We start from the raw sequence: 57671 nt of genomic DNA, 5'->3' as shown, positions 1-57671 counted from the left end.
AGAGCCACAGGCTGGTGGCAGCGGGGCTGACCAAGCGGTTGCGGGCGGAACTGGGGCTGGACGGCAGGAGCAGTTCCTGCTGACGTTGACCCACAGCGCGCGTTGTCCCGGACAAGCAGCGCAGCGAATATCCGGGATGACGCGTTCAGCTGAACCCGATTCTACGTACCTACAGCAGCGCCTCGCCCCGGAACACAGGCACGCAGGAGCCGCCGACTGTGGCGCGGATGCCGTCCGCTCCGCGGCTCGCCGTCAGCCGCAACAAGCTGGGGCGCCCCATCTCGACGCCTTGCGTCAACGTGAAGGCCGCGCTGTCGCCGCCATCGAGCGACAGCAGCAACGCGGCGACCGTGGCGCTGGCGCTGCCGGTCGCCGGGTCCTCCCAGGTGCCGCTGATCGGCGCGAACATCCTCGCCCGGATCGTGGCGCCGTCGCGGGCGTAGATAAAGAGCGAGAACCGGCCCTCCAGGCCAGGGTTGGCATCCCGAATCGCGCGAAACTGGCTGAGATCGGGCGTCGCGCGCGACAGCGCCTCGCTTGTGACCTCGGCCAGAACGAAGAAGACGCCTACCGAGGCGCGCACCGGCCGGTGGTTCGCCACGACGACATCGGATGGCGCGAGCCCGGCGCAGGCCGCGATTGCCTCAGCCGGCAGTTCGACGCCGGTCGAGAGCGGCTGCGGCGCGGCGATGGTCGCGCCCGTCACCTCGCCGGCCGCATCCTGCGAGACCTTGACCTCGACGAGGCCCGCGATCTCCTCGAAGCGTAAAGCGCCGTCGCCCGCCCGCCCGTGCCGCGCCAGAACGAAGGCGGTGCCGACATTGGGGTGGCCGGCGAAGGGCATCTCATGCGTGCGCGTGAAGATGCGTATGCGCGCGGTGTTGGCGGCGTCCTCTGCCGGCAGCACGAAGGTGGTCTCGCTGTAGTTCATCTCAGCGGCGAGCGACTGCATCTCGGCGTCGCTCAAGCCGCGCGCATCCGTGAAGACTGCGAGCTGGTTGCCGCCGAAGCGCTCCTCGGTGAAGACATCGACGGTCTCGAAAGCGAATTTGCGCATGACAGTCTCCCTGCCGCGCGCAAACCCGCACGGCCCGGCACTTTGATGCCATCAATCGTCGCCGCGTAACAATGAAGCTCGCAGATGCGATCGATCAGCGCAGATGATCGGCAAGACAACCCGTCATTGCGACGCGAAAGGGGCGTCGAAACGCCCAGCCTTGCTTACCACATGTCGAGCGCGACGCGGGCCTCGTCGGACATGCGCGATTGGTCCCAGGGCGGGTCGAAGGTCATGTTGACGGTGACGGACGCAACACCCGCAACGGTGCCGACCGCATTCTCGACCCAGCCCGGCATCTCGCCCGCGACCGGGCAGCCCGGCGCCGTCAGGGTCATGTCGATCGTGACCTGCCGGTCATCGGCGATGTCGACGCGGTAGATCAGCCCGAGCTCATAGATGTCCGACGGAATCTCCGGGTCGTAGACCGTCTTCAGCGCTGCGACGATGTCGTCGGTCAGGCGGTCGATCTCCTCCGGAGGAAGGCCAGCGCCAGCGCCCATGGACGGGGCGTTGGGCTTCAGGTCGTCGGCAACGGTGTCGGTCATGGCTTTGCAATCCTACTCAGGCGAACAGGCTCTCGGCCTTGCGCAAGGCTTCGACAAGCCGATCGACCTCTTCCAGCGTATTGTAGAGGCCAAACGAGGCCCGGCAGGTCGACGTCACCCCATATCGTGCCAAAAGCGGCATGGCGCAATGGGTGCCGGCACGGACTGCGACACCGGCGCGGTCGATCACCGTCGCGACGTCATGGGCATGGGCCCCCTTCATCTCGAAGGCGACGATGGCTCCCTTGTCCCTCGCCTTGCCGAAGATGCGGATGGAATTCATCTCGCCGAGGCGCTCCATCGCATAGGCGCCGAGCCTGGCCTCATGGGCGGCGATGTTCTCGCGGCCCAGCGCCATCATGTAGTCGAGCGCAGCACCCAACCCCACGGCCTCGACGATCGCCGGCGTGCCGGATTCGAAGCGGTGCGGCGGATCGTTGTAGGTGACGGTGTCTTCGGTGACGGTCACGATCATCTCGCCGCCGCCTTCGTAGGGCGGCAGCTTGTCGAGCCACTCCTTGCGGCCCCAGAGGATTCCGGAGCCTGTTGGCCCATAGGTCTTGTGGCCGGTGAAGGCGTAGAAGTCGCAGCCCAGCGCCTGCACGTCTACCGGCAGGTGCACCGCGCCCTGGCTGCCGTCGACGACGAGCGGGATGCCTTGCGCGCGGCAGATCGCAGCGACCCCGGCGATCGGGATGATGGTGCCGATCGCGTTCGACATATGCGTCAGCGAGACCACCTTGGTCCGCGGCGTGATCAGCTTCTCAAAGTCCTCGATCAGGAAATTGCCATCCTCGTCCACCGGCGCCCATTTGATGACGGCGCCATGGCGCTCGCGCCAATAGTGCCAGGGCACGATGTTGGAGTGGTGCTCCAGGATCGAGAGGATGATCTCGTCGCCCTCACCGATATTCAGATGCCGGCCGAGCGACGATGCGACCGTGTTCAAGCCACCCGTCGACGAGCGCGTGAAGACGATCTCTTCCAGATGCGCCGCATTGAGGAAGCGCCGCGCGCTTTCGCGAGCCGCCTCATAGGCTTCGGTCGAAGCGTTGGCGAGGTAGTGCAGGCCGCGATGGACGTTGGAGTAGTTCTCGCGCATCAGCGTCGTCATTGCCTCGATGACGGCCTCCGGCTTCTGGGCGGAGGCTGCGTTGTCGAGATAGACCAGCGGCTTGCCGTAGACCTCCCGCGACAGGATCGGGAAATCCTTGCGGATCAAGGAGACGTCGTAGGGCTTCGCCAGCGCGTTCATGGATCAGGCCTTTCCGGGAGGGCTCGGTGCCTTGTCGGCGACGAGCTCGCCGCCATGGCCCCAATCCTCGCGCTCGATCTCCTGGATCACGATATGGGTGTTCTGTGGGTTCTTGCCGAGCACCCGCACCAGCGTCTGCGTGAAATCCTTGACGATTTCCGCCTTCTGCTCGCGGGTCGCGCCCTTGGTGATCTGGAGATTGACGTAAGGCATCAGACGGCACTCACCACGGAGGACGCTTCACGAGCACCGAGCCACGCTTCGACCTCGGCCATGACGAGGTCGCGCAGCGCCTCATCCTGCACGAATTCGACCGCCTCGCCGGCGAAGGCCTGCAGCACCAGCGCCTCGGCCTGCGCACGCGGCAAGCCGCGCGCCATCAGGTAGAAGAGCTGCTCGCCGTCGATCTGGGCGACGGTCGCGCCATGGCCGCAGACGACGTCGTCGGCGAAAATCTCGAGTTCCGGCTTGTTGAACATGGTCGCGCCGTCGTTGAGCAGCAGCGCGTTGCTCTTCATGCTGCCATCGGTCTTCTGCGCATGCTGGCGCACGATGACCTTGCCTTGGAAGACGCCGGTGCCTTCTCCGCCGATGATCGACTTGAACATCTCGCGGCTCGTGCCGTTGGGCACCTCATGGTCCATCACCAGCGTCACGTCGGAATGCTCGGTGCCGCCGAGCAGATTGACGCCGCGCAGGCCGATCTCGGTGTGTTCGCCGGCATAGCGGACGAAATACTGCTGACGTAGCGTGCCGGCATTGCAGACCAGCGCGAAGGACTCGAACTTGGCCTGCGCGCCGACCGTCGCGAGCAGGCTCTGCACCTGCACGGTCTCCGGTACGTGACGCGTGACCAGCCGGACATGCTGGACATCGCTCTCGTCGCCGGTCTCGAAGACGATGGCGCCGTTGATCTGCGAGGCCGCGCGACCTGCGCCTTCGCTGATCTCGACGATCGTCGCCTTGACGCCCTCGCCCGCCAGCACGACGGAGCGATGGAAGATAGCGCGCTCGGCATCGCCCGAAGCCAGCGAGACGATGGCGACCGGCTGGGCGAGCTCGATGCCCGCCGCGATCTCGATGAACACGCCGTCACGCATGAGCGCCGTGTTCAGCATCAGGCCCGAATCGTCAGACGCGACGCCCGGCCCCGAAAGCACGCGGGCGATGTCCTCGCGGCCCGACACCAGCGCATCGGCGAGGCTATGGACTTCGAGGCCTTCCGGCAGGCCTTCGAGCGTCGAGAGTTCAGGCACGAACACGCCATCGATCAGGACGAGGCGCGCGCCGTCCAGCTTCAGCGCGGCCAGCCTCCCGTGCACGCCAGTCGTCACGGCGGCCGCGCCGGCAAGCGGGGCGGCCTCGCGCAGCAGCGAGCGCAGGTCGGTATAGCGCCAGGTCTCCAGCCGGCGATGCGGCAGGCCCTTCGCCTCGAAGCCGGCGAAGGCGTCCTCACGCAGCTTGCGCACCGTCAGCGCGCCCGGCAGCTCGGCCTTGGCGGCAGCAAACTGGGCGCTCAGCGCCTGTTCGGCGGCCGTCTTGAGCGGGGTGATGACGGACATCAGGCCGCCTCCCCATAGGACGCGTAGCCGCTCTTCTCGAGCTCGAGCGCCAGCTCCTTGCCGCCGGTCTTCACGATCTTGCCCTTCGACATGACGTGGACCGTGTCCGGCACGATATGGTCGAGCAGGCGCTGATAGTGGGTGATGACAAGGAAGCCGCGGCTCTTGTCGCGCAGCGCATTGACGCCCTCGGCGACGATGCGCAGCGCGTCGATGTCGAGGCCGGAATCGGTCTCGTCGAGGATGCACATGGAGGGCGAAAGCAGCGCCATCTGAAGGATTTCCATGCGCTTCTTCTCGCCGCCAGAGAAGCCGACATTGAGCGGACGCCGCAGCATCGCCTTGTCGATGCTCAGCGCATCGGCCGCCGCGTTCACGCGCTTGATGAAGTCCGGCGTCAGAAGCTCGTCCTCGCCGCGCGCCTTGCGCTGGGCGTTCATCGCCGCCTTCAGGAAGGTCATGGTGGCGACGCCGGGAATCTCCAGCGGATACTGGAAGGCGAGGAAGATGCCGGCGGCGGCGCGGGCATCGGCCTCCATCTCCAGCACGTTCTCGCCATTGAGCAGGATCTCGCCGTCGAGGACCTCGTAGTCCTCCTTGCCGGCGATGACATAGGAGAGCGTCGACTTGCCGGAGCCGTTCGGCCCCATGATGGCGGCGACCTCGCCGTCATTGACGGTGAGGTTCAGGCCGTTGAGGATCTGCTTGTCTTCGTCGGCGATCTTGACGACGAGGTTGCGAATTTCGAGCATTGTTTCCGGTCCGGATTTCCGCCGCGTCATGCTCGGCCCTGCCGAGCATCCACGACTTGAACGTGAGAAAGAAAGGCGTGGATGGTCGGTACAAGCCCGACCATGACGTGGAGCTAGCCCACGGAACCCTCGAGCGAGATCGTGATCAGCTTCTGCGCCTCGACGGCGAACTCCATCGGGAGCTGCTGCAGCACCTCCTTGACGAAGCCGTTGACGATCAGCGCCACCGCCTCCTCCTCGGAAAGCCCGCGCTGCTGGCAGTAGAACATCTGGTCCTCGCCGATCTTCGAGGTGGTGGCCTCATGCTCGAAGATCGCGGTCGCCGTCTTGGCCTCGATATAGGGAATGGTGTGCGCGCCGCATTGGTCGCCGATCAGCAGCGAATCGCAGTTGGTGAAGTTGCGCGCGCCGGTCGCCTTGCGATGCGCCGAGACCATGCCGCGATAGGTCGAGTCCGATTTGCCGGCCGCGATGCCCTTGGCGATGATCTTCGAGGTCGTGTTCTTGCCCAGATGGATCATCTTCGTGCCGGAATCGACCTGCTGGGCGCCGTTCGACACCGCGATCGAGTAGAACTCGCCGCGTGAGCCGTCGCCGCGCAGGATGCAGGACGGGTACTTCCAGGTGATCGCCGAGCCGGTCTCGACCTGCGTCCAGGAGATCTTCGAACGCTTGCCGCGGCAGTCGCCGCGCTTGGTGACGAAGTTGTAGATGCCGCCCTTGCCCTCGGCGTCGCCGGGGAACCAGTTCTGCACGGTCGAGTATTTGATCTCGGCATCGTCGAGCGCGATCAGCTCGACGACCGCCGCATGAAGCTGGTTCTCGTCGCGCTTCGGCGCCGTGCAGCCTTCGAGATAGCTCACATAGGAGCCCTCCTCGGCGATGATCAGCGTGCGCTCGAACTGGCCGGTGTTCTGCTCGTTGATGCGGAAATAGGTCGACAGCTCCATCGGGCAGCGTACGCCCTTGGGGATGTAGACGAAGGAACCATCGGTGAAGACGGCGCTGTTCAGCGTGGCGAAGTAGTTGTCGGTCACCGGCACGACGGTGGCGAGGTACTTCTTCACCAGCTCGGGATGCTCCTGGATCGCCTCAGAGATCGAGCAGAAGATCACGCCGGCCTGCGCCAGCTCCTTCTTGAAGGTGGTGACGACCGAGACCGAGTCGAACACCGCATCGACCGCGACGCGGTTCTCCGGCGCGACGCCGGCCAGGATTTCCTGCTCGCTCAGCGGAATGCCGAGCTTCTTGTAGGTCTCCAGGATCGCCGGATCGACCTCGTCGAGCGACTTCGGCGAGGCGCCCTTCTTCGGCGCGGCGTAGTAATACAGGTCCTGATAGTCGATCGGCGGGTATTGCACGCGCGACCAGGCCGGCTCGGTCATGGTCTTCCAGCGGCGGAAGGCGTCGAGGCGCCATTCAAGCATCCATTCCGGCTCGTTCTTGCGCGCCGAGATGTAGCGAACCGTATCCTCGGTCAGGCCCTTGGCGGGCTTTTCGACCTCCAGCTCCGTGACGAAGCCGTATTTGTACTCGGTCACGTCGATCGACTTGACCTGATCGATGGTCTCCTGGACCGCTGCCATGTCTATCTCCTGTCGCGGGTTCAAGGCCCGCCGGTCTGGTCTTCGTAGTGCGGAAACGCTTCAGGCGGCCGCCCGGGCGCTCCGATCGGATTGCGCGGTCAGCGCTTTCGCGTAGGCCGCGAGGAAATGGTCGATCTCAGCCCCGGAGGTGGTCCATCCGAGGGATGCCCGCAAGGCCCCTGTGCTCATGGCAGGGTCGACGCCCATGGCGGTCAACACATGCGAGCGCCGGACCTTGCCCGACGAGCAGGCCGAGCCCGACGAGAGCGCGACGCCCGCCAGATCGAGCTTGATCAGCGTTGTCTCTGCCATCAGGCCGGGCGTGGCGAAGGCACTGGTATTCGGCAGCCGCGGCGCGGCGCGGCCGAAGATCGAGCTTTCCGGGGAGAGCGCGAGCAGGCCGTCCTCGAGCCGGTTGCGCAGAGCAGACAGGCGCGCGCCCTCGCCCACAAGCGCAGTCAAGGCGATTTCCGCCGCCGCGCCGAAGCCTACGATGCCCGCCACATTCTCGGTCCCGGAGCGCCAGCCGCGCTCCTGCCCGCCGCCGCGCAACGGTTTGTCGGCGAGTTCGAGGGCTCCGGTGCGGAAGACGATGGCGCCGACTCCCTTCGGCCCGCCGAGCTTGTGGGCGGACAGCGTCAGCACATCGACGCCCAGCGCCTCGATGTCGACCGCGATCTTGCCGGCTGCCTGCACGGCGTCGCTATGCAGCAGCGCTCCGAAGCGCCGCGTGATCGCTGCAGCCTCGGCGATCGGCTGGATCACGCCGGTCTCGTTGTTGGCGAGATGCAGCGAGACAAGCGCCCGTGCGCCGGGATTCTCCGCCGCAAAGCGCTCGAGCCGTGCGGACAGCCAGCCCAGATCGGCAAGGCCGCTCGCATCGACGGGAACCGCCTCGGCCGCATCGACCCGGAAGCGGTGCCCGTCGCGCACGCAAGGATGCTCGGTCGCGCCATGCAGCAGAAGCGTCGCCGGGATGCGCACGCAATCGCGGCCACCGTCGCAATCCATCAATCCGGGCGCGAGGATCGTCGCGTTGGCCTCGGTGCCGCCGCTGGTGAAGACGACGTTCGTCGCTTTGGCGCCCACGAGCGCCGCCACCTGCCCGCGTGCCCGTTCGAGCGCGGCGCGCGCCGCCCGGCCTTCAGCATGGACGGAGGAGGGATTGCCCGGCATCGCCAGCGCGCGCACCATCGCCTCGACCACCTCGGGACGCGCCGGGGTGGTGGCGTTATGGTCGAGATAAGCGCGGGCGGACACTGTCACGATCCCGATTGCTCCCTTGTTGCACCCTGGAAGGCGGCAGGCACGAAATGCTTGAATTCGCACCCCTGCGCCGTGCTATAGCCGCCCGTCCAAACCGGCCGGGGCCGGGAACGAATGCGGCGCCTGACGATCGGCACCCACTACACGTTCCCGCCTTGTTCACGGCCGTTAGAACCATTCTAAGCGCTTGATGTAGGGCGCGACCGGCGGAGCCGTCAAGGGTGATCGGGCGATTAGGCAGGCTGTTTCCTGCCTTTCGGCCGGCTTTCGATGGCTCCGACCCAACAAAAGGCGACAAGACGATGCCCGAGGTTATTTTCAACGGACCGGCCGGCCGGATCGAGGGCCGCTACCAGCCCGCCAAGAAGCGCGGCGCACCTCTCGCGATCATCCTGCACCCGCACCCGCAATTCGGCGGGACGATGAACAACCAGATCGTCTACAACCTGTTCTACACCTTCGTGAATCGCGGCTTCTCGGCGCTGCGCTTCAACTTCCGCGGCGTCGGCCGCAGCCAGGGCCAGTTCGACCATGGCGCGGGCGAGCTCTCGGATGCCGCGGCCGCGCTCGACTGGATGCAGGCACTGAACCCGGAAGCCAAGAGCTGCTGGATTTCCGGCGTCTCCTTCGGCGCCTGGATCGGCATGCAGCTCCTGATGCGCCGCCCCGAGATCGAGGGCTTCATGTCGATCGCGGCGATGGCGAACCGCTACGACTTCTCCTTCCTGGCACCCTGCCCCTCCTCCGGCCTGTTCGTGCACGGCTCGGAAGACCGTGTCGCGCCGGTCAAGGAGGTCATGGCGGTGATCGAGAAGGTGAAGACCCAGAAGGGCATCCAGATCGAGCACACGGTGGTCGAAGGCGCCAACCACTTCTTCGACGGCAAGGTCGATGTGCTGATGGAGCAGGTTGGCACCTATCTCGACCGTATGGTCGGACCGGAGATCATCAAGAGCGAGCAGGAAAGCGCCTGAGCGCTAAATTCAGGAGGCCGGGACCGTCAGGCCCCGGCTTCCCGCAATCATGGGCAGCATCATGCTCGCCGCCTTCGCTTCGCCCAGGATCCAGTCGCGAAACAGCCTGATCTTGCGCTCGCGCTGGCGCGTCGGCGGGTAGACGACCCAGTAGGCCCAGTCGTCGCGGACGGCATGCTCGACCGCGAAGACGAGCCTGCCGGCGGCGATGTCGTAGGCGAAGAGCTCCGGCACAGCCATGGCGACGCCGTGACCGCGCAGCGCCGCCTGAATGTTCATCGCCTGCATTTCCAGGGTCATTGCCCGACCTGCTGCCTTCCAGGAATCGATGCCGACATCGGCGAACCAGACCCGCCAGCTCGTATCACCCGGGCTGAGGAGCGGCGCTCGCAACAGGTCGGCGGGCTCGCGCAATTGCAGCCGCTCGCGCAGCTCCGGCGCGCATAGCGGCGCGTAATGGCATTCGAAAAGCTTGTCGGACGCCACGCCCGGCCAACCGCCCGGCCCGTAGCGCAGTGCGAGGTCGACGGCCTCCGTGCCAAAATCGACCAGGTGCTGGGATGTCCGGACACGGACGTCGAATTGCGGGTTCTCGATCTGGAACTGTGCGAGGCGCGGCGACAGCCAGGTGATCGCCATGGTCTGCAGGGCCGAGATCGTCAGCGTCGCCTGGTTATCCTCGCATATCTCGCGAAACACCGTGCCGATGTCACCGAGCGCCCTCGCAACCGGCCCCGCCAGGCGGTGCCCCAGCGGCGTCAGCACGACCTGCCGCGGCTGACGCACGAACAGGGCGGCACCCACCCGGTCCTCAAGCAGCCTGATCTGGTAGCTCACCGCGGCCTGGGTCATACCGAGTTCCTCGGCGGCGCGGGTGAAGTTCTGATGTCGCGCCGCCGCCTCGAAGACCCGGACGGCCGCGAGAGGGGGCAACTTCAACGGCGAGGGCGTGACGGCCATGCCGAAGCATAAGCTGTCTTAATGGCAGACAGCAATCTTCCGCTTTGCGGCAGCGCGTCGCCTCGGCCAGATTCCACCTCGACAGAGCGGGCGCTCTTGCCCGCCTCCCGAGGAACAGACCATGGCATGCATCTCAGCGACGGCGGCCGACGACCGTGTTGGCGACGGAGAGGTCTCGATGACGCGGCTTGCCCGGCGCTGGCGCCGCTTCTGGCAACGCCGGGCCGCGTTGCAGGATCAGCAAGAGATCGCCGACCTCGATGACCAAGCCTTGCGGGATCTCGGCCTCCATCGCGACATGGTCGAGGAGCCGGACCCGCGCGCGCCGGGCAGGCTCTGGCTGAGCCGCCCCGGCCTGTAGACCGGCCATGACCGCGGCTCGAAACCGCCGGACGATGCCATTCTCGGCACAATGCCGGTTTCCACTTTGGCGGAACATGTTCTAGACGACGGCGAACCGACAAAATCCAGATCGCTCCGCCATGACCCATTTCAAGTCCGACTTCCTGCGCACCCTCTCCGAGCGCGGCTTCGTCCACCAGATCTCCGACCCGGAGGGGCTCGACGCCGCCGCGGTCAAAGGTCCGATCACGGCCTATATCGGCTATGATGCGACGGCCGTCTCGCTGCATGTTGGGCATCTCATGCAGATCATGATGCTGCACTGGATGCAGGAGACCGGCCACAGGCCGATCGCGCTGATGGGCGGCGGCACCACCATGGTGGGTGACCCCTCCTTCAAGGACGAGGCGCGCAAGCTCCTCACGCCCGAGACGATCGAGGACAACCTCCAGGGCATCCGCCGGGTGTTCTCGCGCTACCTCGACTTCGACGGTGCGGCGACGATGATGAACAACGCCGACTGGCTGCTCGGGCTGAATTACCTCGAGTTCCTGCGCGATGTCGGCCGGCACTTCTCGGTCAACCGCATGCTGTCCTTCGACAGCGTGAAGACGCGGCTCGACCGCGAGCAGTCGCTGTCCTTCCTCGAATTCAACTACATGATCCTGCAGGCCTACGACTTCGTCGAGCTGAACAAGCGCACCGGCTGCATCCTGCAGATGGGCGGCTCCGACCAGTGGGGCAACATCGTCAACGGCATCGATCTCGGCCACCGCATGTCCGACGTTCAGCTCTTCGCGTTGACTTCGCCGCTGCTGACCACGGCGTCGGGCGCCAAGATGGGCAAGACCGCTTTCGGCGCCGTCTGGCTCGATTCCGAGCTGCTGCCGGTGTTCGAGTTCTGGCAGTACTGGCGCAACACCGAGGATGCCGATGTCGGCCGCTTCCTCAAGCTCTTCACCAAGCTGCCGCTGGCCGAGATCGCGCGGCTGGAAACGCTGGGCGGCGCCGAGATCAACGAGGCCAAGAAGGTGCTGGCCACCGAGGTGACGGCCCTGCTGCACGGCAGAGAGGCTGCCGAGGCCGCTGCCGAGACCGCGCGCAAGACCTTCGAGGAAGGCGCGCTTGCCGCCGATCTGCCGAGCATCTCGATCCCGCGCACAGAGTACGAGGCGGGGTTTGGCGTGCTGACCGCCTTCGTCAAGGCCGGGCTGGTGCCCTCCACCGGCGAGGCGAGGCGCCAGGTCAAGGCCGGCGGCCTGCGCGTCAACGACGCCGTGGTCACCGATGAACGGGCGGCGCTCTCCGCCGCGGACTTGTCCGGGGACGGCGTCGTCAAGCTCTCCTTCGGCAAGAAGAAGCACATCCTGCTGCGGCCGGAATAGGCGGCCGCGGCGCCCGTCCCGGAACGAGCCCACCCCGCCCCGTCAGGTGCAGGGGTCTTCTCAGCGCTGCGGCACCGGTTGGGCGGGGCGCATCGGCTGCTGTGCCGGCGTACCGCCCATCGGATCGACGAAGCGGCGCAGGATGCCCGGCGCGATCGCCGAGAGCGGGTTGATCGACATGGTCGGTGCGCTCGCCGACCCCGCGATCCGGAAATTCACGGCGAAGAGCCCGCCATACTGGCTGCCGCCGCCGAGCAGCGCGCCGACCACGGGCACCTGCGCGAAGGCGTTGTTGAAGGCGTAGCCCGGCACGAAGGTGCCCGCGATATCGACCCGGTCTCGGCCGTAATCGACATTGCCCTGCAGAGTGAAGCCGACCTGCTGGCCCCAGATCACCATGTCGGAGATGTCGAGGCGGCTCGCCGAGCGGGTGAACTCGGCCCGCAGCTTGGTGAAAGGCACCTCGCTGACATTGATCTTCACCGGCGGGGACGTGTTGTCGGCACGGTCCGCGGCCAGCCCCGCCTGGTCCCCGACGACGCGGCGCAGCGCCGGCTCGTCACGGACGACGAAGTTGCGGAACAGCAATTCGCCGCTCTGCCGGACATCGCCGGGGCCGAGATTCAGGAAGAGGTCGCCGCCATAGGCGCGACGATAGAGATCGACGAAGCGCAGGAGCGAGCCGCCGTTCTCGGACTGGACGATGATCGGTCCGCCGCCGTCGCCCTGCCTCGCCTGCTTCGCCGTCACGTCCGCCCGCCCGATGCGCCCCTGGAAGGCGATACTGCGCAGATCACCGCCGCGCTTGGAGAGCTTGAGCGTGGCGTTGGTGATCGCCTCGTTGTTGAAGCCGGTCAGGATCGGCACATCGAGATCGACATCCACGTCGCCGCCCCGTCCGGCCTGCTTGTCGCCCCGCGCCGGTGGGCCCGATGCGGACTGGAGGTCCCGGATGAAGGGCCTGACATCGGCGACCGCGCCGCGGACGACCAGCTTGGTGACGCTGCCGTCGCGCGTGGCCTCGACCTTGAGGTTGTCGCCGGCGGAGAGACGCAGTTGCGACAGGCTCGCGCTCTCGAAGCCGTTCTGCCGGTTGAGCTCGACCGTGCCGCGGATCAGCATGGGATTGGATTCGAACAGGAAGTCTTCGAGATTAGGCCCTTCCGGATCGGCGACATAGCTGAAGCTGAGCTTCGCCGCCCGCCCCGCCGGCTTGCTGAGCCCGGGAATGGCGCCATCGAGCGCCGCCTTTGTCAGATCGCCCTCGACACGAGGCGGAGCGTCCACGCCGCGACCGAGCGCCTTGACGACCCTGACCTGAACGGGGCCGCTAATGCCGGCTTCCGGCCCGAGCCCACGCTTCTGACGCGCCGCATTGTCGAGAGTCAGCGATAAGGTCGCCTCCCCCTTGCCACGCGCATCCTGCTTGATCTCGACCTGCGCCTTGTCGCCGCCGACGCGCGCCTCGCCACGGACGAGCAGGCCGTTGCGGTCGAAATTGACCGTCAGGTTGCCACCGTCGAGCTTCTCGGTGCCGAGCAGCGTGTCGGAGCCGACGCCGGAAAGCGTTCCGCTGCTGGCGACGGTGATCTCGCCGGGCCGCGGATCATCGACCAGAGCGAGATCGACGACGCTCTTCAGGTCGCTTGTGCCGCGCAGCCCGGTCGGATCTAGGGAAGCTGGCGCGAACTCCTTCAGGGCCGGGAAGGCGAACAGGGCGGCGAGAGCTTCCATCGAGCCGCTCGAACGGAAGGCAGCGCGCGCCGGCGTGCGCTTGCCCCAGGTCTCGGCGATCTCGAAGCTGCCCTCGCTGACCTGCAGCTGCCTGCCGTCCCCGAGTTCGGCAGTGGCCTGCGGGATGGCGAGCCTGACGCTGCGCCCCGTCGTCCTGCCGGTGACGGTGGCGTTGACCAGCGGCGGCAGCCCGGGACCCGGCTGGAAGCGCACCTGAGAGGCATCGATGACGACCGAGAGCGCATTGTCGGGGATGCCGGCGCCCTTCAGCAGCCGGGCATGATCCTCTGGCGGCAGGTCCATGTCGACGCGCAGCGAGGCGACATGGCCGGAGAGAAGTTGGCGCGAGAGCGTGCCGTGCACGTCCGGCGAGGTCCAGCGAGGCCAGACCGCCAGCGCCGCCCGCGGATCGGAATCGGTCGCCAGGATCGAGAAGCGCTGCAAGGGGGAGCCGCCGACCTGCTGGATGAGGCCGCTGCCTTCGGCCTGGATGCTCGGCCCCTGCACCGACAGGGCGTCGATCCGGACCTCGCTGGTGCGCGGGTCGATACGCAGATCACCCCTGATCGCATCGACCGGCACCGGCGGATCGGAGTCCACCCCGGCGAGCTGGCCGGTGAGCTGGAAACGGCTGCGCCAGGCGCCGTCCTCGGCCTGCACGCTGCCAGTACCCGCGAGCTGCGTCGCGCCGGCATCTAGCGCGACCGATTTGATCTCGATGGTCGAGAGATCGCCACTGCTCGCGAGCTCGACATGCCCGGCCTCGACGGTCAGCGGCGGCATCGGGCCGTCGGGGAAGCGCACGGTCCCGGGTAGCACCTCGATCCGGGCCGAGATCGCCTTCTGGCCGTCCGGAGACTGGCTCAGGCTGGCCCTGCCGCGCACCGGCAGCCGCTCGACGGCGATACCGCCCGTGCCCATGGCCAACGCGAGCACCTCGGCCGGCTCGAACCTGACGATATCGATCTCCGCACGCCGGGTGCCGTCGGGATCGTTCTTGAGGTCGATGGCGAATTCCTTCCAGCGCTGGCCGGTACGCCCTTTCACCGTAAGCCGCGTGCCCCGGTCGCCGCCACGGGCAAGCCGGATCTCGACATCCTCGAAGCCGGCCTTCTGGCGGCCGTCCGGATCGACCAGGGTGAGGCGGGCGCCGTGCATGCCGGCGGTCTCGAGCGCGCCGAGCAGGCCGTCGCCCTGGCCGAGGATCGAGACGGCCGCCATGACGCCTGTGAAGGCGTTCCACTGGGCCGTATCCGGCAGTACCGGCGGCGATACCGCTTCGACCGGGGCGGAATCGGCATTGACGATCAGGGCGCCGTCCTTGTTGACGCCGAGGCGCACATTGACGCCGCGCAGATCGACCGAGGTCAGCCGAATCTCGCCGCGCAGCAGCGCCATCGGCTCATAACCGAGAATCGCCTCCGGAGCGCGGATGGCGGCCCCGCTCTTGTGCCGGAAGGCGACCTGCCGCACGCGCAGCTGCGCATGACCGTCGATGCGGCCGAGCTCGGCGGCGGCGGCCTCGACGCTCCAGTCCTGCCCGAGGCGCTCCTCGATCGCGTCGGCGATGCGGCCCTCGAGCCCGGACAGCGGCACCATGCCGGTGACCAGCAGCATCGCGGCCGAGCCCGCCAGCGTGATCAGGGCGACGACCACGGCAACGGCGATGGTGACGAGGCCGGCCTTGGCCCGGCGCGTGACCGCGGCCACGTCGCAATCCGCCCGGACGGGCGTCGCGGCCGCAGTGGAAGCGGCGTCAGGCCTGTTCGCGTCCTGCTCCAGCAAGGCCTTGTCGATCCTCTCGAGGCGAACGTCCGTTGCGAGGCGGATGACGCCGGGAAGCGGCCATTGCCGCAGCCCCGCCGTATATGATGAAACGTCGATGCCGCCAGGCTGACCGATTCGGCAAGCCGCGGCTTTCGCCAGCCGCGTGCCGCATTCTAGCATAGCCTGCGAAACCGAGCTGGCCCATGCAGGGTGAACGCGACGAAAGGAAGGCGAATCAATGGCTTTGCAGGAAGGCGATCAGGCTCCCGGCTTTTCGCTTGGGCGCGACGGCGGCGGCATGTTGTCGCTGGCCGAGTTCAAGGGCCGCAAGCTCGTGCTCTTCGCCTACCCCAAGGACGACACGCCGGGCTGCACGCAGGAGGCGATCGCCTTCAACGGCCTGCGACAGGAATTCGCCGCCGCGGACACCGCCCTGCTCGGCATCTCGCCCGATCCGGCGAAGCGGCACGACAAGTTCAAAGCCAAGCACGAGCTCGAGCTGCCGCTGCTCGCGGACGATAGGCAGGAAACGCTGCAGGCCTATGGCGTCTGGGTCGAGAAGAGCATGTATGGCCGCACCTATATGGGCGTCGAGCGCACCACCTTCCTGATCGACCGCGACGGGCGGATCGTGCGCATCTGGCGCAAGGTCAAGGTCGCCGGCCATGCCGAGGAGGTGCTGGCGGCGGCGCAGGCGCTCTGACGGCACTCGCTCCTGTTTTGCGAAAGATTAACCTTAACGGCGCCTAATGGCAGGATCGGCAGCGTAACTCCGGCCTTGCGTCCATGACTCACTCAGCCTCGACTGGTCCAGCCCTCCCCGTTTCCGGGCTCATCACGCACAAAACCTATACGGTTCGCCGCTCGACTCTTCTGGCCGGCCTGGCCTGGCTCGCCCTGACGACGGCGGGCAGCGGCGCGGCGGGCTGGTACGTCCTGAGCAAGGACGACCTCGCGGCCCGCCTGATCGCTCGCGAGACCTCCCGCCAATACGCCTATGAGGATCGCATCGCGTCGCTGCGCGCCGATGTCGACCGCCTCGCCAGCCGCGCCCTGCTCGACCAGGACGGCGTCGAGGCAAGGGTCGACGAGCTGGCGATGCGGCAGGCGGAGCTCGAATCGCGGCAATCCCTGGTCACGGCGCTGGCGGACACGCTGCAGGCTGGCGGCCTTGCTACCGTCCCGAAGCCGCCGCTGCGCCCACGCGCCATCAAGCCGGAAGAGGCGATCCGCGCCTCCGGCGTCACCAGCTTCGCGCCGATCATGCCGACCAAGCCGACCCCCAGCCCGGATTCGCCGGTGCTGCGCGGCGCCAACGCAAACAGCAATACGCCCTGGCAGTCGGGCGAGGTCGAGATCAAGCCGCCGGCGAAGCGTGTCGATTCAGCCCTCACCCGTCTCGACAAGGCCATCGACAAGTCCTCCAGCGCCCAGCTCGCTTTGCTGAAGGAAATGGACGAGACGCTCGCCGAATCGCAAAAGCGCCTGCGTGGTGCGCTCTCCGAGACCGGCCTCGATCCAGACCGCCTCGCCGCCCAGAGCGGCATCGCCAAAGGGGTCGGCGGCCCCTTCGTTCCCTTCAAGATCGATGCTTCCGCCGGCCCCTTCGAGGCGACTCTGAGCGCGCTCCAGCCGCGCATCGCCGCGGTTCTCAAATTGCGCGGCGTCGCCGAGCAGCTGCCGCTCGCCAAGCCGATGTCGGGAGACGTCGATTTCAGCTCGAACTACGGCTATCGCGTCGACCCCTTCACCCGCGGCCCGGCAATGCATACCGGCGTCGATTTCCGCGCAGAGACCGGCTCGCCGATCCGTGCCACCGCTCCTGGCAAGGTGATCACCGCGGAGTATTCGGGCGGCTACGGCAACATGGTCGAGATCGAACATGCCAACGGCATCACCACGCGCTACGCGCATATGTCGGCGATCCTGGCCTCGAACGGCCAGACGGTGACGACCGGGACCGTGATCGGCCGCGTCGGCAGCACCGGCCGCTCGACCGGTCCGCATCTCCATTACGAGACCCGGATCAACGACGAGCCGATCGATCCGACCCGCTTCCTGCGCGCCGGCGGCAAGCTTGCCGCGGTGAACTGAGCCCCTTGGAGCCCTCATCCTTCGAGACGCCGCTACGCGGCTCCTCGGGATGAAGGCCGGCGGATATCTTAAAGCCCTTCCGGGACGCATCACAGGCGGTTTTCCGACGCTTTCCCGGGCGCAGCCGCCAAGATATCTTGCAAGGCGACGCCTGCTTCCCTATCGCTCGCGCGAACGGAACTGAAGGCGAAAACCAGATGAGCAAGCCGGGCGCGAACGGACTGACCTATGCGCAGGCGGGTGTCGACATCGACGCCGGCAACGCAATGGTCGATGCCATCAAGCCGCTGGTGCGGGCGACGCGCCGGCCGGGTGCGGATGCGGAAATCGGCGGTTTCGGCGGCCTGTTCGACCTCAAGGCGGCCGGCTTCAGCGACCCGATCCTGGTCGCGGCCAATGACGGCGTCGGCACCAAGGTCAAGATCGCGATCGAGAGCGGTCTGCATTCGACCATCGGCATCGATCTCGTCGCCATGTGCGTCAATGACCTGATCGTGCAGGGCGCCGAGCCGCTGCTCTTCCTCGACTACTACGCCACCGGCAAGCTCGATCCGAAGGTCGGCGTCGAGATTGTGCGCGGCATCGCCGATGGCTGCCGTCAGGCCGGCTGCGCGTTGATCGGCGGCGAGACCGCCGAGATGCCCGGCATGTATGCAGAGAAGGATTACGATCTTGCCGGCTTCGCGGTCGGCGCGGCCGAGCGCGGCGCGCTGCTGCCGCGCGCCGATCTCGTGCCCGGCGACGTCGTCTTCGGCCTGCCCTCCTCCGGCGTCCATTCCAACGGCTATTCGCTGGTCCGGCGCATCGTCGCGCTGAGCGGCCTCGGCTGGGACGCACCCGCCCCCTTCGCGTCCGGCACGAGCCTCGCCGAGGCTCTGCTGGTGCCGACGCGGATCTATGTGAAGCCGCTGCTGCAGGCGCTGAAGGCGACCGACGGCATCAAGGCGCTGGCCCATATCACCGGCGGCGGCTTTCCAGACAACATCCCGCGCGTCCTACCTGACGGTCTCGGCGTCGCGCTCGACCTGCCCGCCATTCCCGTCCCGCCCGTCTTCGGCTGGCTCGCCCAGGTCGGCGGCGTCGCCGAGCGCGAGATGCTGCGCACCTTCAACTGCGGCATCGGCATGATCGTCACGGCGGAGGCCGCCAAGGCCGCCGAGGTCGAGGCGGCGCTGCAGGCCGCCGGCGAGCAGCCGGTGCGCCTCGGCGAGATCGTGCCCGTGGCGGAAGGCGAGGAGCAGGTCTCCTACCGGGGCAAGCTCGCGCTGTGACGGCGCCCAAATCGCGCCCGCGCGTCGGGATCCTGATCTCGGGCCGCGGCTCCAACATGGTCTCGCTGGTCGAGGCGGCGCGGGCCGAAGGCTATCCCGCGGAGATCGCCCTGGTGCTCTCGAACGTGCCGGGTGCCGGCGGGCTCGAGCGTGCTGCCGCCTTCGGCATCGCGACCGCGACGGTCGCTCACCGCGCCTTCAACAAGGATCGCGAGGCCTTCGAGCGAGCCATGGACGAGGTCCTGCGCGTCAACCAGATCGATCTCGTGGTGCTGGCCGGCTTCATGCGGATCATGACGCCGTGGTTCGTGCGGCGCTGGGAAGGCCGGCTGATCAATATCCATCCCTCGCTGCTGCCGCTGTTCAAGGGCACGCATACCCATCGCCAAGCGCTAGAGGCCGGCGTCGCCGAGCATGGCTGCAGCGTGCATTTCGTCGTGCCCGAGCTCGATGCCGGGCCGGTGATCATGCAAGCGAAAGTGCCAGTGCTGCCGGGCGACGACGAGGACGCGCTGGCCGCGCGCGTCCTCGTGCAGGAGCACCTGCTCTATCCGCGCGCGCTAGCCGAGGTCGCAGCCGGGCGCGTCGCGCTGATCGACGGCGCCGTCACTAGGCGCTGAGTCTCGTCCCTCCGCTCGCTCTCCTGCCGGCAGCGCTCTTCGTCTTCCTTCTGCCAGCGCCGGAAGAGATCGGCCCGCCTCGCCGGGTAACGCTCGTCGCGCGCGACGAGGTCGGTGATGCGGTCGGTGCGGAAATGGCGGAAGGCCTGACGCAGCTCGCACCAGGCGATGACGATGCGGACCCGCTCGTAGAACGTCATGCCGATCGGCCAGATCATGCGCTGCGTGTCCTGGCCGGTCTCGTCGCGGTAGCGCACCTCGAGCTTGCGCCCCTGGCGGATGGCGGCGCGCACAGCGGCAACATCGACCTGATCGACCGGAACGTCGCGACCATACGCCGGCGCGAACAGGGCGCCGTCGAGAAGGATCGGCCGCAGATGCGCCGGCAGCACCGCCGCCACCTTGCTGACGACATCCTCGGCCGCCCTGGCGAGAACGGGATCGGCGCGCTCGCCGAGCCAGCGCATGCCGACCAGCACGGCCTCGATCTCGTCTGGCGACAGCATCAGCGGCGGCAGGTCGAAGCCGGCGTCCAGCACATAGCCTATACCGGCCTCGCCGCGCACCGGCACGCCCTGCCTGACGAGCGTCGCGATGTCGCGGTAGACGGTGCGGACGGAAACGTCGAGCTCGGCGGCCAACGTCTCTGCCGTGACCGGCCGGCGCCGACGCCGCAGGCTCTGGATCATGTCGAGCAATCGTTCGGCGCGCTGCATGGCGACTGTCCTCTCCAGTGGCGTTTCCGTACGCAGAATGTTCTAGCCGTGCTGTCAGGTTTTGTCAGGATCGTGTCAGTAGGATGGCCATCCACTGACGTAGCGGGAGGTTCGCATGATCACGCTTTACGGTTTCGGCCCCGCCTTCGGCCTGCCTGACCCGAGCCCATTCTGCCTCAAGGCCGACATCCTGCTGCAGCTCTCCGGCCTGCCCTTCCAGCGCAAGGCGGGTAACCTCAGGCGCGCGCCCAAGCGCAAGCTGCCGCTGATCGTCGACGACGGCGTCACGGTCGCCGATTCGAGCTTCATCCGCTTCCATCTCGAAAGCCGCCACGGCATCGATTTCGACAGGGGGCTCGACGACGAGCGGCGCGGCGCGCTCTGGGCGCTCGAGAAGATGCTGGAGGAGCAGCTTTACTGGATCGTCGTCGATGAACGCTGGCTCGACGACGCGAACTTCGCGCGAGGCCCGGCGCATTTCTTCAAGGCAGTGCCGGCGCCGCTTCGGCCGCTCGTCGGCGCCATGGTGCGGCGGCACGTCCGCCGGAACATGCATGCCCACGGCATCGGCCGGCACAGCCGAGCGGAGATGCTGATACTCGCCGGGCGCGCGCTCGACGCCGCCAGCGGCATCCTCGGCACGCGGACCTATCTCGGCGGCGACGAGCCGGCAGGCGGCGATGCGGCGCTGGGCGCCTTCATGATCGCCGGGCTTTGCCCGCTCTTCGCCTCGCCGCTACGCGGGGAGATCGAAAAGCGCCCCGCCCTCGTCGCCTATGCGGCGCGGATGCGGGAACGCTTCTTCCCTGAGGCCGGAGCCGTCAGATCGGCCGCTTGAGCTTGCAGCGGTCGATGAAGCCGAGGCCCTTCTCGCGCGCCGAATCATTGAAATAGCCGGTGTCGCGGAAGGCCTGGATCTCGTCCTTGGTCATCGCGTTGACCGTGCCCTTGGCGTAGCAGCTGCACGGGGTGTGGACAGCTTCACGCGTGGTGCCCAGAAGGCGCGCCTGCGTCACCAGGCAGGCGTCGAAGGCGCGCAGCTGGATCATGTAGGGCGTCAGGTTCTTTGCGGTCGGATCGGGCGGCGGCAGGGCGCTGCCTCCGCTCGCGGCATGGGCCGACACCATGGCCAGGACCGACAATCCGCCGGCCAGAACAACCGCACCAATCCGCCGCATCATCATTGTCCTGCCAGTCCTCGAAGGATCGCCTTTAAGCGCAGGGCGCGCTCCCGCTTGGGAAGGCCATAGCCCCGTGCAAAGGTCAAGCCATCGGGCGATCACGCCTTCCTGATCCAGACTTTGTTGTCGTGGAAGGCGGCACCGCCGAAGGGTGCGGGCGCGTCCGCTCCGGTCAGGGTGTTGATGCCGCGGCCATGCTTGTGGGCGGCGTTCGGCCAGATCGATTCGGCGATGACCACGCCTCGCACGAGGCCATCGAACAGCACAGCCTCGAGATGGACGCTGCCGCGCCGGTTGCCGACCACGACCTCGTCGCCCGCAGCGACGCCGAGGCGCTCCGCATCGCCCGGGTGAAGCATCAGCGTCGGGCCGCGCTCCTTCTTCACCGAGCCCGGCGTCTCGGTGAAGGTCGAGTTCAGGAAACTGCGGGCCGGGCTCGTCGCCAGCCGGAACGGGTGTTCGTCGTCGACATTGTCGAGCACGTCCCAATAATCGGGCAGCGCCGGCATCTCCTGCCAGGGGCCGACGCGCCCGGCATTGGCGTTCGGAACCTTCGGCCAGTCCGGCTTGAAGCGGAACTTGCGGTCGCGATAACCGAAACCGTCAAGGTAATGCGCCGTGCGAAAATCCGGCTGCACGTCGATGAAATCATTGGCGAGGAGATCGTCGAGGCTGCCATGCCCGCTTTCCCGCATCGTCCAGTCGACGAGCTCGCGCGGCGTCATCGCGAAGCCGCGATGCTCGGCGCCGAGCCGCTGAGCCAGCGCGCAGATGACGTCATGGTTCGAGCGGCATTCGCCGGCCGGCTCGATCAGCTTGCCGCCCCACATGATGTGCTGGTGGCCGCCGCCCTGGTAGATGTCGTCGTGCTCCATGAACTGGGTGGCGGGCAGCACGACGTCGGCCATCTTCGCCGTCTCGGTCATGAACTGCTCGTGCACGACGGTGAAGAGGTCCTCGCGGGCGAAACCCTGCTTGACCAGCTCCTGCTCGGGCGCGACCGAGACCGGGTTGGTATTCTGGATGAACAGCGCCCTTACCGGCCCGCCCTGGCGCAGCGCCTCGGCATCGCCGGTCAGCACCCGGCCGATCTGCGACTGGTCGAGTTCGCGCACGGAACGATCCATGACGTCGAGCCCCTCGATCAGGCTCTTGCGCCATTTGTAGATGCCGCTGTTGCTGTGGAAGGCGCCGCCGCCCTCATATTGCCAGGCGCCCGTAACGGTCGGGACGCAGAGCGCCGCATGCATCGAAACCGCCCCGTTGCGCTGGCGTGCGAAGCCGTAGCCCAGGCGGAAAAAGCTGTTCTTGCGGGTGCCGACGAGCGCGGCGAATTCCTCGATCTGCGCGGCCTCCAGCCCGGTGATGGCCGCCGCCCATTCCGGCGTCCGGCTCTGCAGATGCGCCTCCAGCTCGTCCGGCGCGTCGGTATGCGCGGCCAGATAGGCGCGGTCCGCATGGCCGTCGCGGAAGAGCACATGCATCACGGCGCAGGCGAGCGCGGCATCGGTGCCCGGGCGCAGCACCAGCGGCAGGTCGGCCTGGGCCAGCGTCGCATTATGGTAGATGTCGATCGCGACGATCTTGGCGCCTCGCGTCTTCCGCGCTTTGATCGCGTGGTGCATGACGTTGACTTGGGTATGCACCGGATTGGTGCCCCAGATCACGATGCAGTCGGACTTCGCCATCTCGCGCGGGTCCGGCCCTGCAAGGCGCCCGGTTCCGGCGATGAAGCCCGTCCACGCCGTCGTGGTGCAGATCGTCGAATACTGCCCGGAATAGCGCTTGGCATGGCGCAGGCGGTTGATGCCGTCGCGCATCACCAGCCCCATCGTGCCGGCGTAGTAATAGGGCCAGACGGCGTCCGCGCCGTGCTCGGCCTCGATCGCCAGGAAGCGCCGGCCGATCTCGTCAAGCGCCTCGTCCCAGGAGATGCGCTCGAACGTCCCGGAACCCTTCTCACCCGTGCGCCGCAACGGATGCAGCAGGCGATCCGGATGGTGGATGCGCTCGGCGTAGCGGGCGACCTTTGCGCAGATCACGCCATCCGTGTAGCTCTGGCGCTTGCTGCCGCGGACGCGGCCGATGCTGCTCCCGTCGATGACCTCGACCTCCAGCGAACAGGCCGAAGGGCAGTCATGCGGGCAGGTGGAGGGCAAATGGGCGATGCGCGGCAGCTCGGTCATGATCTCGTCGTAATGCATGGCTCAACAAAGGGGAATGCGTTCCCGTCCGGCCCGCATTTCAAGCTGGCGGCCCGACACTGCCCGTACCGCTCTCCGATCATCAACTTCCGGTTAATCCTAATGCTTCACTTTGCCTGGACCATGTCGTGAAAGGCGCGTCTGCGCCGGAGTTTGAGTTGATGCGTAGCGTAGCGTTCCTGGCAGGCCTCGGCGCCTGCCTTGTATTGTCGTCGCCTGATCGGGCTCTGGCTCAATCACCCGACTACACCACCCTCACCTCCCCGCAATCGGCCCAGAACTGGTACCTTACGCTCGGTGCCGGAGTTCGTCATCAGCCCGACTATACCGGCTCGGACGACTACGTATTCCGTGCGAGGCCGATCATTTCGCTGGGCCGGGGCTTGAAGAGCACCTGGTGGGCCGCCGAGGACGATGCGATGCTGAGCATCGGCGTCTTCTCCGGCCAGGGCTGGCGGATCGGCTTCTCGGGCGACCTGCTCTGGAAGCGCAGCGCCTCGGTTAATCCGGCGCTGGTCGCGGTGCCCGCGACCAAGTTCGGCGCCGAGGCCGGCGGCTTCGTCGAATTCTATCCGACCTCGTGGTTGCGTGCCCGCGCCGACGTGCGCCGCGGCGTCGTCGCTCATGACGGCGTCGTCGCCGATTTCAAGCTCGACGCCTTCTCCAATATCGGCGCCTGGACCATCGGCGCCGGCCCGCGCATGCGGATCGCCTCGGCCGACTATGTCCGCACCTATTTCGGAACCACCGGCGCCCAGCCCGGCACGGGCGGCCTGCTGCAGCGCTTCAATACCGGCGTGCATTCGGTCGGCGCGCTGGGGCAGCTGACCTATCACTGGTCCGAAAATCTCAAGACGACGGCCTATGTCGAGTACAAGCGTCTCATCGGCGACGCCACGCGCTCGCCGATCGTCAGGCCGTACGGTTCGCGCAATTCGGTCACGATCGGCCTCTCCGCGAGCTACTCCTTCGATACCGGGTCGAATTATTCCCTGGGCGGTCTCTGAAGCGGCCAATGAAGGCCGGGCTGGCCCCGGCCTTCATTGGAGATCCGAAACAAAAAAGGCGGGCCGGAAACCGGCCCGCCTTTCTGATTTTCAGCGACCGGCTGAAATCAGCCGACGATCTCGTTGCCCGCGAAGAACTGGGCGATCTCGACGGCAGCCGTCTCCGGCGCATCCGAGCCATGCACGGTGTTCTCGCCGACCGACTCGGCGAACAGCTTGCGGATAGTGCCCTCGGCGGCGTTGGCCGGGTTGGTGGCGCCCATCACGTCGCGATACTTCGCGATGCCGTCCTCGCCCTCGAGAACCTGGACCACGACCGGGCCGGAGGTCATGAACTCGACGAGTTCGCCGAAGAAGGGACGCGCCGAGTGGACCGCATAGAAGGTCTCGGCCTGGCCCTTGGTCATCTGGATGCGCTTCTGCGCGACGATGCGAAGGCCCGCCTTCTCGATGACCGCGTTGACCGCGCCGGTGAGATTGCGCCGCGTCGCGTCGGGCTTGAGAATGGAGAAGGTACGCTGAACAGCCATCGGGGAATCCTAACGAGAATTTGCCTTGGGGAAATTCGGGGGAATGCGGCGCGCTTATAGCCGCGCCCTCCCCGCCCCACAAGGCTCGCCCGCCACAGCGGCTCAGCGCGCCTTCTGGCCGAACAGGATCGCCTTCTCCTCGGGCGTGCTGATGCCGGCCGGATTGCGCAGCGATTCGCCGACCTTGATGCCGCGCAGCACCGCGGGGCGCGCCAGCATCGTCTCGAGCCAGCGCGCGACATTCGGGAACTGCTTGAGGTCCTGGCCCTGCTTCTCCCAGCCCTTGGCCCAGCCGATGCAGGCCATGTCGGCGATCGAATAGGCGCCGCAGATATAGTCGCGGCCCTCCAGGCGCTTGTTCAAAACGCCGTACAGGCGGTTGGCCTCGTTGGTGTAGCGCTCGACCGCGTAAGGGATCTTCTCCGGCGCGTAGAGCCGGAAATGGTGGGTCTGGCCGAGCATCGGGCCGAAGCCGCCCATCTGCCAGAACAGCCATTCGTCGACCCCGACACGGGCGCGCTCCTCGGCCGGATAGAACATCCCGGTCTTGCGCCCGAGATATTGCAGGATCGCCCCCGATTCGAAGACCGAGATCGGCCTGCCATCCGGCCCTTCCGGATCGACGATGGCCGGCATGCGGTTATTGGGCGAGATCGCCAGGAACTCCGGCTTGAACTGGTCGCCCTTGCCGATGTTCACCGGGACGAGGTTGTACGGCAGCCCGCACTCCTCCAGCATGATGCTGATCTTCCAGCCGTTCGGCGTGGGCCAATAGTAGAGTTCGATCGGCTTGGTCTGGTTGGCGGGCATGGGCTGCTTCCGGTGACTCGGCAGACGATGGGGAGCGATTTGTAGGCTTCTTCCGCGATGCGAGAAAGGGGGTCGATCGGGCTGCGCAGTCCGTTTGCAGAGGCTTCTGCTGCGCGAAGGCCGAAACGGCCTCAGAGCGCTATCTTGAATCCCTGATGACTCTGCTCGAAGCCGAGGCGAACATAGAACCGGTGCGCGTCACGCCGGTCGTTGTGGGAGGTCAGCTCGGCCAGCCCCGCCCCGCGCTCCCGCGCGAAGGCGAGCGCATGCCGGATCATCACCGCGCCGATGCCCTGCCCGCGGCACTCCGGCGCGACATGGACGCTCTCGAACTTGGCCCGCTTGCGCCCGCGCGCCGCGAGGCCCGGGATCAGCGTGACCTGGAAGGTGCCGATCACCTCCCCCGCCTGCTCCGCCACGAACAGCGTATTGTGCGGCGATGCATCCACCTCGGTGAAAGCCGCCAGATAGGCCGGGTCGCGGGTTTCCGCCGCGATCTCCGCAGCCGACTTCCGCTGCTGCGGTGCCCCCAGCATGATCAGGGTGGCGATGCGCGCCACATCCTCGCGACGGGCCCGGCGGATGACGATGCCCGCGGCGTCAACGTTCGCTATGCCCATTACAGTCCTGTTCCCGAATGCGAAACGATCTCGGCCACGCCCGTCATTCCGCGAAGAGCCGCCTCGCCATCAGCAAGGTGTTGGGGGTGTCGTCGCGGCCGTCGAAGCGGGCCTGGCGCTGCAGGAAGAAGCCCATGCGCTCATAGAAGGCGATCGCGGCCTCGTTCTGGCTCTCGACCTCGAGCCGCGCCACAGGCGCCTGCGGAAAGCAGGCGAGCGTGACCTGCAGCAGCGTCCGGCCCACGCCGATGCCCTGCCATGGCGGAAGCACGTAGAGCCGGGTCAGCATCGCCGCCCGGTCCTGTTCGATGCGGGCCGAGGAGGTCGCGATGATCTTGTCGCCGGTCAGCGCCACCAGGAAGACGCCGCTCTCGCGCCCGAGCTGGGCCGTCAGGTTCTCCAGCGAATGCCAGGCATTGGAAATCTCGGCGACGCGCCGCCAGCCATAGATGCCGTCATAGGTGGCGTGCCAGGTATCGACCAGAAGAGCCCGTACCGCCGCAAGGTCGGCGGTCTCGGCGTCTCGGATGATCAGACCGTCTGGCGTCACATGCTCACTCGATGCCGAGCTTCTTCTTCAGGATTTCGTTCAGCGCCTGCGGGTTGGCCTTGCCGCCCGAGGCCTTCATCGCCTGGCCGACGAACCAGCCCAGCATGGTGGGCTTGGCCTTGACCTGCTCGACCTTGTCGGGGTTTGCGGCAATCAGCTCGTCGACTGCCTTCTCGATGGCGCCGGTGTCGGTGACCTGCTTCATGCCGCGGGCCTCGACGATCTGGCGCGGGTCGCCGCCTTCGGTCCAGAGGATCTCGAACAGATCCTTGGCGATGCGGCCCGAGATCACGCCTTCGCCGATCAGGTCGACGAGTCCGCCAAGCTGCACGGCGGAGACCGGGGACGTCGTGACGTCCTGGCCTTCCTTGTTGAGGCGGCCGAACAGCTCGTTGATCACCCAGTTGGCGGCGGCTTTGCCGTCGCGGCCTTTCGCGACCGCCTCGAAGTAGTCCGCCTGCTCGCGCTCGGCGACGAGCACCGACGCGTCATAGGGCGAAAGACCGTATTCGGCGATGAAGCGGGCCTTCTTTCCGTCCGGCAGCTCCGGCAGCCCGGCCTTGAGCCCCTCGACGAAGGCATCGTCGAATTCGAGCGGCAGCAGGTCCGGGTCGGGGAAGTAGCGATAGTCGTGCGCCTCCTCCTTCGAGCGCATCGAGCGCGTCTCGCCCTTGGCCGGATCGTAGAGGCGCGTCTCCTGGTCGATGGTGCCGCCATCCTCGATGATGCCGATCTGGCGGCGTGCCTCGGTCTCGACCGCCTGGCCGATGAAGCGAATCGAGTTGACGTTCTTGATCTCGCAGCGCGTGCCGAGTTCTTCGCCGGGCTTGCGGACGGAGACGTTGACGTCGGCGCGCAGGTTGCCCTTCTCCATGTCGCCGTCGCAGGTGCCGAGATAGCGCAGGATGGTGCGCAGCTTTGAGACATAGGCCTTGGCCTCGTCGGCGGAGCGCAGATCGGGCCGCGAGACGATCTCCATCAGCGCCACGCCGGAGCGGTTGAGGTCGACGAAGCTCATCGTCGGATGCTGGTCGTGGATCGACTTGCCGGCGTCCTGCTCGAGATGCAGCCGCTCGATGCCAACGGTGATCTGCTCGGTCGGCGAGAGATCGACCACGATCTCGCCCTCGCCGACGATCGGGCTTTTGTACTGGCTGATCTGGTAACCCTGGGGCAGATCAGGGTAGAAGTAGTTCTTGCGGTCGAAGACCGAGCGGTTGTTGATCTGGGCGTTGAGGCCGAGCCCGGTGCGCACCGCCTGACGGACGCATTCGGCGTTGATGACGGGCAGCATGCCGGGCATGGCCGCATCGACGAGGCTGACATGCGCGTTCGGCTCGGCTCCGAAGCCGGTCGCGGCGCCCGAGAACAGCTTGGCGTTGGAGGTGACCTGGGCATGGATTTCCATGCCGATCACGATCTCCCAGTCGCCGGTCGCGCCCTTGATCAGCTTTTTCGGGTCGGCGGGGCGGGCATGCGCGTTCATCTGTCGTCTTCCGGCTGCGGTGGTCGCTTACGGGTTACGATGTCGGCGAGCGTGCGGCAAGCACCGTGGCCCATCAGGGGGCCGCAGCCCGCCGCCTCAATTGTGCACTGCCGTTGCGTTCCTGCAACCGGTTGACGGGAATATGGCCTATCGGAAGCAAATTCACGAACGATGACGGGTGATGGTTATTGACATTCGTCACTACTGTATCCTTCTTGCGCCAAAGGTTGCCGCGCCGTCATGGTCGCGCCGGCCCAGCCATTCGGAGTTCCGTCATGCCACGCAGCCGTTTCATCGGTCTGGTGCTCGCCGCTTTCACCGCGTCGACCGGCCTCGCCGCGCTCGACGCCGCCGCCCAGGGAGCGCCGCCGGCTCCGCCGGTCCAGGTCGCCAGCCCCCTCGCCAAGCGCATCACCAACTGGGACGAGTACACCGGCCGCTTCGAGGCCAGCGAGCAGGTCGAAGTCCGCGCCCGCGTTTCCGGCTTCATCGAGCAGGTGCACTTCCTGGACGGCTCGCTCGTCCAGAAGGGCGATCTGCTCTTTACCATCGATCAGCGCCCCTACAAGCTGGCCGTCGATGTCGCCCGTGCCGAAGTCGCCCGCGCCAAGGCGCAGGTGGAGCTGTCGCAGAGCGAGGTCGAGCGCGCCGAGGGGTTGACCGCCAACCGCACGATCACGGCCCGCGACGTCGACCAGCGCCGCGCCAACCTGAACAGCGCCATCGGCGCGCAGCAGGGTGCGGAGGCCAATCTCAAGACCGCCGAGCTCAACCTCGAATGGACCGAGCTGCGCGCGCCCCTCGCCGGCCGCATTTCGAACCGTCGCGTCGACCCGGGCAACCTGATCGCTGGCGGCCAGTCGGGCGCGACGCTGCTCACGACCATCGTCGCAGTCGCGCCGATCTACTTCACCTTCGACATCTCGGAGGCGGATTTCCTGCGCTACGCCCGCCTGGCCAATCTGCGCGAGGATGCCAGCAGGGACAGCGGGACCCTGGTCGAGGTGCGGCTCTCGGACGAGACCGAATGGGGTCGTCGCGGCCGGGTCAACTTCTTCGACAACGCGCTGAACGCGCGCTCCGCCACCATCCGCGGCCGGGCCGTGTTCGAGAACAAGAACCAGCTGCTGACACCCGGCGTGTTCGGCCGCCTGCGCTTCTTCGCCGGTGAAGCGGACGCGCTGCTCGTGCCTGACACCGTCATCGTCTCGGACCAGGCCAGCAAGATCGTGCTGACGGTCGGCGCCGAGAACAAGGTCGTGCCGAAGCCCGTCGTGCTCGGGCCGATCAGCGAGGGCCTGCGGGTGATCCGCTCCGGCCTGACCGTCGAGGACAAGGTAATCGTCGGCGGCAGCGCCAATCCGATGGTCCGCCCCGGCGTCGCGGTCACGCCCCAGCCGGGCGAGATCAAGGTCGCGACCTCGAAATGAACGAATTCCGCACCGGCCTCGCCTGAGGCCGGTGCCCGCTCCCGGGCCGTGCGAGGCCTGATTTTCCGATCACGCGCGCTTAGGCGCCCGCCCGCTATTTCCCCGGACAGGACATTTCCATGTTCCGCTTCGCCCATTTCTTCATCGACCGGCCGATCTTCGCCACCGTGCTTTCGGTGCTGCTGACGATCGCCGGCGCCATCGCCCAGCGTTCGCTGCCGATCTCGGAATACCCCGAGATCGCGCCGCCGACCGTCTCGATCACCGCGACCTATCCCGGCGCCTCGGCCGAGGTCGTCGCCGCCACGGTGGCGACGCCGATCGAGCAGGAGGTCAACGGCGTCGACGACATGCTCTACATCACCTCGCAATCGACCGGTGACGGTCGGGTGACGATCAACGTGGTGTTCAAGGCCGGCGTCGACATCGACCAGGCGCAGGTGCTGGTGCAGAACCGCGTCTCGGCAGCCGAGCCGCGCCTGCCGCAGGAGGTGCGCCAGCTCGGCCTGCAGACGCGCAAGGCCTCGCCCGACTTCCTGATGGTCATCAACATGATCTCGCCGGACGGCTCGCGCGACGCGCAATACATCTCCAACTACGCCTCGCTCTACGTGAAGGACGTGCTCACCCGCGTCGATGGCGTCGGCGACGTGCAGGTCTTCGGCGCGCGCGACTTCTCGATGCGGATCTGGCTCGACCCCGCCAAGGTCGCGGCACGCAACCTGACGGCAGGCGATGTGGTCGCGGCCCTCAGGGCGGCGAACGTCCAGGTTGCGGCGGGCGCACTGAACCAGCCGCCGGCAAAGTCGGACGAAGCCTTCCAGCTCTCGGTCAACACGCTCGGCCGCCTGACCGACGTCTCCGAGTTCGAGAACATCGTCGTCCGTTCGGACGCCGATGGCGGCACCATCCGCGTCCGCGACATCGCCCGCGTCGAACTCGGCTCGCAGGACTACACCAGCAACGCCTATCTCGATAACGAGAACACCGTCGCCATCGGCGTCTTCCAGCGGCCGGGCTCGAATGCGCTTGCGACTTCGGATGCGCTGATCTCGACGATGAAGCGGATGTCGGAGCAGTTCCCGGTCGGCCTCGAGCACCGCATCATCTACAATCCGACCGAGTTCATCGGCGAGTCGGTGGACGCCGTCGTGCGCACGCTGCTCGAGGCGGTGCTGCTCGTCGTGGTCGTGGTGATCCTGTTCCTGCAGACCTGGCGCGCCGCGATCATCCCGATCGTCGCGATCCCGGTCTCGCTGGTCGGCACCTTCCTGGTGATGAGCGCCGTCGGCATCTCGTTCAACACGATCTCGCTGCTCGCGCTCGTTCTGGCGATCGGCATCGTCGTCGACGACGCGATCGTGGTGGTGGAGAACGTCGAGCGCTATCTGGCGCAGGGCCTGTCGCCGTCGGAGGCCGCGCACAAGACGATGGACGAAGTCGGCGGCGCACTGCTGGCGATCGCGCTCGTGCTCTGCGCGGTGTTCATCCCGACCGCCTTCATCAGCGGCCTGCAGGGCACCTTCTACCAGCAGTTCGCGGTCACGATCGCGGCCTCGACGGCGATCTCCTGCTTCGTCTCGCTGACGCTGTCGCCGGCGATGTCGGCGGTGCTGCTCAAGCCGCACAAGAAGCATGACCCGAACGAGAAGCACGGCTTCTTCTACAAGCTGGGCGCGCCGGTCCGCGGCTTCTTCCACTACTTCAATGCCGGCTTCGACTGGCTGTCGCGGACCTATGGCCGCGTCACCTCCAGGCTGATCCGCATCGCGGTGATCCTGCTGATCGCCTATGCCGGCCTGATCGCGCTGACCGCCCAGCGGCTGACCGCGACCCCGACGGGCCTCGTGCCACAGCTCGACCGCGGCTACTTCATCGTCGCGATGCAGTTGCCGCCGGGAGCCTCGCTCCAGCGGACCGATGCCGTGCTGCGCAAGGCCAACGAACTGCTGCTGTCGCGGCCGGGCGTCGCCCATACGGTCGCCTTCGCCGGCCTCGACGGTGCGACATTCACCATCGCGCCGAACACCGGCGTCGCCTTCGTCACGCTCTCTCCGTTCAAGGACCGCGAGAAGGAAGGACTGACCACGGCCGGCATCCTGAACGACCTGCGCCAGCAGATGTTCTCGATCACCGAGGCCTTCACCCTCGTCATCGAGCCGCCGGCGATCCCGGGCATCGGCACCGGCGGCGGCCTGAAGGGCTATGTGCAGGATCGCAGCGGCCGCGGGCTCGCGGCACTGGAAGGCGCGGCCTGGGCCGTGGCCGGCTCGGCCGGGCAGGTGCCTGGCATCCAGCAGCCCTTCACGCTGTTCTCGACCAAGACGCCGCAGATCTATGCCGATATCGACCGCACCAAGGCGGAGATGCTCGGCGTGCCGATCACGCGCATCTTCGAGACGTTGTCGGTCTATATGGGCTCGGCCTATATCAACGACTTCAACCTCCTGGGCCGGACTTACCGCGTGACTGCGCAGGCGGATAATCCGTTCCGCCTGACCACGCGCGACGTCGCCAATCTCAAGACCCGTAACGCGGATGGCGAGATGGTGCCGATCGGCTCGGTCGCGTCGTTCTCCGACACGACCGGCGCCTATCGCGTGCCGCGCTACAACCTCTATCCGGCAGCCGAGGTGCAGCTCTCGATGGCCCATGGCTATTCGACGGGCCAGGGCATCGCCGCGGTCGAGAAGATCGCGGCGGAGCAGCTGCCGCCCGGCTTCGGCTTCGAATGGACCGAGATCGCGCTGCAGGAGAAGCTTGCCGGCAACACGGCGATCATCGCCTTCGGCCTCGCCGTGGTGTTCGTCTTCCTGCTGCTGGCGGCGCTCTACGAGAGTTGGCTCCTGCCGCTCTCGGTCATCCTGATCGTGCCGATGTGTATCCTGGCGGCGATGTTCGGGGTGAACTATGCCGGGCTGGATCGGAACATCCTCGTCGATATCGGGCTCGTCGTGCTCGTCGGCCTGGCGGCGAAGAACGCGATCCTGATCGTCGAGTTCGCCAAGCAGGCGGAAGACGAGGGCATGAACCGGCGCGATGCCGCGGTCGCCGCCGCCCGCACCCGTCTGCGGCCGATCCTGATGACCTCGCTCGCCTTCATCCTCGGCGTGCTGCCGCTGACCATCTCGGTCGGCGCCGGCGCCGAGATGCGGCAGGCGATGGGCATCGCGGTCTTCGCCGGCATGCTCGGCGTGACCATCTTCGGCCTGATCTTCACGCCGGTCTTCTACGTGATGGTGCGCTGGCTCGCCGATCTCGGCGGAAGGCGCCGCAAGGCGGCCGAGGCCGCTCGCCAGGCCACCGGCGCTCACGGCTGACCAAAAGACTAAATGAGAAAAAGGCGGCGGGCGAAAGCCCGCCGCCTTTTTTGTTGTCCGAGAGCGGACCGGGCTTTGGCTGAAGCACACCGTCTTTCCGGCGCTCGGCAGCGAAGAGCCCCGGAAAGGCGGTGTGGTCGCTCGGCGTTCCCCGGATCTGCCGTTCCTCGGCAGCGGCCGACCGGCATGGCCTGCGCCGCCGCCAGTGATCACGAGGATAGACGCCAGCCACGGCCCAAAAAGCAGACCCTGCGCAATGTCCGTGATCTTGGCAGCATCAACGCGTGTGCTACCTTGCCTTTAGAGCGGCTCGAAGAAACCGCCTCGGCCTCGCCGTCGAAACCTTCGGTGTGGCCACACACATAGGGAGGAAATACGATGCGGAAGGTGCTTATGGCCGCCGTCGCGGCCTGCAGTCTCATTGCTGCGTCATCGGTCGCCGGTGCCCAGGAAAAGCTCAAGATCGGGATGATGGCAACGTTGTCGGGCGCACTGACGTCCGGCGGCGAGGATGGCGTGCGCGGCGTGCAGGTCGCGCTGAAGCAGCTCGGCAACAAGATCGCCGGCCGCGAGGTCGAGCTGATCATCGCGACCACCGACGCCAGCCCCGACTCCGCCCTCAGGGCGGCGCGCAAGCTCGTCGAGCAGGACAAGGTCCAGGTCATCGTCGGCCCGCTCTCGGGCTCCGAGGGCATCGCGATCCGCGACTATTCCAAGACCGTCCCGAACGTGACGGTCGTCGATGGCTCCTCGGGAGCGCTCGAGACCACCTACGTCAACCCGTCGCCGAACTATTTCCGCTTCAACAGCAACGGCGCGATGTGGATGGCCGGCCTCGGCGACTACGTCTTCAAGGACAAGGGCTACAAGAAGGTCGCCGTGATCGCGGAGGACTACTCCTTCCCCTACACCCAGGTCTTCGGCTTCGCGCTCGGCTATTGCAAGGCCGGCGGCGAAATCACCCAGCGCCAATGGGTGCCGCTCGGCACCAAGGATTTCGGCTCGGTCATCGCCAACATCCCCGATGACGTCGATGCGGTGTTCCTCGGCCTCGGCGGCGGCGACGCGGTCAACTTCCTGAACCAGTACAGCCAGACTGGCGGCAACGCGAAGTTCGTCGGCGGCTCGATCATGGTCGACCAGACCGTGCTCTCGTCCAAGGGCGCCGCCAAGAAGCTCCTGGTCGGCACGCCCTCCTCGGGCGGCGTCGCGGACGCCTGGGACGATCCGCGCTGGAAGGCCTGGGTCAAGGCTTATCAGGACGCCTTCCCGGCCGACAAGCGCTTCGCCAGCCCGTCGCTCTTCGCGACGAACTACTACAACGCCTTCACAGCGCTCGCGACCGCGCTCAACAAGGTGAATGCCGACCTTTCCGACGGCGGCACCAAGCTGCGGGCGGAACTCGCCAAGGTCGAGCTCGACGCGCCCAACGGCAAGATCAAGCTCGACGACGATCGGCAGGCGATCGCCACGACCTTCATCACCGAGGTCGCGGAACTGCCGAATGGCGAGCTGACCAACAAGTTCGTGCGCACCGTCCCCGACGTCAACAAGACGATGGGGCTGAGCCCGGAAGCCTTCAAGGCTGTGGGCCTGCCTTCGCGCACCAACCCGGAATGCAAGAAATAGGCGCCTAGGCCTGCTGGAGGGGAACCGGGCGACATGCGCTCCCCCTCCATCCCGTCACGTCCCGGTCGAAGGCGCCCCGAGTCGCAGCTTGGGGCGCAGCGGGAGCGGCTTGCCTGATGAGGCTCGTGCCGCCCCACCGGAGCTGCTTGCGAGAGGACCCATGAGTCGCGCAGTCGCGGTCTGCCACGGCCCCTTCGGCCGGGTTTCGATCTACGATCTCGACCGCCCGCTGGTGCTGCACGCCCATCGCGAGGCCCACCTGATCTTCTTCCTGGAGGGCTCGCGGGGCCTCGTCACCATCGGCGGTCGGACCACCCGCGTCGACCCCTTCATGGGCATCGCCATCAATCCGTGGGAGCCGCATAATTTCCAGCCGGAGAGCCCCGGCAGCTTCGGCCTCTTCCTCGTCGTCTATCTCCGGCCGGAATGGCTTGCGGCCCAGGCGATGAGCCCGCCCGGCGGCATCGTCTTCCCCTCCTCGGAGCTGGTCGTCACCCGCGAGCTCGCCGCCTGGCGCGACAAGATCGTCGAGATGCTGCTGTGCTCGCGCCGCGAGCTCGATCCCGGCCCGGTGCTGATGGCGCTGGCCCAGGCGTCGAGCGAACCGATCGAGCCGGAGCTCGCGTCCTCCTTCGCCCATCTCGCTCCCGAAGGCGCGATCGATCGCCGCGTGCTGCGCGCCTGCCGCCTGCTCGAGGATCATCCGAGCTATGAGGGCGCTCTCGAACGCGTCGCTCGCGAGGCGGGGCTGTCGCGCGCCCATTTCTTCAAGCTCTTCCGGCAGCAGGTCGGCGTCACCCCCACCGTCTTCTCCAACACGGTGCGCCTCGACGCCGCACTCGACCGGCTGGTGTTCTCGCGCGATCCGGTGACGCAGATCGGCGACGGCCTCGGATTCTCCGGCCAGAGCGTCTTCACCCGCTTCTTCACGGCCCATATGGGCATGGCGCCGCGGGACTATCGGCGCGTGCTGCGCACGGTTGACCCCTCACCCCTGCCGGCGGCCCGGCCCCTGCGGGCCGCCCCTTCCATGCGGGCGGCCAATGTCTGATTTCATCGCCCGCCGCCCGGTCTGGTCGCTCGTGATCATCATCGCGATCGGCATCCTCGCCTGGCTGGTCTTCTCGGTCTGGACGCCGGGCATGGAGGCCATGATGGGCCGCAAGCGCGTCTTCCTCAGCGCTCTGTTCAACGGCATCACGCTGGGCGCGCTGTATTTCCTCGTGGCGAGCGGCTTCACGCTGATCTTCGGCCTGATGCGCAACGTCAACCTCGCCCATGGCTCGCTCTACCTGTTCGGCGGCTATGTCGGCTACAGCATCGGCACGCTGACCGGCTCCTGGCTCGTCGCGCTCGTGGCCGCCTTCGTCATCGTCGCCATCGTCGGCGTGCTGATGCAGGTGCTGCTCTTCCGCTGGATGGAGGGGCAGGATCTGCGCCAGACGCTCGTCACCATAGGCCTCTCGATCGTCTTCGCCGACCTGCTGCTCTGGAACTATGGCGGCGACACCTTCCAGGTCACCACGCCGGACTGGCTCTCCGGCCCGGTGCAGCTTCCCTTCGTCGTGGCGCTGCGCGGCAATGGCGACGCGGTGATGATGACCTATCCCTTCGTCCGCATCGCCATCCTGATCGGCGCGATCGTGCTCGGCGTCGCGATGTGGCTGGCGCTCAACCGCACCCGCGTTGGCATGCTGGTGCGCGCCGGGGTCGACGACCGCGACATGCTCTCGGCCACTGGCGTGCGCGTCCAGCTCGTCTTCGTCATGGTCTTCGCCTTCGGGGCGGGGCTCGCGGGCCTTGCCGGCGTCGTCGGCGGCACCTTCCAGTCGCTGCAGCCGGGCGAGGACACCAAGATCCTGCTCTCCTCGCTGGTCGTCGTCATCGTCGGCGGCATGGGCTCGATCCCGGGCGCGGCGGTGGGCGCGCTCATCGTCGGCCTCGCCGAGCAGTTCGGCTCGGTCTACATGCCGACCTATGCGGTGATGCTGACCTTCGTCATCATGGTCGCGGTGCTCGCGGTCCGCCCGCAGGGCCTCGCGGCAGCGAGGCGCTGATCATGGCCGTGATCGACACCCGCACCACCGGCTATCGCCCGCCCGCCACCGAGGGCCTCTCGGCCTGGGTGGCGCGCCGCGGCGCGGCCTTCTGGGTAGTGTCGGTGCTGCTGCTGGTGATGCCGGTGCTCGCCAGCCCGTTCTGGCTGGTCCAGATCCTCGCCTATGCGCTGATCCTCGGCATGGTGGCGCTGAGCCTGATGTTCCTCGCCGGCTATGGCGGCATCGTCAGCCTAGTGCAGATGACGGTCGCGGGCTTTGCCGCATATCTCGTCGCCATCCTCGGCGACAGCGCGATCACGCAGATCAGCCTGAAATGGCCGTGGTGGATGGCGGCGCCGGTCGCGATCCTGGTCGCGACCCTGTTCGGCACGCTGAGCGGGGCGCTCTCGGTCCGCACCGAGGGCATCTACACGATCATGATCACGCTCGCGATCGGCTCGGCCTTCTATTACCTGACCCTGCAGAACTACACGATCTTCAACGGTTTCAGCGGCTTCAACGGCGTCATGCCGCCGGTCTTCCTCGGCGTCGAATGGGGCGACACGATCCCGTTCTACTATCTGACGCTGGTGCTCGCCGCCCTCGCCTATGCGGTCGTGCTCTATGTCTCGCGCGCGCCCTTCGGGCTGGCACTGCAGGGCACGCGCGACAATCCGCGCCGCATGGCCGCGCTCGGCTTCGATGTGATGGCGCATCGCGTCGCCGCCTATACCTTCGCCTCGGCGATCGCCGCGACCGCGGGCGTGCTGCTGGTCTGGTACCAGCGCCAGGTCTCGCCCGGCACAGCCGGCGTTGGCCCGGTGGTCGACATCCTGATCATCGCCGTGGTCGGCGGGCTGACCCGCCCGATCGGCCCCTTCGTAGGCGCGCTGGTCTATGTCGTGCTGCGGACCTTCTCGCTCGACATGCTGGAAGGGCTGGGGCTCGACGGCCGCCGCTACCAGCTGGTGATCGGGCTCGGCTTCCTGATCATCGTGCTGTTCTCGCCGGACGGGCTCGTCGGCATCTGGCAACGCCTGCGCGAACGCTATCGCCGGAGCCAGGACGGCCGCGTCACGCAGATGCGGATCGGCGGAGGCGAGCCATGAGCGCCATCGCCGCCACCGCCGGCTCCGTGAGCTCCGTGCCCGGTCGTGATGCCCTCGCCTCCGCCGGTTCGGCCAATGCGCTGGAGCTGCGCGGCGTCTCGCGGCTGTTCGGGGCACTCGCCGCGCTGTCCGACGTCACGCTCTCGGTGCGGCCGGGCGAGCGGCGCGGCGTGCTCGGCTCGAACGGCGCCGGCAAGACCACGCTGTTCAACTGCATCACCGGCGATTTCGCGCCCTCCTCCGGCATCATCCGCTTCTTCGGCGAGGACGTGACCGCCTTCCCGCCGCAGGAGCGCATTCGCCGCGGCCTGCGCCGCACCTACCAGATCTCCTCGCTCTTCGCGGGGCTGTCGGTGCTCGACAACGTCTATCTCGCCTGCCGCGGCGTCTCGCGGAACCGCTTCTCGCTGATGCGCCCGCGTCGCGACGACACGCTGGTCCATGCTGCCGAGAACCTCGTCGAGGCGGTGCATCTGGCGCCGGTCAAGGACCGCCTCGTCGGCGAGCTCGCCTATGGCCAGCAGCGCCAGCTCGAGATCGCGCTGGCCCTGTCGGGCGCGCCGCGCTTCATCCTGTTCGACGAGCCGGCGGCGGGCCTTTCGCCGACGGAGCGGCGCGACCTCGTCCATATCCTGACCTCGCTGCCCGCCCATATCGGCTTCATCATCATCGAGCACGACATGGATGTCGCTTTGCGCGTCGTCGAGAGCGTGACGATGATGCACAACGGCCGCATCTTCAAGGAAGGCGCCCCCGCCGAGATCGAATCCGATCCCGAGGTACAGGAACTCTACCTCGGAGGCGGCCATGGCTGAGCGCCTCAAGGCTCCCCCCGGCCCCGGCATCCCGGTCCTGCAGATCGCGGGGCTGAACGTCTTCTACGGGCGCTCTCATGCGCTGCAGGGCGTCGACCTCGCGCTGCAGAGCGGCGTGCTCTCGGTCGTCGGCCGCAACGGCATGGGCAAGACGACCATGTGCAAGGCGATCATGGGGCTGGTGCCGATCAGCTCCGGCTCGATCCGCCTGTTCGGCGAGGAGATCGCCGGCCGCTCCCCGGCCGAGATCGCCAGGCTGGGCATCGGCTACGTGCCGCAAGGCCGCAGGCTCTGGCGCTCGCTGACCGTCGACGAGCATCTGCGCCTGATGCAGCGCGGCAAGCGTGGCGCCTGGACCACTGAGCGCATCTACGAGGCCTTTCCGCGTCTGGCCGAGCGGCGCAACAATGGCGGCGCCCAGCTCTCCGGCGGCGAGCAGCAGATGCTGGCCATCGGGCGCGCCCTGCTGCTCAATCCGCGCCTGCTGGTGATGGACGAGCCGACCGAGGGCCTGGCTCCGGTCATCGTCGCCCATGTCGAGGAGATGCTGGTCCGGCTCGCCGATCAGGGCGACGTTGCCATCCTGGTGATCGAGCAAAACATCGGCGTCGCGACGGAGATGTCCGACCCCGTCGCGATCATGGTCAACGGCCGGGTCAACCGCGTCATCGCTTCCGCGACGCTCGCCGGCGACCGCGACCTGCAGCAGCGCCTGCTCGGGGTCGGCCGCCACGGCCATGACGAGACAGACGGCGCGCCCGAGCCCGCGACCGAGGGAGCGACCGCCGCCCGCGCCGCTCCGGCCGCCCCGACCGGGCCGACGCGGGTCTACAACGCCAACCCGGTCATCCCGACGCGCTGGTCGCAGCCCGTGCCCGCCGCCCGGATCGAGGCCCAGGCGCGCACCATCTCGCGGCCCGTCCTGGCGACGCGCGACGGCCAGCCGGTCGGCGCCATCCGCCCACTCGCGGCAGCCGCGACCGGCGATCCCTATGTCGTCGTCGCCGGCACGCTCGATACCAAGGGCGAAGAACTCCGCTACATCCGCGACCTGATCCGCGCCGAGGGCTTGCGCACGCTGCTCGTCGATCTCTCGACCTCGGGCCGCAGCGCCGGCGGCGACGTCACCCCGCAGCAGGTCGCGCTCGCCTCCCCGCGCGGCTCGGCCGGCATCGCCTCGGGCGACCGCGGCACCGCGGTCGCCGCGATGACGGAGGCGTTCAAGGCCTGGCTGCCGCGGCAGGAGGGCGTGCTCGGCATCGTCTCGGCCGGCGGCTCGGGGGCGACGGCGATGGTGACGCCGGCGATGCAGGCCCTGCCCGTCGGCCTGCCCAAGCTGATGATCTCGACCATGGCCTCCGGCGATGTCCGCGCCTATGTCGGCGCCACCGACATCGCGATGATGCATGCCGTCACCGACGTGCAGGGCCTGAACCGCGTCTCGCGGCTGGTGCTCGGCAACGGGGCGCGCGCGGTCGCGGCGATGGCGAAGGCGCGGCTCGCCGATCTGCGCCGGGAGAGCGCGCTGCGCCGAGCCGAGCCCGAGAAGCCGCTGGTCGGCCTCACCATGTTCGGCGTCACCACCCCTTGCGTCCAGCAGGTCGCGAAGCTGCTGGAGAAGGACTGGGAGCCGCTCGTCTTCCACGCCACCGGCACCGGCGGGCAATCGCTGGAGAAGCTGGTCGAGTCCGGGCTGGTCGGGGCGGTGATTGACGTCACCGCCACCGAGATCGCCGACATGATGATGGGCGGCCTGCTGCCCGCCACCGAGGATCGCCTCGGCGCCATCATCCGCACGCGCATTCCCTATGTTGGCTCGGTCGGGGCGCTCGACATGGTCAATTTCTTCGCGCCCGAGACGGTGCCGGAGCGCTATCGCGCCCGGAAGCTCCATCCGCACAACCCGCAGATCACGCTGATGCGCACGACGCCGGACGAGAACGCCCGCATGGGCCGCTGGATCGGCGAGCGGCTGAACCTGATGGAAGGCCCGGTGCGCTTCCTCATCCCCGAGCTCGGCGTCTCGGCGCTCGATGCCCCCGGCCAGCCCTTCCATGATCCCGCCGCCGATGCCGCCCTGTTCCAGGCGCTGGAGCAGACGGTGCGGACCGGCCTGAACCGGCAGCTCATCCGCCTGCCGCACCACATCAACGACCCCGCCTTCGCCGCGGCGCTGGTGCAGCAGTTCCAGTCGCTGCACGCCGGCCGCCGCCGCGAGCGGGCGGGCGGAGGCAGGTCATGACCGCATTCGACAAGAAGCCCCTGCTCAAGCGCTTCCGCGCCATGATCGCGGCCGGCGAGCCCATCGTCGGCGGCGGCGCCGGCACCGGCCTCTCGGCCAAATGCGAGGAGGCCGGCGGGATCGACCTGATCGTGATCTACAATTCCGGGCGCTACCGCATGGCCGGCCGCGGCTCGCTCTCGGGGCTGATGCCCTATGGCGACGCCAACGCCATCGTCATGGAAATGGCGGCCGAGGTGCTGCCGGTCGTCAGGAAGACGCCCGTCGTCGCTGGCATCTGCGGCACCGATCCGTTCCGGAGCATGGACGTCTTCCTCGACGAGGTGAAGCGCATCGGCTTCGCGGGCATCCAGAATTTCCCGACGGTCGGCCTGATCGACGGCACCTTCCGCAAGAACCTCGAGGAGACCGGCATGGGCTACGGCCTCGAGGTCGAGATGGTCGCGCTCGCCAATGCCAAGGGCCTGCTGACCACGCCTTACGTCTTCTGCGAGGACGACGCCCGCGCCATGGCGAAGGCCGGCGCCGACATCATCGTCTGCCATCTCGGCCTGACCACTGGCGGCTCGATCGGCGCCGAGACGGCGCTCAAGCTCGCCGACTGCCCGGCGCTGGTCGATGCCTGGGCGGCCGCGGCGCTGAAGGTGAAGAAGGACGCGATCATCCTCGTCCATGGCGGGCCGGTCGCCGAGCCGGCCGATGCCGACTTCATCATGAAGAACACCAGGCATTGCCACGGCTTCTACGGCGCCTCCTCGATGGAGCGTCTGCCGGTCGAGGTCGCGATCCGCGACCAGACGCGCGCCTTCAAGCGGATCGGGCGCGGAACCGACCCCGCCAAGGCCAAGACAGCAAAGCCGGCGCGCAAGGCCGGCAAGGAACGTAAATCGTGAGAGCCGCCCTGCCCCACAGCCCTCATCCTGAGGAGCCGCGAAGCGGCGTCTCGAAGGATGGTCCAGACGTTTCCGGCACCTCCTGGAGCATCCTTCGAGACGCGCCTGCGGCGCTCCTCGGGATGAGGGCTGAACGGGGAGAGGCTGGCGGCGGACGGCATGACGGGAGGATGAGGACATGACGGGACAGCTGATCGGATCGCTCATCCTGTGGCTGATCGTGGCGGTGATCGTCATCGCCATCGTCGTCTATCTGGTGAACTGGCTCTATCGCCGCTCCTCGAAGGAGGTCTCCTTCGTCCGCACCGGGCTCTTCGGCGAAAAGGTGGTGATCAACGGCGGCGCCTTCGTGCTGCCGATCATCCACGACGTCACGCCGGTCAACATGAACGTGCTGCAACTCGCGGTGACGCGCGCCAGCAACGACGCGCTGATCACCCGGGACCGGATGCGCGTCGATATCGACGCCGAGTTCTATGTCCGCGTCCGGCCGCAGCGCGAGGCGGTCTCCGTCGCCGCCGCGACCCTCGGCCGCCGGACGCTGCAGCCCGACCAGCTCAATGCCCTGCTCTCCGGCAAGTTCATCTCGGCGCTGCGCACCGTCGCCTCCGAGATGACGATGGAGGAGATGCACGAGCAGCGGGGAACTTACGTCCAGCGCGTCAAGGACGCCGCCGCCGAGGCGCTCGACCAGAACGGGCTCGTGCTCGAATCCGTCGCGCTGACCGATCTCGACCAGACCGACCTGCAATATTTCAACCCGTCGAACCGCTTCGACGCCGCCGGCCTGACCCGGATCATCGAGGAGATCGAGGACAAGCGGAAGCTGCGCAACGACATCGAGCAGGACTCGATGATCCGCATCCGCACCCGCAATCTCGAGGCCGAGCGCCAGGCGCTCGACATCGAGCGCGACAGCGAGTCGGCGAGGCTCGAGCAGCAGCGCGAGATCGAGATCAGGCGCGCGGTCCAGCGCGCCGAGGTGGCCCGCGAGCGCGCCGCCCGCGACACCGAGGCCGAGCAGGCGCTGATCCTCTCCCGCGAGGAGATCGAGAAATCCCGCATCGCCAACGAGCGCGCGATCAGCGAGGCCCGCATCGCCTCGGAGCGCGACATCCGCCAGCAGGAGATCGCCCGCACCCAGGCCGTCGAGGAGGCCGAGATCGCCTCGCGCGAACTGGTCGAGAAGGCGCGCATCGCCAATGAGCAGGCGATCAATACGGCCCGGATCGCCTCCGAACGCGACATCCGCCAGCAGGAGATCGAACGCGCCCAGGTGATCGAGGCCGCCGAGATCGCGGCGCGCGAGACCACCGAGAGGGCCCGGATCCTGCAGGAGACGGCGGTCAATGCCGAGCGCATCGCTCGCGAGCAGGAGGTGCGCAACCGTGAGATCGAGCGCACCCGCACGCTCGACCAGGAGGACATCGCGGCGCGCGAGGCCGTCGAGACCGCCCGGATCGGCCAGGAGGAGCGCGTCCGTGCCCTCGGCATCGCCCGCAACCGGGCGCTCGACGAGGCCGAGATCGCCGCCCGCGAGGCGATCGAGAAGGCGCGCATCGCCCAGGAGGATGCGATCACGGCCGACCGGATTGCGCTCGACCAGCGCAAGAGCCTGCTGGAGATCGGCCGCACCGAGGCCGTCGAGGCGGCCGAGATTTCGGCGCGCGAGAGCGTCGAGAAAGCCCGCATCGCCCAGGAGCGCAGCGTCTCCGGCGAGCGCATCCGCCGCGACGAGGAGATCCGCAACCTGGAAATCCTCCGCGGCCAGGCCATCGAGACCGCGGAGATCTCGGCGCGCGAGGCCACCGAAGCCGCCCGCATCGCCCAGGAAAAGGCGGTGTCGGCAGAGCGCATCGCGGCAGAGCTCGCGACCAAGGAACTCGAGATCAAGCGCAACGCCGATCTCGACAGCGCCGAGCTGAAGCGGCGCGACACGGTGGAGCGCCAGCGCATCGTGACCGAGCTCGGCCTGGAAAAGGAGCGCATCGACTCCTCCAAGACCCGCGAGATGATGCAGATCGCCCAGAAGAAGGCGGTCGAGGTCGCGGAGGAGGATCGCGCCATCGCGATCGCCGCCAAGCGGGTCGAGCGGGCGGACGCCGACAAGACGCTGCGGCAGGCCGAGATCACCGCGCGCCAGCAGGTCGAGACGGTCGACATCGTCCGCGAGCAGGCGCTGGAAGCGGCGCGGATCGAGCGGCGCCGCGCGGTGGAGCAACTCGACATCGCCCGGACGCAGGCGCTGCAGGAGGCGCAGATCGCCTCGAACGAAGAGGTCGAGCGCGCCCGCATCTCCTCCGATCGCGGCCTCGACGAGGCCCGCGTCGGCCGCCAGCGCGAATTGCGCAAGCTCGAGATCGAGCGCGAGCGCGAGGTCGAGAGCGCCGCGATGGACAAGGCCATCGCGCTCTACGCCAAGTCGCTGGAGGAAAGCGCGGCCCAGGCCAATGCCGAGATCGCCCGCGGCAAGGCGGTCGAGGCCGAGGAGAAGGTCAAGACCATCCGCGAGAGCGAGGGCGCGCGGCGGCGCAAGACCGTCGAGGTGCTGCTCGCCGAGAAGGCCGCGGAGGAATCGCGCATCGCCTCCGAGGCCGACAAGATCCGCAAGGCCGTCGATGCCGAGGCGCAGAAGCTGCTCTACGAGGCCGAGAACGTGCTTTCGGACGGCGCCCGCTACGGGCTGTTCCGGCGCCGCCTGCTCGACAAGATCGAGGGCATCGTGCGCGAGAGCGTCAAGCCGATGGAGAAGATCGAGGGCATCCGCATCCTCCATGTCGATGGGCTGGCGGGTGGCGGCGGCAGCGCCGGCGGAGCGGGCGGGGCGGCGCGCTCGCCCACCGACGAGGTGATCGAATCCGCCCTGCGCTACCGCGTCCAGGCGCCGATGATCGACCAGGTGCTGAAGGAAATCGGCATCGAGGGGGGCAACCTCGCCAAGATGGGCGGGCTGATGCGCGAGGCCTCCGACATGCAGCGCGTCGCCAAGGAGACCCAGCCGGCCAAGCCGAAGGGCGCAGGAGACAAGGGCGGCGGCGACGGCGCCGCAGGCGCGCCCGAGGCGAAGGGTTGAGGACGAAGCATCATGGCTCGTGTCTATGTCTCCAGCGTCATCGCCGCACCCGCCGCCAAGGTCTGGGCTCGCGTGCGTGACTTCAACGGCCTGCCGAACTGGCATCCGCGGATCGCGGAAAGCCGCATCGAGAACGGCGAGCCGGCCGACAAGGTCGGCTGCATCCGCGCCTTCACGCTCCGCAGCGGCGACAGGCTGCGCGAGCAGCTGCTTGGCCTGTCGGACTACGACATGTTCTGCACCTACGCGATCCTGGATTCGCCGATGCCGCTGACGAACTACGTCGCGACGATGCGGCTGACCCCGATCACGGACCAGGAGCGGACCTTCATCGAATGGTCGGCCGATTTCGACTGCGCGCCGGAGCGCGCGGCGGAGCTCATCCAGGGCATCGGCACGAATGTCTTCCAGGGCGGATTCGACGCGCTCAAGCGCGCATTCGGGGGATGAGGCCATGCCTCACGTCGTCCGCAGCACCATCATCGACGCGCCGGTCGACCGGCTATGGTCGATCCTGCGCGATTTCAACGGCCATGATCGCTGGCATCCGATCGTGGCGCGGAGCGAGATCGAGCGCGGTTACCCGTCCGACAGGATCGGCTGCGTGCGCCGTTTCTCCCTGCAGGACGGCAGCGAGCTGCGCGAGCAGCTGCTCACCCTCTCGGACCTCGAAATGACCTTCAGCTACTGCCTGCTCGACACGCCGATCCCGCTGTTCAACTACGTCGCCCATGTCCGGCTGCTGCCGGTGACGGACGGCAACCGGGCCTTCTGGCACTGGGAGAGCCGGTTCACCACGCCGCCCGGGCGCGAGGCGGAACTCGCCCGCATCGTCGGAGACGAGGTCTACACCAACGGCATCGAGGCGGTCCGCCGCCTGCCCGAACTCAGCCCGGAGGGCGCCTGACATGCTGGGCCTGAGAAGCTGCGCGACGCTTGCCGAGGCCGCCGGCATCCTCTCCGGAGACCGGCAGGCCGTGCTCGTCGGGGGCGGCACGCTGGTGATGCGGGACGTCAACGAGGGGCGGCTGACCGAAGGCACGTTGCTGCGCGTCACCGACCCCGCGTTCCGCCAGCTGAACGCCAGCGGGGGCCGGATCGAGCTCGGTGCCGGGGTGACGATGGCGCAGGTGCTGGCGAGCCGCGACCTCGCCTTCCTGCATCCGGCCGCGCGCGCCATCGGCGGACCGGCGGTGCGCAACATGGCGACGATCGGCGGCAATCTCTTCGCCGAGACGCCCTATGGGGACTTCACCGTCGCGCTGCTGGCGCTCGACGCGCAGGTCGTGGTCCAGGCCGGCTACGGCACCGGCCGCGGCGTGCCGCTGGAGGAGTTCCTGGCCGGGCGCGAGCGCGGCACCCTGCCCGGGCTGATCACCGGCGTGCAGGTTTCGCGGCCGGCCAACCCGGCCGATTTCCGCTTCCGCAAGATCAGCCGGGTCAAGCCCAAGGGCATCGCGGTGATGTCGATCGCGGCGCATCTGCCGGCGCAGGGCGGGCGCATCATGCAGGCCCGCGTCGCCTATGGCGCGATGGCACCGGTGCCGGTCCGGGCGCGTGGCGTCGAGCGGGCGCTCGAGGGCAAGACGCTTGATGCGGCCGCGATCCAGGCGGCGCAACAGGCGGCGCTCGAAGGTTGCCGCCCGGCCACCGATGCGATCGCGAGCGAGTGGTATCGTCGCGAGGTGCTGCCCGTCCATCTCGGCCGGCTGCTCGCCGGCGAAGCCCGCTGAGGAGCCGCGCCATGGCCAAGACCCCGGTCCAGTTCCGGCTCAACGGCTCCGACCGCGCCGCCTTCGTCGACGCGCCCGAGACCCTGCTCAACACGCTCCGGCGGGGCCTCGGCGAATTCGCGCCGAAATATGGCTGCGGCCAGGGCACCTGCGGCGTCTGCACCGTGCTGGTCGACGGCGAACCGGTGCTCTCCTGCCTGACGCTCTCTGTCGCCTGCGAGGGTCGCCATGTCGAGACCGCCTCTGGCCTTGCCGACGGGCCGGAGCTGCACCCGCTGCAGGCCGCCTTCATGGACCATTTCGCGGCGCAATGCGGCTTCTGCACGCCGGGCATGCTGACTGCGGCACGGGCGCTGCTGGCGAAGAACCTGAGCCCGACCCGCGACGAGGTCATCGAGGCGATCAGCGGAAACATCTGCCGCTGCACCGGCTACGAGCCGATCGTCACCGCGATCCTGGCCGCGGCGAACGCGCCCGGCGCGCGCCGAGCCTGAGGAGGACGCCATGGCCACGATGGAGATGCGCAAGGACCTCTTTGCCGACGAACGGGACGACAATCTCAACGTCGTCGGCAAGGGCCTGCAGCGGCAGGACATGCCCGGCCATGTCACCGGGCGGACGCGCTATTTCGACGATCACGGATTCGAGGGGCTGCTGCATCTCAAGATCGTGCGCAGCCCGCATGCCCATGCCCGCATCCGCTCGATCGACGTCTCGGCCGCCGAGCGCGCACCTGGCGTCAAGCGCGTGCTGCGCGGCGCCGACGTGCCAGTGAACAAGAACACGCTGCTGAGCCTGATCAATTTCGGCAAGGACGACGAGCCATCGCTCGCCGTCGACAAGGTCCGCTACAAGGGCGAGCCCGTCGTCGCGATCATCGCCGAGAGCGAGGCGCAGGCGCTGGCCGCGCGCAAACTGGTGCGCATCGACTACGACCCGCTGCCGACCGTGTTCGACGTCGAGGAGGCGCTGGCGCCGGGTGCTCCGACGGTCAACGAAACCTATCCCGGCAACTACTTCGAATATCACGAGCGCTTCGACCACCAGAAGCTGCGCTTCGGCGATGTCGAGCGCGGCTTCGCCTCGGCCGACATCGTCATGGAGCACCGCTACCAGATGTCTCCGATCGAGCATGCGCCGACGGAGACCAACGGCACCATCGCCGCGCCGGACCAGAACGGGCGCTATCTCGTCCATTCCTGCGCGCAGGGCCTCTTCTTCTCGCTCGACACCACGGCCAAGATCGTCGGCCTGCCCTCGAATATGCTGCATTTCGTCGGCGGCACGGTCGGCGGCGGCTTCGGCGGCAAGGTCGACTCGCTGACCGAGCCGCTGGCCGTGCTCGGTGCGATGATGACAGGTAAGCCGGTGCGCTTCGTGCTCGATCGCGAGGAGGAGATGCTCTACGGCTCGCCGCGCGGCGCCGAGCGCATCTACGTCAAGGACGGGCTGATGCGGGACGGGCGCATCGTCGCCCGCTACATCCGCAGCTATTTCGACGCCGGCGCCTATACGCGGCTGTCGAGCTATGCGGCGATCAAGTGCACGGCGCATGTGCCCGGGCCCTACTGGATCCCGAACGTCGCCTCCGACATCCACGTCGCCTACACCAATCGCTGCCCCTCGACCGCGATGCGCGGCTTCGGCGTCACGGCGGTCGATTTCGCGCTCGAGGTCCAGATGGACCGGCTCGCCGAGGCGGCGAACATGGACCCGATGGAGTTCCGCATCCTCAACGCCTATCGCGACGGGGACATGAAGCCGCATCGCCGTGCCGCCAAGAACACGGCGCTGATCGAATGCGTGCAGGTCGCGGCGGAAACGGCGAACTGGCCGCTCTCCGAGCAGGCCAGGCGGCAGACCTCCCATACGGGCGGCGCCGGCGAGCGGGGCCAGGTCCCGGCGACTGTCATCGACACCAAGGGCCAAATCGGCCGGCCGGACACGCGAGCCGGCACCGCCACCCAGACGCTGCCGGCCGGCACGATGCGCATCCCGCTCAGCAAGCAGCCGGTGATGGACGGTTCGCGCGACGGGCGCGCCGCGCCGACACAGGTGCCGCGCTATGAGCAGGTCTCGCCAGCTATCACGCCGCCTGCGCCACCACCCTATACGTCCTCGCCGTATCAATCGACGACGAGCCCGCCCGCATCGCAGCTGCCGCCGGGACCGCCGATGCCGGCCCCCGTCCCACCGCCGGCCCCCGCCGCACCCACGCAGACTCAGCATGGCGCGGTCCGGTTCTCGTCTGTTTTCGGCACGAGGAGGCGCTGACATGGCCCGTCACGAAGGCCGCGGCATGGCCTCGGTCAATTATCCGATCGGCATGAATCTCGGCGGCGACCCGAGCCAGGCGCTGATCCATTCCAACCCCGAGGGCAAGTTCACGGTCGCGCTCTCGGCGATCGATCTCGGCCAGGGCATGAAGCAGGTCTCGCGGCAGATCGCGGCCGAGACGCTCGGCGTCCCGGTCGAAGACGTCTTCGTCGACACCGCCGACAGCGACACCGGCCCGCACGACATGGGCTCCTTCGCCTCGCGCGGCACGCACCGCATGGGCAACGCCATCATCGTCGCCGCGCGCGAGGCCCGCGGCGTGCTGCTGGAGGCAGCGGCCGAGGAGCTCGAGGTCAATGCCGCCGACCTCGTCACCGACGGGCGCGGCAACATCCATGTCCGTGGCGCGCCGTCCAAGACGATCACCGTGAAGGCGACGGCGCAGGCCGCCCAGTTCAAGCAGGGCAAGACCATCGCCGGGCGCGGCATCTTCCTGATCCCGCTTTCGGCCGTCGATGCCGAGACCGGCGAGATGAACCCCAACACCGCCTTCGCCCATGCCTGCCTCGTCGCCGATGTCTCCGTCGACGACGAGACCGGCGAGGTCGAGGTTCTGCGCATGACCAGCGCCTATGAGCTCGGCCGCGTCATCAATCCGCGCATGGTCGAGCAGCAGCTCGTCGGTGGCGCCTGGATGGGCATCAGCCACGCATTGTACGAAACACCGGAGCCGTACTACCCGAGCATCGAGCACGGCCCGCGCGACTTCAACGAGTACCTGATGCCCGGGCCGGGCGAGATCGCGCCCTATCACGTCACGGTGCTGGAGCGGCCGGCGCCCGACGGCCCCTTCGGCGGCAAGGGGCCGGGCGAGATGTGCGCCAACCCGGTGCTGCCGGCCGTCGCCAACGCGGTCTACAACGCCGTCGGCGTGCGGGTGGACGAATTGCCGATCACGCCGGAAAAGATCCTCCGGGCGATCCGCGCCAATGGCGGCGTCAAGCCCGGCCCGCGCCGCGGCGGCCCGGTCAACTGGCGCTGACGCGATGGCGCTCCGCACCACCGTCGCCGGCATATCGAGCCCCGAGGACCTGGCCCAGGCCCTGACGGGGGCGATGTATCTCGCCGATGACGGCATCGCCACCGCCGGCTACCTCTCGCTCGCACTCGGCAAGCCGCTGCTGCTGGAGGGCGCGCCCGGCGTCGGCAAGACCGAGGCCGCCAAGGCCATCGCCGGCATCCTCGGCCGCCAGCTCATCCGCCTGCAATGCTTCGAGGGCATCGACGCCTCGGCAGCGCTCTACGAGTGGAACTATCCTCGCCAGATGCTGGCGATCCGGCAGGCGCGCGAGGGCGAGGCGCTCGACATCTACCGCGACGACTTCCTGATCGAGCGGCCGATGCTGACGGCGCTGCGGCGGCCGGAATCGACCGTGCTGCTGATCGACGAGATTGACCGCTCGGACCATGAATTCGAGGCCTTCCTGCTCGAGTTCCTCTCCGATTTCTCGATCTCGATCCCCGAGCGCGGCACGTTGCGGGCGCCCGAGCGGCCGGTCGTGGTGCTGACCTCGAACCGCACCCGCGAGCTGCACGAGGCGCTGCGCCGCCGCTGCGTCTATCACTACATCGCCTATCCGGAGGCCGAGCGCGAGGCGCAGATCATCATGCTGCGCTCCTCGGCCGTGGCGGAGGGCACGGCGCGCGCCGTCGTCCATGCGGTCGGGCTCCTGCGACAGGAGCCGCTGGCGAAACCGCCGGGCGTGGCCGAGGCGGTCGACTGGGCCGAGGCCGCCACCGCGCTGGCCCAGACCGGCGCACCCTGGCCCGAGGCCTTCCGCCGCTCGCTCGGCACCGCGATCAAGGACGAGGAGGACCTCGCCCACTTGCGCCCGCGCCTGCCGCTGTTCATCCCGGGGCTGGCGGCATGAGGGATCAATCGTCATTGCGAGCGCAGCGAAGCAATCCAGAAGCGGCAGTGCTCTGCAGCCCCCTGGATTGCTTCGTCGCTCGCTCTCCTCGCAATGACGGGCAGAGGCGGCCATGACCACGCCCGTCCCGCCCGCCGCCCGCCTCTTCGTCTCCTTCCCGACGCTGCTGCGCGAGCACGGGCTCAGTGTCGCGCCGGAACAGACCGTCTCCTTCCTCGCCGCCATCGAGTTGTTGGGTCCGCGCAGCCTGGAGCATGTCCGCAAGGCGGCGGTTGCGACGCTTAGCCCCCATCCCCAGCAGCGCGAGCGTTTCGAGGCGTTGTTCGACGCCCATTTCCTCGGCGCGATCGCCGAACCCGGCGACGAGGATTTCGCGCCCGACGACGAGATGTCGGTGCAGGAGGACACGGGCGCACGCGAAGTCCTGCTCGGCGAGGAGATCAACGAGACCGGCCAGGCTGCGACCGGGGCGGAAGCGCTGTCGGTACGCATGCTGAAGCCGCTCGACGACGACGAGACGCTGCGTCGCTTCGGGCGGGCGCTGCCGGAAGCCCTGCCGCGCCGGCGCGGCTATCGCCATCGCGGCGCGCGCCGTGGTCCGACCGTCGATCTCGCCCGCTCCTTGCGCGACGCCATTCGCCATGACGGCGAGGTGATGAGCCTGAAGAGGTTGCGGCGGGTAACGCGGCCGCGCCCGATCCTGCTGCTGATCGACGTCTCGGGCTCGATGAAGCAGCGCAGCGACGCCAATCTCGCCCTTGCCCATACCATCGTCCAGTCAGCGCCTTACGTCGAGGTCTTCACCTTCGGAACGAGGCTGACGCGCGTGACCCGGGCGCTGCGGCGCAGGCGCCGCGAGCAGGCGCTGATCGAGGCCGCCGGCCTCGTCGCCGACTGGGATGGCGGCACCCGCATCGGCGACGCGCTGCAGGCCTTCCTCGCCGTGCCGCGCTTCGCTTCCTATGCTCGGGGCGCCGTCGTCGTCGTGCTGTCGGACGGGCTGGAGCGCGGCGACCCGTCGGCGCTGGTCTCGGCGGTCGAACGGCTCGGGCAGCGCGCCCACCGGATCGACTGGCTCACCCCGCTCGCGGCGGACCCCGCCTACCGGCCCGAAACCGAGGCGCTGCGGCTGGTCGCGCCGCAGCTCGCCAGCCTCGGAAACGGCGCCAGCACCGCCCGCATCTGCCGGCACATTCTCTCGCTCGGAGGCTCAGCAGCGGCATGACCGGTTATGTCGACTCCCATTTCCACATCTGGCGGCAGGCCGAACTGCCCTGGCTCGTCGGTCCGATGCAGCCGCGCATCTTCGGCCCCTACGAGCCGATCCGGCGTGACTACCCCGTGACCGAATATCTCGGCGATTGCCGGCCCGAGGGCGTGGTCGAGGCGGTCTATGTCCAGGCCAACTGGGCGCCTGACCGGGCGCTCGACGAGGTCGCCTATGTCTCGCGCGCCGCGGAAGGCAGCCGCTTCCCGATCGCGATCGTCGCCTATGCCGACATGCTGGCCGAGGATGCCCGCCCGCAGCTCGACGCGCTGGCCCGCAATCCGCGGGTGCGCGGCGTCCGGATGCAGCTGCACTGGCACGAGAACGCGCTCTACCGCTTCGCGGCCGCGCCGGACCTCGCCCGCGACGCGCGCCTCGTCGCCAATGTCGGCCGCCTCGCCGATTACGGATACAGCTTCGACCTGCAGGTCTTCGCCGGCCAGATGGCAGGAGCCGCCGACCTCGCCGCCGCCTGCCCGGGCGTGACTTTCGTCCTCCAGCATGCCGGCATGCTCGAGGACCTTTCCCCCGGCGGCGTCGCCACCTGGCGCGACGGCATGAGCCTGCTGGCGAGCCAGCCCAACATCGTCAGCAAGCTGTCGGGGCTCGGCACTTTCCTGCGCCGCAACGACCCCGAGCATATCCGCTTCGTCGCCGCGCAGACGCTCGCCTTGTTCGGGGCCGAGCGCTGCCTGTTCGGCTCCAATTTCCCGATCGAGAAGCTCTGGACATCCTATGCGGAACTGATGGCGGCGCATCTCGCGGCCGTGCCGGAAGCCGCGCATCAGGCCGTGTTCAACGAGACGGCAAGGCGGGTCTACCGCCTCGGACAGAACTGAGGGAGGCCCGCATGGCGCTCGAAATCAAGATCCTCGACTATGGCGACATCGAGCTGGAGGCGAGCTTCCTCGTCCTCGGGCGCGATTGCGGCCGGACGCGCCGCGTGCCGACCTATGGCTTCCTGATCCTGGGCGGCCCCTGGCCCGTGGTGGTCGATACCGGCTATCGCCACAACCAGATCATGGAGAGCCTCGGCATGCGCGGCCTCCAGTTCCACGAGAACATGATCGAGAACCAGCTCGCCCGCCACGGCGTGCGGATGGGCGATGTGCGCTACGTCATGCACACCCATCTCCATATCGACCATGCCGGGAAGGACGAGCTCTTCCCGATGAACACCACCGTGCTGGTGAACCGCCGCGAGCTCGAATACTCGGTCTCGGGGCTGATGCACCCGCAATATCCGGCGCCCGACATCAAGCACCTGATCGACCGGCTGCACACCCGCGACGCGCTGCGCTTCGAGGATCTCGAGCTCTCCGGGATGATCGAGCTCTTCCCGGGCTGTTATCTGGAAGCCGCCGGCGCCCATACCGAGGGCTCGATGAACGTGCATGTCGACACGGCCGAGGGCCGCGCGATCATCTGCGGCGACGTGATCTACGATTTCAACGACCAGATCGTCTCGCCCTTCCACGAGCTGCACGCCAACGAGCCCCGCACCACCGGCAATCACGGCGTCTCCAAGCGCGAGGAGAAGGCGGCGATCAAGAAGCTGCTGGCGACCGGCGCCTTCCTGCTGCCCGTGCACGACAAGCCGGCCAAGATCGCCCATGGCCAGGTCGTCGGCCGCATGGACATGGCCGTGCCGGGCCCGGTGGTGCAGTCCCTGCCCGCGCGCAACTGGTTCGCGGCGTGATAAGGCCCGCCCTTGCCACCAGGCGCCCTCGTCATTGCGAGCGAAGCGAAGCAACCCAGGGGGACGTCGAGCGCTGCCGCCCCTGGGCTGCTTCGTCGCTGACGCTCCTCGCAATGACGGGCCGGCGCACAGCCATCGCCACGGTGTCCTCATGACAACCCACACCGCCATCCACCCGCAATTCGCCGATCTCGTCGACCTCTGGGCGCCGGTGCGCCAGCTCGGCTCCGGCTTCGAATTCTGCGAAGGCCCGGTCTGGCACCCGAGGGAGCAGCATCTGCTGTTCTCGGACATGCCGGGAGACGTGCGCCGGCGCTGGGATCGTGGCGGCGTGCAGGAGGTCCGGCGCCCGGCGAACAAGTGCAACGGCATGACCTATGATGTCGAACTCGACCTGATCGTCTGCGAGCATGCGACATCCAGCCTGATCCGCGAGCGCCCGGACGGGCGCCGCGAGGTGCTGGCCTCGCATTTCGAGGGGATGGAGCTCAACAGCCCCAACGACGTCGTCGTGAAGTCGGACGGCGCGATCTACTTCTCCGACCCCTGGTACGGGCGCATGCCGGTTTTCGGCGTCGAGCGGCCGCGACAGCTGGGTTTTCAGGGCGTCTACCGCATTCCCCCTGGGGGCGGCGAGCCGCAACTCCTCGTCGACCGCTATCTCTTCGACCAGCCGAACGGGCTCTGTTTCTGCCCGACCGAGGATCGGCTCTTCGTCAACGACACGGTCCAGCACAATATCCGCGTCTTCAAGATCCTGCCGGACGGGCGGCTCGGGCCGCCGCGCCTCTTCGCCTCCGGCATCGTCTCGGCCAGCGAGCCCGGCGTGCCGGACGGGATGAAATGCGACGCGCAGGGCAATCTCTGGGTCACCGGACCGGGCGGCGTCTGGGTCTACTCGATCGGCGGCGAACTGATCGGCAAGCTGCGGGTGCCGGAACTGGTCGGGAACCTGACTTGGGGCGGGCCCGACTGGCGGACCCTGTTCTTGACCGCGACGCATTCGCTCTATGCCGTCGACACCAAGGTCGGCCCGCGCCCCGAGCCCTATATGAAGGCGCGTGGCGGCCAGGCCGCGGCGAGCAGGCCGGCCGAGACCCCTGCCCCCGCCGCTGCCGTCTCCCGCAACGGCGCGAACAAGGCCGCTTCCGGCTACCGGCTGGAGGCTTCGCGCTGCGCCATGCTGATCCAGGACATGCAGAACGACGTGGTGATGGAGGGCGGCGCCTTCGCCTCGTCCGGCTCGCCGGCGCATTGCAAGGAACAGAACGCCATCGGCAATGCGGCACGGCTGGCGCAGGCGGCCCGCTCTCGCGGCATCCCGGTGATCCATGTCTGGTTCGTGGTCGAGAAGGGCGCGCCCGGCGTCACCATGAACGCCCCGCTCTTCGAGGGCCTCGCCGACGCCAACGCGCTGGTGCGCGGGACATGGGGCGCGGCCGCCGTGCCAGGGCTGGAGGCGCTGGCCGGCGATCACATCGTCGAGAAGAGCCGCATGAGCGCCTGGGAGGGCACGCGGCTGGAGACCGTGCTGAAGGCGCTCGGCCGCGACATCGTCATCGTCACCGGAGCGTGGACCAACATGTCGATCGAGCACACCGCCCGCACCGGCGCCGACAAGGGCTACTTCATGATCGTGCCGGAGGACGCCTGCTCGACCATGAACGCCGAATGGCACACGGCATCGGTGAACTACGCGCTGCAGAACGTCGCGGTGGTGACCGATGTCGATGCGGTGATCGACGCCACGGCCGGCTGACGGCGAAGGCAGCAGCGTCACGAGCCGATCCGAACAAATCGCCGTGCCTGACGTTCCCCTCCCATCATCGTGGCGGGGGGTTACGTTTGCAGGCAGGAGATTTGCCCATGAGGATCGCGCATCGGATAGCCCTCATCGCCGGGGTCTCGGCATCGGCGCTGGCCTTGGCGGCCTGCGACCGCCCCGGCCTGCCCGAGGAGGCGGGCTACGGCGCCAATCCGACGCTGCCGCAGCCGCAGACCTCCTGGCTGCCGGTCATCAAGATCGCCGATGCGGTCGGCTGGAAGGAGGGCGAGAAGCCCCGCGCCGCTGGCGGCGGCCAGGTCAGCGCCTTCGCGACGGGCCTGCAGCATCCGCGCTGGCTCTACGAACTGCCGAATGGCGACGTGCTGGTGGCGGAGAGCGATGCGCCGCCGAAGCCCGACGACAAGAGCAGCGGCATCCGCGGCTGGGTGCAGGGCCTGTTCATGAAGAAGGCCGGCTCGCAAACGCCCAGCGCCAACCGGATCACCCTGCTGCGCGACCAGGATGGCGACGGCGTCGCCGAGACGAAGAGCGTCTTCCTGGAGAACCTGACCTCGCCCTTCGGCATGGCGCTGGTCGGCGACCAGCTCTACATCGCCAATGCCGACGCGGTCGTCCGGGTCGCCTACAAGGAGGGCGAGACGAAGAGCACTGCCGCGCCGGTCAAGGTCGCGGACCTGCCGGCCGGGCGGAACCATCACTGGACCAAGAGCCTGGTCGCCAGCCCCGACGGCACGAAGCTCTATGTCGGCGTCGGTTCGAACTCCAACGTCGCCGAGAACGGCATGGCGGAGGAGGAGCGCCGCGCCGCGATCCTCGAGATCGACGCCACGACGGGCGCGACGGAAATCTTCGCCAGCGGCCTGCGCAACCCGGTCGGCATCGGCTGGAACCCGGTGACCAAGGAGCTCTGGACCGCGGTGAACGAGCGCGACGAGATCGGCGACGATCTCGTGCCGGACTACATGACCTCGGTGAAGCGCGGCGGCTTCTATGGCTGGCCCTACAGCTATTACGGCCAGGTCGTCGACACGCGGGTCGAGCCGCCGCGGCCGGACCTCGTCGCCAAGGCGATCAAGCCGGATTACGCTTTGGGCTCGCATTCAGCGTCGCTGGGCCTCACCTTCGTGCCCGAAGGGCGACTTGGGCAAGCCTATCAGGGCGGCGCCTTCGTCGGACAGCACGGCTCCTGGAACCGCAGCAAGCCGGTCGGCTACCGGGTGATCTTCATCGCCTTCGCCGACGGCAAGCCCTCCGGCATGCCGCGCGAGATCCTGACCGGCTTCCTCAACGAGAAGGGCGAGGCGCGCGGCCGGCCGGTGGGCGTGCTCGTCGACCAGCGCAACGGCCTGCTGGTCGCGGACGATGTCGGCAACGCGGTGTGGCGCGTCACGATGCCGACGAGCTGAAGCGTTTCTCGGAACCACGCCGTCATCCCGGACAAGCCGCGAAAGCAGCGCAGCTCCGGGATCCATCCTGAAGCTCGGAGCCCTGCGATGGATCCCGGGGCAAGTCCGGAATGGCGGTGGCTTTTCCGTGTAGAATCAGCGCGCTCAATAGATTGTCGCACAAGATGGATGATTGGCCCGACGGCCGACCGGCCGTACTTTCCTCAGCGGCCTCATCACTCCAGCCCTCATCCTGAGGAGCCGCGAAGCGGCGTCTCGAAGGATGAGGGCTGAAGAGGTTTTCTAGACGCTCAGCGCGGCTTCAGCAGGGCGATGCCGAGTTCGGGCACCTTGCGCCGGCGGAGATGGCCCGGCGTCTCCGTGACGATCACCTCCAGCGTCGGCCTCACCGTCCCCTTGAGAAGATGGCCGCCCCTGGTCGCGCCGGAGCGCAGGCCGAGCACGACATGGACATGGACGCTCGCCTTGCCGTCGTCGCCCTCGGCGATGTCGCCGATCAGGCTCAAAACCTCGGTCTGCTCGTCGACCGGGATGTCCTCGTAGCTCTTGGTCTCGAAATCGAAGAAGCCGACGGTCGCCCGCTCGAAGGCGCCGATCGCGGTGATCGAAGCCGCCGACAGACCCTGCTCCTGCGCGAAGCGACCGATCGCGGCGAAGGCTTCCTCGCCCGTCTCCAGCACGAGGGCGAAGACGCGCTTGCCGTCATTGTCGGCCAGCAGCTGGCTGTGCATGGTCTCTCTCCTAT

At 67.9% G+C, this 57671-nt stretch carries 51 protein-coding genes (1 of these 51 cut by a window edge); 32 read left to right on the top strand and 19 right to left on the bottom strand.

The window, feature by feature from the left end; genetic code table 11:
- Positions 1-83 carry the final stretch of an MmcQ/YjbR family DNA-binding protein gene (locus ASE63_RS18000; RefSeq protein ID WP_056804284.1) on the top strand. 295 nt of this gene lie to the left of the window's left edge, so only the last 83 of its 378 coding nucleotides appear in the window; its start codon lies off the left edge, out of view; the stop codon is at positions 81-83.
- A gap of 86 nt (positions 84-169) precedes the next feature.
- Here the strand turns inward: ASE63_RS18000 and ASE63_RS17995 are convergent, their stop codons facing one another.
- The 8 genes from ASE63_RS17995 to ASE63_RS17960 all read right to left on the bottom strand — a co-directional run bounded on the left by ASE63_RS17995 (position 170) and on the right by ASE63_RS17960 (position 8026).
- Positions 170-1057, bottom strand: coding sequence for a PhzF family phenazine biosynthesis protein (locus ASE63_RS17995; protein ID WP_056804281.1), 888 nt, complete (start codon positions 1055-1057; stop codon positions 170-172).
- Between the two features lie 164 nt (positions 1058-1221).
- Complete coding sequence (locus tag ASE63_RS17990) at positions 1222-1605, bottom strand: SUF system Fe-S cluster assembly protein (RefSeq protein WP_056804277.1); 384 nt, start codon at positions 1603-1605, stop codon at positions 1222-1224.
- Positions 1606-1621: 16 nt separating this feature from the next.
- Positions 1622-2860: a cysteine desulfurase gene (locus ASE63_RS17985; protein ID WP_056804274.1), complete on the bottom strand. Its 1239-nt coding sequence runs from the start codon at positions 2858-2860 to the stop codon at positions 1622-1624.
- A 3-nt stretch (positions 2861-2863) separates the two neighbouring features.
- Complete coding sequence (locus tag ASE63_RS17980) at positions 2864-3073, bottom strand: 4-oxalocrotonate tautomerase family protein (RefSeq protein ID WP_056804271.1); 210 nt, start codon at positions 3071-3073, stop codon at positions 2864-2866.
- Positions 3073-4422 (bottom strand): SufD family Fe-S cluster assembly protein, encoded by a 1350-nt coding sequence (locus tag ASE63_RS17975; RefSeq protein WP_056804267.1) that lies wholly within the window; start codon positions 4420-4422, stop codon positions 3073-3075. Before ASE63_RS17975 ends, ASE63_RS17980 begins: the two co-directional genes overlap by 1 nt.
- A complete protein-coding gene (gene sufC / locus ASE63_RS17970; protein ID WP_056804264.1) occupies positions 4422-5174 on the bottom strand; it encodes a Fe-S cluster assembly ATPase SufC in 753 nt (250 codons plus the stop codon). The genes ASE63_RS17975 and sufC overlap by 1 nt, the downstream gene beginning before the upstream one ends.
- 113 nt (positions 5175-5287) lie before the next feature.
- On the bottom strand, positions 5288-6760 hold the full coding sequence (gene sufB, locus ASE63_RS17965; RefSeq protein ID WP_056804261.1) for a Fe-S cluster assembly protein SufB: 1473 nt from the start codon (positions 6758-6760) through the stop codon (positions 5288-5290).
- Positions 6761-6820: 60 nt separating this feature from the next.
- Complete coding sequence (locus ASE63_RS17960; protein WP_056804258.1) at positions 6821-8026, bottom strand: cysteine desulfurase family protein; 1206 nt, start codon at positions 8024-8026, stop codon at positions 6821-6823.
- 302 nt (positions 8027-8328) lie between these two features.
- Between ASE63_RS17960 and ASE63_RS17955 the strand changes: the two genes are divergently transcribed.
- On the top strand, positions 8329-9000 hold the full coding sequence (locus ASE63_RS17955; protein ID WP_056804255.1) for an alpha/beta hydrolase: 672 nt from the start codon (positions 8329-8331) through the stop codon (positions 8998-9000).
- A 9-nt stretch (positions 9001-9009) separates the two neighbouring features.
- On the opposite strand, the gene gcvA is transcribed toward ASE63_RS17955, so the two are convergent.
- Positions 9010-9960: a transcriptional regulator GcvA gene (gene gcvA / locus ASE63_RS17950; RefSeq protein ID WP_082610074.1), complete on the bottom strand. Its 951-nt coding sequence runs from the start codon at positions 9958-9960 to the stop codon at positions 9010-9012.
- 178 nt (positions 9961-10138) lie between these two features.
- Between gcvA and ASE63_RS17945 the strand changes: the two genes are divergently transcribed.
- Together ASE63_RS17945 and tyrS are read left to right on the top strand one after the other, a co-directional pair.
- Positions 10139-10321, top strand: a complete 183-nt coding sequence (locus ASE63_RS17945; protein ID WP_156410448.1) for a hypothetical protein — start codon at positions 10139-10141, stop codon at positions 10319-10321.
- 121 nt (positions 10322-10442) lie between these two features.
- Positions 10443-11687 (top strand): tyrosine--tRNA ligase, encoded by a 1245-nt coding sequence (gene tyrS / locus ASE63_RS17940; protein ID WP_056804249.1) that lies wholly within the window; start codon positions 10443-10445, stop codon positions 11685-11687.
- 60 nt (positions 11688-11747) lie between these two features.
- Here the strand turns inward: tyrS and ASE63_RS17935 are convergent, their stop codons facing one another.
- Entirely contained in the window at positions 11748-15131 is a 3384-nt protein-coding gene (locus ASE63_RS17935) for a hypothetical protein (RefSeq protein ID WP_156410447.1), read from the bottom strand.
- A gap of 295 nt (positions 15132-15426) precedes the next feature.
- Between ASE63_RS17935 and ASE63_RS17930 the strand changes: the two genes are divergently transcribed.
- The 4 genes from ASE63_RS17930 to purN all read left to right on the top strand — a co-directional run bounded on the left by ASE63_RS17930 (position 15427) and on the right by purN (position 19173).
- Positions 15427-15891, top strand: coding sequence for a peroxiredoxin (locus ASE63_RS17930; RefSeq protein ID WP_056804243.1), 465 nt, complete (start codon positions 15427-15429; stop codon positions 15889-15891).
- A gap of 83 nt (positions 15892-15974) precedes the next feature.
- On the top strand, positions 15975-17282 hold the full coding sequence (locus ASE63_RS17925; RefSeq protein ID WP_056804240.1) for a M23 family metallopeptidase: 1308 nt from the start codon (positions 15975-15977) through the stop codon (positions 17280-17282).
- Between the two features lie 197 nt (positions 17283-17479).
- The gene (gene purM, locus ASE63_RS17920) at positions 17480-18553 is read left to right on the top strand and encodes a phosphoribosylformylglycinamidine cyclo-ligase (protein WP_056804236.1); all 1074 of its coding nucleotides are present in this window, start codon (positions 17480-17482) and stop codon (positions 18551-18553) included.
- Positions 18550-19173: a phosphoribosylglycinamide formyltransferase gene (gene purN, locus ASE63_RS17915; protein ID WP_082610073.1), complete on the top strand. Its 624-nt coding sequence runs from the start codon at positions 18550-18552 to the stop codon at positions 19171-19173. The genes purM and purN overlap by 4 nt, the downstream gene beginning before the upstream one ends.
- On the opposite strand, the gene ASE63_RS17910 is transcribed toward purN, so the two are convergent.
- Positions 19101-19889, bottom strand: coding sequence for a YafY family protein (locus tag ASE63_RS17910; RefSeq protein WP_082610072.1), 789 nt, complete (start codon positions 19887-19889; stop codon positions 19101-19103). The genes purN and ASE63_RS17910 overlap by 73 nt on opposite strands.
- 115 nt (positions 19890-20004) lie before the next feature.
- On the opposite strand from ASE63_RS17910, the gene ASE63_RS17905 reads away from it, so the two are divergent.
- Positions 20005-20727, top strand: a complete 723-nt coding sequence (locus ASE63_RS17905; RefSeq protein ID WP_056804234.1) for a glutathione S-transferase family protein — start codon at positions 20005-20007, stop codon at positions 20725-20727.
- Here ASE63_RS17905 and ASE63_RS17900 read toward each other — a convergent pair.
- Together ASE63_RS17900 and ASE63_RS17895 are read right to left on the bottom strand one after the other, a co-directional pair.
- On the bottom strand, positions 20711-21067 hold the full coding sequence (locus tag ASE63_RS17900; protein ID WP_156410446.1) for a hypothetical protein: 357 nt from the start codon (positions 21065-21067) through the stop codon (positions 20711-20713). The genes ASE63_RS17905 and ASE63_RS17900 overlap by 17 nt on opposite strands.
- A 101-nt stretch (positions 21068-21168) precedes the next feature.
- The gene (locus ASE63_RS17895; RefSeq protein ID WP_056804568.1) at positions 21169-23256 is read right to left on the bottom strand and encodes a molybdopterin oxidoreductase family protein; all 2088 of its coding nucleotides are present in this window, start codon (positions 23254-23256) and stop codon (positions 21169-21171) included.
- A gap of 179 nt (positions 23257-23435) precedes the next feature.
- Between ASE63_RS17895 and ASE63_RS17890 the strand changes: the two genes are divergently transcribed.
- Positions 23436-24281, top strand: coding sequence for a MipA/OmpV family protein (locus ASE63_RS17890; protein ID WP_082610071.1), 846 nt, complete (start codon positions 23436-23438; stop codon positions 24279-24281).
- 107 nt (positions 24282-24388) lie between these two features.
- On the opposite strand, the gene ndk is transcribed toward ASE63_RS17890, so the two are convergent.
- The 5 genes from ndk to gatB form a co-directional block, all read right to left on the bottom strand.
- Positions 24389-24811, bottom strand: a complete 423-nt coding sequence (gene ndk / locus ASE63_RS17885; protein WP_056804223.1) for a nucleoside-diphosphate kinase — start codon at positions 24809-24811, stop codon at positions 24389-24391.
- A gap of 102 nt (positions 24812-24913) precedes the next feature.
- Positions 24914-25621: a glutathione S-transferase N-terminal domain-containing protein gene (locus ASE63_RS17880; protein WP_056804221.1), complete on the bottom strand. Its 708-nt coding sequence runs from the start codon at positions 25619-25621 to the stop codon at positions 24914-24916.
- 131 nt (positions 25622-25752) lie between these two features.
- Positions 25753-26241, bottom strand: coding sequence for a GNAT family N-acetyltransferase (locus ASE63_RS17875; protein WP_082610070.1), 489 nt, complete (start codon positions 26239-26241; stop codon positions 25753-25755).
- Between the two features lie 43 nt (positions 26242-26284).
- Positions 26285-26791 carry a GNAT family N-acetyltransferase gene (locus tag ASE63_RS17870; protein ID WP_056804219.1) on the bottom strand — a complete coding sequence of 169 codons (507 nt, stop codon included), beginning with the start codon at positions 26789-26791 and terminating at the stop codon, positions 26285-26287.
- Between the two features lie 4 nt (positions 26792-26795).
- Positions 26796-28277, bottom strand: coding sequence for an Asp-tRNA(Asn)/Glu-tRNA(Gln) amidotransferase subunit GatB (gatB, locus tag ASE63_RS17865; RefSeq protein ID WP_056804216.1), 1482 nt, complete (start codon positions 28275-28277; stop codon positions 26796-26798).
- A gap of 275 nt (positions 28278-28552) precedes the next feature.
- Here gatB and ASE63_RS17860 point away from each other — a divergent pair, with 275 nt between their 5' ends.
- From ASE63_RS17860 to ASE63_RS17755, 22 genes are all read left to right on the top strand, one after another.
- Complete coding sequence (locus tag ASE63_RS17860; RefSeq protein ID WP_056804215.1) at positions 28553-29707, top strand: efflux RND transporter periplasmic adaptor subunit; 1155 nt, start codon at positions 28553-28555, stop codon at positions 29705-29707.
- A gap of 119 nt (positions 29708-29826) precedes the next feature.
- Positions 29827-33027: a multidrug efflux RND transporter permease subunit gene (locus ASE63_RS17855; RefSeq protein WP_056804211.1), complete on the top strand. Its 3201-nt coding sequence runs from the start codon at positions 29827-29829 to the stop codon at positions 33025-33027.
- Between the two features lie 378 nt (positions 33028-33405).
- A complete protein-coding gene (locus ASE63_RS17850; RefSeq protein WP_056804208.1) occupies positions 33406-34656 on the top strand; it encodes an ABC transporter substrate-binding protein in 1251 nt (416 codons plus the stop codon).
- Between the two features lie 160 nt (positions 34657-34816).
- Complete coding sequence (locus ASE63_RS17845) at positions 34817-35707, top strand: AraC family transcriptional regulator (RefSeq protein ID WP_056804205.1); 891 nt, start codon at positions 34817-34819, stop codon at positions 35705-35707.
- Positions 35700-36713 (top strand): branched-chain amino acid ABC transporter permease, encoded by a 1014-nt coding sequence (locus ASE63_RS17840; RefSeq protein ID WP_056804202.1) that lies wholly within the window; start codon positions 35700-35702, stop codon positions 36711-36713. Before ASE63_RS17845 ends, ASE63_RS17840 begins: the two co-directional genes overlap by 8 nt.
- A gap of 2 nt (positions 36714-36715) precedes the next feature.
- Positions 36716-37804, top strand: coding sequence for a branched-chain amino acid ABC transporter permease (locus ASE63_RS17835; RefSeq protein ID WP_056804199.1), 1089 nt, complete (start codon positions 36716-36718; stop codon positions 37802-37804).
- Complete coding sequence (locus ASE63_RS17830; protein ID WP_082610069.1) at positions 37801-38619, top strand: ABC transporter ATP-binding protein; 819 nt, start codon at positions 37801-37803, stop codon at positions 38617-38619. The genes ASE63_RS17835 and ASE63_RS17830 overlap by 4 nt, the downstream gene beginning before the upstream one ends.
- Positions 38612-40861, top strand: coding sequence for an ABC transporter permease (locus ASE63_RS17825; RefSeq protein ID WP_056804196.1), 2250 nt, complete (start codon positions 38612-38614; stop codon positions 40859-40861). Before ASE63_RS17830 ends, ASE63_RS17825 begins: the two co-directional genes overlap by 8 nt.
- Positions 40858-41754 carry a phosphoenolpyruvate hydrolase family protein gene (locus ASE63_RS17820; RefSeq protein ID WP_082610068.1) on the top strand — a complete coding sequence of 299 codons (897 nt, stop codon included), beginning with the start codon at positions 40858-40860 and terminating at the stop codon, positions 41752-41754. The genes ASE63_RS17825 and ASE63_RS17820 overlap by 4 nt, the downstream gene beginning before the upstream one ends.
- Before the next feature lie 178 nt (positions 41755-41932).
- Positions 41933-44827, top strand: a complete 2895-nt coding sequence (locus tag ASE63_RS17815) for a flotillin family protein (RefSeq protein ID WP_056804193.1) — start codon at positions 41933-41935, stop codon at positions 44825-44827.
- A gap of 12 nt (positions 44828-44839) precedes the next feature.
- Entirely contained in the window at positions 44840-45277 is a 438-nt protein-coding gene (locus ASE63_RS17810; protein ID WP_056804189.1) for an SRPBCC family protein, read from the top strand.
- Between the two features lie 4 nt (positions 45278-45281).
- Positions 45282-45734 carry an SRPBCC family protein gene (locus ASE63_RS17805; RefSeq protein ID WP_056804186.1) on the top strand — a complete coding sequence of 151 codons (453 nt, stop codon included), beginning with the start codon at positions 45282-45284 and terminating at the stop codon, positions 45732-45734.
- A gap of 1 nt (position 45735) precedes the next feature.
- A complete protein-coding gene (locus ASE63_RS17800; RefSeq protein WP_056804183.1) occupies positions 45736-46560 on the top strand; it encodes an FAD binding domain-containing protein in 825 nt (274 codons plus the stop codon).
- An 11-nt stretch (positions 46561-46571) separates the two neighbouring features.
- The gene (locus ASE63_RS17795; protein ID WP_056804179.1) at positions 46572-47054 is read left to right on the top strand and encodes a (2Fe-2S)-binding protein; all 483 of its coding nucleotides are present in this window, start codon (positions 46572-46574) and stop codon (positions 47052-47054) included.
- 10 nt (positions 47055-47064) lie between these two features.
- Positions 47065-48834: a molybdopterin cofactor-binding domain-containing protein gene (locus tag ASE63_RS17790; protein ID WP_244491442.1), complete on the top strand. Its 1770-nt coding sequence runs from the start codon at positions 47065-47067 to the stop codon at positions 48832-48834.
- A 1-nt stretch (position 48835) separates the two neighbouring features.
- On the top strand, positions 48836-49879 hold the full coding sequence (locus ASE63_RS17785) for a molybdopterin cofactor-binding domain-containing protein (RefSeq protein WP_056804173.1): 1044 nt from the start codon (positions 48836-48838) through the stop codon (positions 49877-49879).
- Positions 49880-49883: 4 nt separating this feature from the next.
- Complete coding sequence (locus ASE63_RS17780) at positions 49884-50768, top strand: MoxR family ATPase (protein WP_056804559.1); 885 nt, start codon at positions 49884-49886, stop codon at positions 50766-50768.
- Between the two features lie 112 nt (positions 50769-50880).
- Positions 50881-51993, top strand: a complete 1113-nt coding sequence (locus tag ASE63_RS17775; protein WP_056804170.1) for a VWA domain-containing protein — start codon at positions 50881-50883, stop codon at positions 51991-51993.
- Complete coding sequence (locus ASE63_RS17770; protein WP_056804167.1) at positions 51990-52874, top strand: amidohydrolase family protein; 885 nt, start codon at positions 51990-51992, stop codon at positions 52872-52874. Before ASE63_RS17775 ends, ASE63_RS17770 begins: the two co-directional genes overlap by 4 nt.
- An 11-nt stretch (positions 52875-52885) precedes the next feature.
- Positions 52886-53734 carry an N-acyl homoserine lactonase family protein gene (locus ASE63_RS17765; RefSeq protein ID WP_056804164.1) on the top strand — a complete coding sequence of 283 codons (849 nt, stop codon included), beginning with the start codon at positions 52886-52888 and terminating at the stop codon, positions 53732-53734.
- Positions 53735-53885: 151 nt separating this feature from the next.
- The gene (locus ASE63_RS17760) at positions 53886-55493 is read left to right on the top strand and encodes an isochorismatase family protein (RefSeq protein ID WP_056804161.1); all 1608 of its coding nucleotides are present in this window, start codon (positions 53886-53888) and stop codon (positions 55491-55493) included.
- A 107-nt stretch (positions 55494-55600) separates the two neighbouring features.
- A complete protein-coding gene (locus ASE63_RS17755; RefSeq protein WP_056804158.1) occupies positions 55601-56926 on the top strand; it encodes a sorbosone dehydrogenase family protein in 1326 nt (441 codons plus the stop codon).
- Positions 56927-57216: 290 nt separating this feature from the next.
- Here ASE63_RS17755 and ASE63_RS17750 read toward each other — a convergent pair whose 3' ends face one another.
- Positions 57217-57657 (bottom strand): PPC domain-containing DNA-binding protein, encoded by a 441-nt coding sequence (locus ASE63_RS17750; protein WP_056804156.1) that lies wholly within the window; start codon positions 57655-57657, stop codon positions 57217-57219.
- Positions 57658-57671: the final 14 nt, after the last annotated feature.

Source organism: Allobosea sp. Root381, assembly GCF_001429395.1.
GTDB lineage: Bacteria > Pseudomonadota > Alphaproteobacteria > Rhizobiales > Beijerinckiaceae > Allobosea.
The sequence above is the reverse complement of the archived record's forward strand: the minus strand, read 5'-3'. Positions and strand labels throughout refer to the sequence as shown.

Coding starts and splice junctions, on each gene's coding strand:
- ASE63_RS17995 (WP_056804281.1), bottom strand. CDS start 1,057: ATGCGCAAATTCGCTTTCGAGACCGTCGATGTCTTCACCGAGGAGCGC.
- ASE63_RS17990 (WP_056804277.1), bottom strand. CDS start 1,605: ATGACCGACACCGTTGCCGACGACCTGAAGCCCAACGCCCCGTCCATG.
- ASE63_RS17985 (WP_056804274.1), bottom strand. CDS start 2,860: ATGAACGCGCTGGCGAAGCCCTACGACGTCTCCTTGATCCGCAAGGAT.
- ASE63_RS17980 (WP_056804271.1), bottom strand. CDS start 3,073: ATGCCTTACGTCAATCTCCAGATCACCAAGGGCGCGACCCGCGAGCAG.
- ASE63_RS17975 (WP_056804267.1), bottom strand. CDS start 4,422: ATGTCCGTCATCACCCCGCTCAAGACGGCCGCCGAACAGGCGCTGAGC.
- sufC (WP_056804264.1), bottom strand. CDS start 5,174: ATGCTCGAAATTCGCAACCTCGTCGTCAAGATCGCCGACGAAGACAAG.
- sufB (WP_056804261.1), bottom strand. CDS start 6,760: ATGGCAGCGGTCCAGGAGACCATCGATCAGGTCAAGTCGATCGACGTG.
- ASE63_RS17955 (WP_056804255.1), top strand. CDS start 8,329: ATGCCCGAGGTTATTTTCAACGGACCGGCCGGCCGGATCGAGGGCCGC.
- gcvA (WP_082610074.1), bottom strand. CDS start 9,960: ATGGCCGTCACGCCCTCGCCGTTGAAGTTGCCCCCTCTCGCGGCCGTC.
- ASE63_RS17945 (WP_156410448.1), top strand. CDS start 10,139: ATGACGCGGCTTGCCCGGCGCTGGCGCCGCTTCTGGCAACGCCGGGCC.
- tyrS (WP_056804249.1), top strand. CDS start 10,443: ATGACCCATTTCAAGTCCGACTTCCTGCGCACCCTCTCCGAGCGCGGC.
- ASE63_RS17930 (WP_056804243.1), top strand. CDS start 15,427: ATGGCTTTGCAGGAAGGCGATCAGGCTCCCGGCTTTTCGCTTGGGCGC.
- ASE63_RS17925 (WP_056804240.1), top strand. CDS start 15,975: ATGACTCACTCAGCCTCGACTGGTCCAGCCCTCCCCGTTTCCGGGCTC.
- purM (WP_056804236.1), top strand. CDS start 17,480: ATGAGCAAGCCGGGCGCGAACGGACTGACCTATGCGCAGGCGGGTGTC.
- ASE63_RS17910 (WP_082610072.1), bottom strand. CDS start 19,889: ATGCAGCGCGCCGAACGATTGCTCGACATGATCCAGAGCCTGCGGCGT.
- ASE63_RS17905 (WP_056804234.1), top strand. CDS start 20,005: ATGATCACGCTTTACGGTTTCGGCCCCGCCTTCGGCCTGCCTGACCCG.
- ASE63_RS17900 (WP_156410446.1), bottom strand. CDS start 21,067: ATGCGGCGGATTGGTGCGGTTGTTCTGGCCGGCGGATTGTCGGTCCTG.
- ASE63_RS17895 (WP_056804568.1), bottom strand. CDS start 23,256: ATGACCGAGCTGCCGCGCATCGCCCATTTGCCCTCCACCTGCCCGCAT.
- ASE63_RS17890 (WP_082610071.1), top strand. CDS start 23,436: ATGCGTAGCGTAGCGTTCCTGGCAGGCCTCGGCGCCTGCCTTGTATTG.
- ndk (WP_056804223.1), bottom strand. CDS start 24,811: ATGGCTGTTCAGCGTACCTTCTCCATTCTCAAGCCCGACGCGACGCGG.
- ASE63_RS17880 (WP_056804221.1), bottom strand. CDS start 25,621: ATGCCCGCCAACCAGACCAAGCCGATCGAACTCTACTATTGGCCCACG.
- ASE63_RS17875 (WP_082610070.1), bottom strand. CDS start 26,241: ATGGGCATAGCGAACGTTGACGCCGCGGGCATCGTCATCCGCCGGGCC.
- gatB (WP_056804216.1), bottom strand. CDS start 28,277: ATGAACGCGCATGCCCGCCCCGCCGACCCGAAAAAGCTGATCAAGGGC.
- ASE63_RS17860 (WP_056804215.1), top strand. CDS start 28,553: ATGCCACGCAGCCGTTTCATCGGTCTGGTGCTCGCCGCTTTCACCGCG.
- ASE63_RS17855 (WP_056804211.1), top strand. CDS start 29,827: ATGTTCCGCTTCGCCCATTTCTTCATCGACCGGCCGATCTTCGCCACC.
- ASE63_RS17850 (WP_056804208.1), top strand. CDS start 33,406: ATGCGGAAGGTGCTTATGGCCGCCGTCGCGGCCTGCAGTCTCATTGCT.
- ASE63_RS17845 (WP_056804205.1), top strand. CDS start 34,817: ATGAGTCGCGCAGTCGCGGTCTGCCACGGCCCCTTCGGCCGGGTTTCG.
- ASE63_RS17840 (WP_056804202.1), top strand. CDS start 35,700: ATGTCTGATTTCATCGCCCGCCGCCCGGTCTGGTCGCTCGTGATCATC.
- ASE63_RS17835 (WP_056804199.1), top strand. CDS start 36,716: ATGGCCGTGATCGACACCCGCACCACCGGCTATCGCCCGCCCGCCACC.
- ASE63_RS17830 (WP_082610069.1), top strand. CDS start 37,801: ATGAGCGCCATCGCCGCCACCGCCGGCTCCGTGAGCTCCGTGCCCGGT.
- ASE63_RS17825 (WP_056804196.1), top strand. CDS start 38,612: ATGGCTGAGCGCCTCAAGGCTCCCCCCGGCCCCGGCATCCCGGTCCTG.
- ASE63_RS17820 (WP_082610068.1), top strand. CDS start 40,858: ATGACCGCATTCGACAAGAAGCCCCTGCTCAAGCGCTTCCGCGCCATG.
- ASE63_RS17815 (WP_056804193.1), top strand. CDS start 41,933: ATGACGGGACAGCTGATCGGATCGCTCATCCTGTGGCTGATCGTGGCG.
- ASE63_RS17810 (WP_056804189.1), top strand. CDS start 44,840: ATGGCTCGTGTCTATGTCTCCAGCGTCATCGCCGCACCCGCCGCCAAG.
- ASE63_RS17805 (WP_056804186.1), top strand. CDS start 45,282: ATGCCTCACGTCGTCCGCAGCACCATCATCGACGCGCCGGTCGACCGG.
- ASE63_RS17800 (WP_056804183.1), top strand. CDS start 45,736: ATGCTGGGCCTGAGAAGCTGCGCGACGCTTGCCGAGGCCGCCGGCATC.
- ASE63_RS17795 (WP_056804179.1), top strand. CDS start 46,572: ATGGCCAAGACCCCGGTCCAGTTCCGGCTCAACGGCTCCGACCGCGCC.
- ASE63_RS17790 (WP_244491442.1), top strand. CDS start 47,065: ATGGCCACGATGGAGATGCGCAAGGACCTCTTTGCCGACGAACGGGAC.
- ASE63_RS17785 (WP_056804173.1), top strand. CDS start 48,836: ATGGCCCGTCACGAAGGCCGCGGCATGGCCTCGGTCAATTATCCGATC.
- ASE63_RS17780 (WP_056804559.1), top strand. CDS start 49,884: ATGGCGCTCCGCACCACCGTCGCCGGCATATCGAGCCCCGAGGACCTG.
- ASE63_RS17775 (WP_056804170.1), top strand. CDS start 50,881: ATGACCACGCCCGTCCCGCCCGCCGCCCGCCTCTTCGTCTCCTTCCCG.
- ASE63_RS17770 (WP_056804167.1), top strand. CDS start 51,990: ATGACCGGTTATGTCGACTCCCATTTCCACATCTGGCGGCAGGCCGAA.
- ASE63_RS17765 (WP_056804164.1), top strand. CDS start 52,886: ATGGCGCTCGAAATCAAGATCCTCGACTATGGCGACATCGAGCTGGAG.
- ASE63_RS17760 (WP_056804161.1), top strand. CDS start 53,886: ATGACAACCCACACCGCCATCCACCCGCAATTCGCCGATCTCGTCGAC.
- ASE63_RS17755 (WP_056804158.1), top strand. CDS start 55,601: ATGAGGATCGCGCATCGGATAGCCCTCATCGCCGGGGTCTCGGCATCG.
- ASE63_RS17750 (WP_056804156.1), bottom strand. CDS start 57,657: ATGCACAGCCAGCTGCTGGCCGACAATGACGGCAAGCGCGTCTTCGCC.